Genomic DNA, 56627 nt, shown 5'->3' with positions numbered 1-56627 from the left:
CCACCGATATCCTCTTCAACGGCCTGCTGGGCAACGAGCCCGTACCGGTGCATGTGCGCGGCACCGACGGCGCCGAGCGCAACGTGGTCCTGCCGGTGCAGAACCTGGCCTTCGGCGATGCGGGCAAGCGCTTCCACGAGCTTGGGCTCGACCTGGAATCGCCGCCGGCGGTCATCAGCGAAGTCGTCCCAGGCGATCCCGCTGCCCTGGCCGGCTTGCTCCCGGGCGATCGCATTACCCGCATCAACGGCCAGGCCGTCGACGATTTCGCCGCCTTTACCAAGCTGGTCCAGTCGGAAGCGGCGAAGTCGCCGAAGCTCGCCCTGGGCATCGATCGCGCCGGCAAGGTTTCCACGATCGATGTGACCGCGCGCATGAAGTCCGAGCAGGGCCAGCCCACCCGTTGGCTTGTCGGCATCGCGGGCAAGCCGCTGGAAGCCGCCATGCTGCGCTACGGCCCGGTGCGCGCCTTCACCGAGTCGCTGCGGGCCACATGGGCGGGCACCACCTCCACGCTGGGCATGATCGGGAAGATGCTCTCGGGCCAGGCCTCGGCCAAGAACATCTCGGGCGTCATCGGTATTGCCCAGGTAGCCAACAGCGCGGCCAACCAGGGTCTCGGCTGGTTCCTCAACTTCCTGGGGCTGGTGTCGCTAAGTCTTGCGATCTTGAACCTGTTGCCGATTCCCGTCTTGGACGGGGGACACCTGCTGTATTACCTTATTGAGTTGGTCAAAGGCAGCCCGGTCAGCGAACGCACCATGATCGCTGGCCAGTATCTCGGGCTCGCCCTGCTGTTCACACTGATGGGGTTGGCGTTTTTCAACGACATCCAGCGCATGCTCGTCTCGTGACGGGTGCGCATCTGTCTTTCCCAGGCCTCGGGTGCGCAAGCGCTCGCGGCCAGACGATGCCGGGCATGAGCCCGGCACGTGCTCCTCTTCGGTCGCCGGCCTCGTCCGCCGGTGACTGGACTTAACCCATTGGAATCGACGATGAAGCGTATCGCCGCCCTGATCCTGCTCGCCTCCCTGTCCGCCAATGCGCTTGCCTTCGAGCCGTTTGTCGTTTCCGATATTCGTATCGATGGCCTGACCCGCATCGCGCAGGGTACGGTGCTGAGCTACCTTCCGATCGAGAAGGGCGACACTGTCAGCGATGACAAGGCGCAGGCCGCCATCCGCGCCCTCTACCAGACCAAGTTCTTCAGCGATGTCGAAGTCGACCGCGAAGGCGACATCCTGGTCGTCAAGGTCATCGAGCGCCCGGCCATCGCCAAGCTCACCCTGCGTGGCAACAAGGACATCAAGGAAGACGACCTGCGCAAGGGCCTGAAGGAGATCGGCCTCGCGGAGGGCGAGACCTTCGATCGCCTGTCGCTCGACCGTGTCCAGCAGGAACTGATCCGCCAGTACTACAACCGCGGCAAATACAACGTGTCGGTCGAACCGCACGTCACCCAGCTGGACCGCAACCGCGTCGCGATCGATATCGAAATCCGCGAAGGCAAGGCGTCCAAGATCAAGGAAATCAACGTCGTCGGCAACAAGGCGTTCACGGACAAGGAAATCCGTGATGGCTTCGAGTCGAACACGTCCAACTGGCTGTCCTGGTACTCCAAGGATGACCAGTACTCGCGCGAGAAGCTCTCGGGCGATCTGGAAAAGCTCAGCAACTACTACATGAACCGCGGCTACGCCGATTTCGGCATCGATTCAACGCAGGTGGCGATCAGCCCGGACAAGCGCGCCATGTACGTGGACGCCAGCGTCAAGGAAGGCGAGGTTTACACCGTCTCCGACGTCAAGCTGCTCGGTGAGCTGATCCTGCCGGAAGACACCCTGCGCAAGCTGGTCTACATCCACAAGGGCGATACCTTCAACCGCGCTGCCATCGAAGCCTCGAGCGACGCGATCAAGGCCATCCTCGCCAACATCGGCTACGCCTTTGCCAAGGTCACTCCGGTGCCCAAGCTGGACAAGGACAAGCGCACCGCCGATCTCACCCTGTTCATTGAGCCGGGCAAGCGTGTGTACGTGCGTCGCGTCGTGTTCCAGGGCAACACCCGCACGGAAGACGAGGTGCTCCGCCGCGAAATGCGCCAGCTCGAGGGCGCGTGGTACTCCCAGGGCGCCATCGATCGCTCGAAGACCCGCCTGCAGCGCCTCGGCTACTTCAAGACCGTCGACATCGACAAGCAGCTCGTGCCGGGCACGGTCGACCAGGTCGACCTGACCGCCAAGGTCGAAGAGCAGTCCGCCGGCTCGCTGATGTTCGGTGTCGGTTACTCGCAGTACTCCGGCATCATCCTGTCGGCGTCGGTGTCGCAGAACAACTTCATGGGCACGGGCGATCGCTTCTCGATCGGCGCGGAAACCAGCACGTACTACAAGCGCGTCAACGCGAGCTACGTGAATCCGTACCTCACCGACTCGGGCATCTCGCTCGGCTATAACCTCGGCTATAGCAAGCTCGATTACGGCGATACCGATCTCGCGAACTACACCTACAGCACCAAGTCCTTCGAGACGACGCTGTCGGTGCCGATCTCGGACTTCGACTCGCTGTCGACCAGCCTTGGTATCAGCTCGAACCTGATCAACAGCTCGTTCTACACGCCGCGCCAGCTGGTGGCCTACCAGGATGCGCTGGGCAACAAGACGATCCATTCGTGGACGTCGAGCCTCGGCTACACCCATGACACCCGCAACAGCTACTGGGCACCCACCCGCGGTGGCCAGCTGTCGCTGTCGATCTCCGGTGCCCTGCCCGGCTCCACGGTGCAGTACTACAAGATCTTCGCCGAAGCGAACCACTACTGGCCGATCGGCAAGGGTTTCGTGCTCTACCTCGATGGTCAGGTCGGCTACGGCAATACCTATGGCCAGAAGTACGACAACCCGGGTTACGACGTCGATCCAGCCACGGGCAAGCCCCGGCTGGATGCGAACGGCAATCCGATCGAGCTGTATAGCAAGGGCGAAAAGGTCGCGTTCCCGTTCTGGGAGAACTACTACGCCGGCGGTGTGCGCGACGTCCGTGGCTTCCAGGACAACACCCTCGGTCCACGTCTCTGCGACGGCGGCAGCGCCAGCTCCACCCCGGACAAGAAGAACCAGTGCTCGGGCGGCTACTACAGCTACGGCCAGCCGGTCGGTGGCGCGTTCAAGACCCTCGGTACGGCGCAGGTCTTCCTGCCGCTGCCGTTCCTGAAGGATGTGAACACGGCGCGCGTGTCGTGGTTCGTCGACGTCGGTAACGTCTACGAGAGCTACTCGACGTTCAAGGCCAGCGAACTGCGTGCCTCGACCGGTCTCTCGCTGCAGTGGCAGGCGCCGATCGGCCCGCTGATCATCAACTTCGCGGTGCCGTTCCGTAAGCAGGATGGCGACAACCGCTTCGTCGAGCGCATCCAGTTCACCTTCGGCAGCCAGCTCTAAGCATGGCGTAGCTGCATACGCTGTTTTGTACAATCCCGGGGGTGGCAGGTTCCAGACCTTGCCACCCCCTTCTCTTTCTGGGAGTCCCCCCGTGAGCGGCAACCCCCACTACACCCTCGCTGAGCTGGCCGAGCGCTTCGGCCTCGAAGCGCACGGTGACCCGGCCACGGCCGTGGATGGCGTCGGCACCCTGGCCACGGCCACGCCGTCGCAATTCACCTTCCTGTCCAACCCGAAGTACACCTCCCAGCTGACCGCCAGCCAGGCCGGCATCGTGGTGCTCAACGCCGATGCCCTGCCCCTGCGCACCGGCGCGGCCCTTGTCGCGAAAGACCCTTACGTGGCCTACGCGAAGATCGCCGCGCTGTTCGAGGTCATGGGCGATGCACCGCGCGGCATCCATGCCAGCGCCGTGGTCGCGCCCTCGGCGCGCATCCACGCCACGGCCAGCATCGGCCCTTGCTGCGTGGTGGAAGATGGCGCTGTCGTGGAAGAGGGCGCGATCCTGGGCCCGCATTGCACGATCGGCCCAGGCTGCGTCGTCGGTGCCGGCTCGCGGCTCGTGGCCCGCGTCACCCTGGTCATCCGGGTCACCCTGGGTATGCGCGTACTGGTACACCCGGGCGCGGTGATCGGCTCGGATGGATTCGGGCTCGCCTTCGATCGCGATCACTGGGTGAAACTGCCCCAGCTCGGTGGCGTCCGCATCGGCGATGACTGCGAAATCGGCGCGAATACCACGATCGATCGTGGCGCACTGGAAGATACGATCCTCGAGGAAGATGTTCGCCTCGATAACCAGATCCAGATCGCCCACAACGTCCATATCGGCGCGCATACGGCCATGGCAGGGTGCTCTGCGGTGGCCGGTAGTGCGAAAATCGGCCGTTACTGCCTGATCGGCGGTAACGCCGGCATCCTCGGCCACCTCGAAGTGGCCGACCGGGTTACCATCACGGCCAAGAGCCTGGTGACGGCATCCATCCGGGAGCCGGGCGAATACTCGTCTGGATCCCCGCTGCAGGAAAACCGCCAGTGGCGGCGCAATGCGGCGCGAATGAAACACCTAGACGAGTTTGCGCGCCGCCTGACGGCGCTGGAAAAGGACAAAGGGCAATGACCGAAATGAAAGCTGCCGTGACGCTCCCGGTGGATGTCGAGCAGATCCAGCGGCTGCTGCCGCACCGTTACCCGTTCCTGCTGGTGGACCGTGTCACGGAGATCGACCCGGGCAAGACCATCACGGCGATCAAGAACGTCACGATCAACGAACCGTTCTTCCAGGGTCATTTTCCCGGCCACCCGGTCATGCCGGGCGTGCTTATCGTCGAGGCCATGGCCCAGACCGCCGGCCTGCTCACCCAGATCACCAGCCAGCTGGACGGCGCCAGCGGCAGCCCGCTCTTCTATCTGGTGAAGGTGGATAACGCGCGTTTCTCCGCCGTGGTGTCGCCGGGTGACCAACTGGTGATGAAGGTCGCACTCAAGCGCCTCATCCGTGGTATGGGCCTGTTCGAAGCCAAGGCCTTCGTGGATGGCAACGTCGTCGCGTGCTGCGAACTGATGTGCGCCGCGAGGAATGACAAATGATCCATCCGACCGCGCAGATCGATCCATCCGCGCGGATCGCGGATAACGTCAGCATCGGTGCGTACAGCATCATCGGTGCCGATGTCGTCATCGGCGAGGGCACCAGCATCGGTCCGCATGTCGTGATCGAAGGGCCCACCACCATCGGCCGTGACAACCGCATCCTGCAGTTCGCGTCGATCGGCGGCCCGCCGCAGGACAAGAAGTGGCAGGGCGAGCGCACCGAAGTCGTCATCGGCGATCGCAACCTCATCCGTGAATTCGTCACGATCAACCGCGGCACGGGCGATGGTGGCGGTGTCACCCGCGTGGGCAACGACAACTGGCTGCTCGCCTACGTGCATATCGCGCACGACTGCCAGGTCGGCAATAACATCGTCTTCTCGAACTACTCGGCACTGGCCGGCCACGCCGAGATCGGCGACTGGACCATCATGTCCGGCTACTCCGGCGTGCACCAGTTCTGCAAGGTCGGCGCGCACGCGTTTATCGGCATGGGCTGCCTGGTCGGCTCTGACGTGCCGCCCTTCGTCATGATGGCCAACGAGACCCGCGGCCGTCCGCGCGGCATCAACAGCGAAGGCCTCAAGCGCCGTGGCTTCGATACCGGCCGAATCGCCTCGATCAAGCGCGCGTACCGCACGCTCTACATGGCTGGCCTGCCGCTGGCCGAGGCTCGTGAACAGCTGGTCACCCTGGCTGAAACCAGCGAGGACGTGCGCCAGATGCTCGAGTTCCTCGATCGCAGCGAGCGCTCGCTCGCGCGGTGACGGCCGTGGCTGACGCACCAGTCATTGCCTTGATCGCCGGCGAAGATTCCGGCGATCAGCTCGGCGCCGACCTGCTCGATGCACTGCGCGCCCGTTACCCGGGCGCGCGTTTCGTCGGCATCGGCGGCCGGCGCATGATGGCCCGCGGCTTCGAATCCTGGTTCGATATCCGCGAGCTTTCGGTCATGGGCTTTGCCGAGGTGGTGAAGCACCTGCCGCGGCTGCTGAAGTTACGCAAGGCGCTCATGCGGCGGCTGCTCGATACGCGTCCCGACGTCACCATCGGTATCGACGCGCCCGACTTCAACCTCGGCGTGGAGCGCAAGCTGAAAGCCGCCGGACTGCGCACCGTGCATTACGTCAGCCCGTCGGTCTGGGCTTGGCGCGAGAAGCGCGCGGAAAAGATTGGCCAGTCCGCCGACCGCGTGTTGTGCCTGTTCCCGATGGAACCCCCGATTTACGCGAAGCATGGCGTTGACGCCCGTTTCGTCGGCCACCCGCTGGCCGATACGTTCCCGATGATCTCCGACCGTGCCGCCGCGCGCGACGCACTTGGCTTGCCGCATGACGCGCCCGTGCTTGCCGTGCTGCCAGGCAGCCGTCCCAGCGAGATCGAGCGTATCGGCGCGATTTTCATCGACGCCGCGAAGCAGGTTGCCGCTGGCATGCCGAACCTGCGCATCGTGGTGCCCGCGGCGAACGAGCGCGTGCACGCACGGCTCAGCGAGCTGCTCTCGGGCTTCCCCGGCATCCCGCCCCTGCTTACCGATGGACACTCACACGAGGCCATGCTGGCGGCCGACATGGTGATGCTCGCGTCCGGTACCGCGACGCTGGAAGCCATGCTGGCGAAGCGGCCCATGGTCGTCGGCTACCGGGTTTCCCCGACCAGCTACCGCATCGCCAAAGCCTTGCGGATGCTGAAGACGGATGTCTACAGCCTGCCAAATATCCTGGCCCGCGCCTGCGGCCTCGGTCGCAAACGGCTCGTTCCCGAGTACATGCAGGACGAGTGCACGGCAGGTAACCTTGCCGCGGCGACGCTCGACATGCTCGGCGACAGCGAGCGGCGCGGCGCGATCGTCGCCGCGTTCGAGTTCCTGCACGAAGCGTTGCGCGGCGGTCTCGATGGGCACGCCGCCGATCATGCTGCCGACGCGATCGCCGATTTCGTCGCCACGCCCGCGCGCTCCGCGACGGGCGACGGTTCGCGAACGTAAGCCGGCATGCCACGTAAGCCCAATATCACCCGCCAGCTCGGCACCGAGTACGTCATCGCCGGCGTGGACGAGGCGGGACGGGGGCCGCTGGCCGGCCCTGTCGTGGTCGCCGCTGTGATCCTCGATCCGGCGCGGGTGATTCGCGGCCTCAACGATTCCAAGCAACTGGACGAGACCACCCGGGAAAAGCTGTTCGGGCGCATCGTCGAGCGGGCCCTGGCCTTCAGCGTGATCTTCGTCGAGCGCGAGGAAATCGACACGATCAACATCTTCCAGGCCACCATGGTCGGCATGACGCGCGCCCTGATGGGGCTCTCGCTTGCCCCCACCATGGCGCTGATCGATGGCAACCGCCTGCCGCGCACCCTGCCCTGCCCTGGCCGGGCCGTGATTGGCGGCGACGCCACGGAACCCGCCATCAGTGCCGCCTCGATCCTGGCCAAGGTCAGCCGCGACCGGCACATGAAGACGCTGGAGCAGGTGCACCCGGGCTACGGCTTTGCCCGGCACAAGGGCTATGGCGTGCCCGAACACCTGGACGCCCTGAACCGGCTAGGCCCTTGCGAAGCCCACCGGCGCAGCTTTGCCCCGGTGAAGCGCTGGTTTGAGCCGGAGGACGTCGGCGAACCCGTGGCTGATCTGTTTACGGCTGCAACCTGAACGGGTTCCGCCGCGTTCGCCTGGATTCCTAAAGTCCCTGCCCGTACGGCCGATAGCCCTGCTAACGCCCCCCACACCCCCGGGCGTCCGCTTTAGCCATTCGCATAGACAGGGACCACCATGAAGAAGATCGCCATCGCCGCCGTGCTGCTGCTCGCTGCCCCGCTTTCCGCTCAGGCCGCGTGTGCCGCCAAGGATTTCGCCATCGACGGTTTCGCCGTGAAGCTGCAGCAGGGCTCGGGCCAGCCGCGCTTCAGCATGAAGGGCAACCTCGTGAACAAGTGCTCCGAGGCTGCCGCGGCCCAGGTTCGCATCGATGCGAAGGACGCCTCGGGCAAGGTCATCGCCAGCAAGCAGGGCTGGCCGGCCGGCACCTCGAACATCGAGCCGGGCAAGAGCGTCGATTTCGACCTCGGCCGCCTGTTCCGTTACTCGGCCGACATGTCGGACTACACCGTCGTCGTCTCCGACGTCAAAGCCTGGTAATCCCGGCTTTTGTAGGAGCGCGCTTGCGCGCGATGGGGCTTGCGGCAAGATCCATCGCGCGCAAGCGCGTTCCTACAGTGCGATCCAGCGTACTTTGTCGCCGGGCTGGAATGCATTTTCGCGTGACGGCAGCCAGACCAGCGCATGCGCCGAGGCCAGGTTGCTGAGCATGTGTGATTCCTGGCGCGGCAGCAGGGTCAGGCGAGCGACCGCATCGCTCATGTCCAGGCGCATCCGCACGAGCCGGTCACGCTCGTTATCCGCCTCGACGCGCCCCTCCAGGACGCCTTGCCGCCATGCGGGCTGCACGGACGTTTCGCCTTCCAGATGGCCAAGCACCGCTTGCGCGTGAACCGCCAGGCAGACCAGCACCGCCGCGGGATTGCCTGGCATGCCCAGCAGCACTTTGCCCTCGCGCACGCCAAACCACAGCGGCTTGCCCGGCTTTTGCGCCACTTTCCAGAACACCTTGCGGACACCTAACCGATCGGCCACGAGCGGCACATAGTCGCGATCTCCGACCGAAACACCGCCGCTGGTTACCACCAGATCGGCGCTATCCAGCGCGGCGCTCATCGCTTCTTCCAGCGCCCCTTCGTCGTCGGGCACATAGGCCACCACCGGTTCGCCATAGCCGTGTTCCACGAACCATGCGCGCAACAGCGGCCCATTCGCGTCGTACACCTTGGCAGGCAGCAACGCCTCGCCCACCCTGACCACTTCGTCACCGGTGACCAACACGGCCACCCGGGGGCGTCGGCGCACTTCGACGGTATCGACGCCGGCCATGGCCAACGCGGCAAGGATGCCGGCGGTGACCCGCTGCCCTGCCTGGGCGATAACGGCGCCTTCAATGAGTTCTTCGCCCTCGAAACGAACGCCTTCGCCGGCGTGCACCGCCTCGCGTAGCGAAATATCGCCGCCATCGCGGTCGACGATTTCCTGGCGCGCCACGGCGTCGGCGCCTTCTGGCAGCATGCCGCCTGTCAGGATACGTACCGCCTGGCCAGGGCCCACGCTGACCTCCGCCGGCTCGCCGGCGGCCGCGGTTCCCACCAACACGCGCGGTAACGCGCCGTCGCGGCTACGGATGGCATAGCCATCGAGCGAACTCTGGGTGAAGCGCGGCAGTGCGATGCGCGCGCGTGGCGATTCCGCCAGCACGGCGCCCAGCGCCAACTCCAGCGGCACGCGCTGCGTACCCAGTGGCGTCACGCACTCCCGGTAACGTGCAAAGGTCTCGCCGAGCGGTAGCAGCGCCATCTCAGCCGGCCTGCCCGTAACCGCCCGGATGATGCCCGCCCGCGCGGCCCGTCTCCAGCAGGTGGACAAGGCCCGGCAGCGTGGCCGCCAGCGACTCGCTAGCGCCCCCGCGACTGCCGGGGAAGGTGAGGATGAGGGTCTCCCCCGCGTAGCCCGCCACGCCGCGCGAGAGCATGGCGAACGGCATACGCTGCTGGCCGAAGGCGCGTGCGGCTTCCATGATCCCGGGAATTTCTACGTCGAGCATCGGCTTGACCGTATCCACGGTGATATCGCGTGGACCCAGACCGGTGCCACCCACGGTGATCACCAGGGCGACGTTGCGATCGCACAGCGTGCGAAGCGCGCCACCGAGGACATGGGCGTCATCGGGCAGCACGGTGTATTCGATCGGGGCGAAGCCCGCCACTTTCAGCGCATCGCGCACATAAGTGCCGGCGGTATCCGGCTTGGCGCCACTGGCGACCGTATCGGAGAGCACCAGCACGGCGGCGCTGCGCGGCTGCGCCAGCACACGCCGGTAATGCGACTTGCCACCCAACTTGCGCTCCAGCCGGCAATCGTCGATGTGCAGCTCCTCAGGCTCCGCGTAGGGCTTGAGCATGTCGTAAAGCGTCAGCGCGGCCAGGCTAGCGGCAGTGAGCGCTTCCATCTCCACGCCGGTCGGGCCGATCGTTTCCACCTCCGCGATGATCCGGACCGAGGTATCCGCCAGCTCATAGGCCACATCGGCACGGTGAATCGGCAACGGGTGGCATAGCGGAATCAGCTCATCCGTGCGTTTCGCGGCGAGAATGCCAGCGACGCGCGCGGTCTTCAGGGGATCGCCTTTTTCCGTTTCGCCGCTGCGCAAAAGCGCGATGCAGTGGGCGGGAGCATGCAGGGTAGCGGTGGCGCGGGCGACGCGCTTTGAATCCGGCTTCTGGCTGACGTCTTTCATCCGTGACTCGTGTGCGAATGGTGGCGGTGCGGGCGCGGCGCGGGCTCGTCGAGGTCATCGCGGATGCAGCACCCTTCGACGAAGGCACTGCTGCCGTCGGTGTAGAACTCTTCTTTCCAGATCGGCGCCCCGTGCTTTACGGCATCCACCGCGTAGCGGCAGGCATCGAATGCCTCGGCGCGATGCGGTGCGCGCACCACGCAGGCAATCGCGATATCGCCGATCGCCAGGTCGCCCAGACGGTGCACGATGCGCACGTAGGGCACGTTGAAGCGACGGCGCGCTTCAGCTTCCACCTCGCGGATCACCTTTTCAGCAAGCGGCTCATGCGCTGTATAGGCAAGATGCAGCACCCGGCGGCCTTCGTGGTGGTCGCGCACGGTACCGACGAACATGGCCATGCCGCCGCATTCCGGATGGGCATCGAGCTCGAGCAGGGGCTCGATGGCGACTGGCTCGTGGGAGAGTACGGGGTGCGTCATGCTCAGCCTCCCGCCACCGGCGGCAGCAGCGCAATGCGCCGATCCGCCGGCAAGGGATCCGCCCGGCGGACGATCGTGTCGCCGGAGACGCAGGCACAGCGCTCGAGCGATCCAGCCAGCTCAGGGCGGGCACCGGCCAAAAGCGTGACCGCATCGCCCACGGTGCTCACGCTTCCATGTGCAGGCACGGTAAGTTCGCGCGTACCGGCCAGCCGTTCGAGGTTGGCATAAAGTTCAAAAACAATCGGGTCCATAAGAGTCTCTCAGGCGAGATCAGCCGCCCATCGCGTGCATGGTGATCGTTCGTTCCACCGGGCCGGGGCGAGCCGCATAACCGGCATCCTTCAGCCAGACCGCCCTGCGAACCGTTGCGCCAAGCGTTTCGTCATCCGCGCCCTCGCGCATGCGCGCACCCAACGGGGTGCCCACCGGCGAGAACAGGCACGTGAACAGTTCGCCGGTCGCGGTGATGCGCAGCCGATCGCAGGTGGCGCAAAACGGGTGCGATACCGTTGAAATAATGCCCAGGGGGTAGTGGCCGTCCACGCGATAGGGCGAGGCTGGGTCACTTTCACGTGGCAGGCTTTCCACGCTATGGCGTGCAGATATGGCCGCGAGCATCTCGGCCTCACTCACCACGGCATCGCGGCGCCAGTGGCCGGGCGCATCCAACGGCATGTACTCGATGAAACGCAATGGCAGGCCGCGTGCCATGGCCCATTCGAGCAAGGGCACCACCTCACCCTCGTTATCGCCGCGCACGACCACCGCGTTGAGCTTGACCGAAGCACCGGCGTCCGCGAGGGCCTGGATGCCATCGAGTACCGGCGCGATCTCACGCTTGGTCAGCCGCTGGAACACCGCCGCATCGACCGCATCCAGGCTGACGTTGAAGTCATCGATGCCGGCGGCCACCAGCGTGGCGGCCACCGGCGCGATGCGCGAGGCGTTGGTGGTCATCGATAGCCGGCGCAGGCCGTGTTCGCGCAGTGCGTCAATCGCACGAATGCACTCGACCAGGTCGCGGCGTAACAGCGGCTCGCCACCGGTCAGGCGGATCTGGTCGATACCCTGCGCCACGAACAGCCGGGCCAGGCGCGCGATTTCATCCCGCTCCAGCAGGCTCTTGCGCGGGAGCCAGTCCGGATGTTCCGGCATGCAGTACGTGCAACGAAAGTTACAGCGATCCGTCAATGAGATCCGTAACTTGCGCTTGGTACGGCCGTGGCTGTCGATCAATGGGGACATAAGCCTAAGGTAACCAACGGACTGTTAAAGCGGGCGTGTCATGAGCCGCGTTTTCCTTCACCTACATCGTGCCAGAGAACGCGCGCCCGCGCCTTGCATGCGTTGGCCGGCTCCCGCGCGCGGCCACCCGGCACCCCTTGCCAGAAGTCATGGCAAATAGGGCCAGGAGATGGCGCTATCGGCAGATTTTCCGCAGCGCGTCACGCGAACCCTGAAAAAAAGGTGCATCGGATGCGAAAAATCTTCGCCGACCCTATTTTCAGCGGACGAAAGCAACGCTAGAGTGAGTCGCCCGCTGGGCACCGGCCTTCAAGGGCCGCCTCTTTCGATCTAAGTGACAAGGAATATCATGGCCACGACCAAAAAAACGGCGGCAAAAAAGGCCGCTGCCAAGGCTCCCGCCAAGGCTCCCGCCAAGGCTGCAAAGGCTGCTAAGGCACCCGCAGTGCTGAAGCCGATCAAGGATGCACTGTCGAAGTCGTCGCTCGTCTCGCACATCGTCGAGCAGAGCGGTGTGGATTCGAAGAGCGTCAAGGCCGTCATGGCCGCGCTCGAAGCCGCGATCAGCGCTTCGGTCCACAAGAAGGGTGCTGGCACGTTCACGCTGCCGGGCCTGCTGAAGATCACCTCCGTTGCCGTGGCTGCCAAGCCGAAGCGCAAGGGCAAGGATCCGTTCACGGGTGAAGAGCGCTGGTTCGCCGCGAAGCCCGCCTCGGTCAAGGTCAAGGTCCGTCCGCTCAAGAAGCTCAAGGACGCCGCCGCCTGATCTCTCGCGGTGGCCTGACGCCACCGCGGATCGACGAGGTACCCGAAAGCCCCTGCCTTTTGGCGGGGGCTTTTTTTTGGTTCGTCGCCCACGCCCGTCGTAGAAGGGGTTGACTACACTTGTCGTCAGGCGCATCCTGCCTACATCTGTAGTCAGGAAGGTGGGGTCATGGCGAAGAAGACGATTGGCGACCAGGAGCTCGCCTTGCTGCAATACATCGAGGATGTGCCGAAGAGTTCGGTCGCCGAGGTGTGTGCCGGCTATGGCGAAGGGCGCGGGCTCGCGCGCTCCACGGTGCTGACCATGATGGAACGCCTGCGGGCGAAGGGTTATCTCGCCCGGCGCAAGGCCGAAGGTGCGTTCCGCTACAGCGTGACCAGCGAGTCCGGCGAAGTGATGACCGGTGCCGTCGCCCGGTTCGTAGAACGGACGCTGCAAGGCTCGGTCTCGCCGTTCGTCGCCTGGATGGCCGAACGCGGCCAGGTGAGCGATAGCGAGCTCGCTGAACTCGAAGCCCTCGTCGGGCAACTGCAATCCAAGCGAAAGGGCCGCTGACCATGGATGCCTTCCTCGATACGCTGTTTACCCGGCTCGCCGCCGCCTCGTTGCAGACCCTGCTGTTCGCCGGGTTCATCTGGGTCCTGTGCCGATTCCTTCCCTCGCTAAGCGCCGCCACGCGGTCGTGGATGTGGTGGCTGGTGGGCGCGCAGATGGTCGTGGGGTTATGCATCCCCGGCACCATTGAGCTGCCATGGCTGCCGGCCCCTGCCGCCACGACGATCGTTTCAGGCGATCCCACGATGCCGGTCGTGATGACCGTGACCGACATGCCATCACTGGATCCGGCCGTCACCTGGGCATGGTCGTGGGGCAGTGCCCTGCTCGCTGCGTGGGCGCTGATGGTTGCCGTGCAGCTCGTCGTCGGTATCGTGCGCTGGCGGCGCATCGCTGGCGTGGTCGCCCGCGCGCTGCCGCACGACGATGTCCGCCTGGAAACCTTGTGTGCCCAGCGCGCCCGGGGCCTCGGCCTGCGCCGCTCGCCCCGCCTCGCCGTTTCCGCCGAAGTGGATTCGCCCCAGGTGGTAGGCCTGCTGCGCCCGACGATCCTGTTGCCATTGGACGACAGCTTCGGCGACGACGAGCGCGAAATGGCCTTGATGCACGAACTCGCCCACGTGCGCCGCGGCGACCTGCTCCTCGGTGGCATCCCGGCCCTTGCCCGTACCCTGTTTTTCTTCCACCCGATGGCGCACGTCGCCGTCCGCGAATACGCCCTGTGCCGCGAGGCCGCGTGCGATGCGCTCGCGGTTGACCGTGGCCGCCTTGCACCCGGCACCTATGGGCGCCTGCTGCTCCGTCTTGGCGTCACCCCGCATCCGCACCATGCGCTGCCCGGTGCGTCACCCACCTTCCGCATCCTGAAAAGGAGACTCGACATGCTTGGCCAGTCGCAGGACGCGCGCCCGCGCGTCGTCACCACGCTCCTCGTCGCTTCGCTTGCCCTCGCCGCCGCCTTGCCCTGGCGCGTTGTCGCCGCTGCATCGCAGGTGGATACACCCATGAACGTGCCAGCCGCCGCACCGGCCCCCACAGCGAAGCCCGCCCGTGCCGCGAACGCGGCAGTGGCGGTAGCGGCAGCCGAACCCGCCATGGATGCGGAGCCCGCGGCGGTCGCGGAACCGAGCGCCGCCGCCGAACCGTCAGCGGCAGCCGCGCCAGCCACCGCCATCATCATCGACAAGAAGACGATGCCGGGCACCGTTGCCATGCTCGCGGTGCCGCCCACACCCCCCGCACCGCCGGCCCCGCAGGCGCCGGTCGCACCGAAGGCCCCTCCCGCACCGCCGACTCCCCCAGGCGAGCACCTGCACACGACGTACACCACGGTGAATGATCACGGCCCAGGTCGGTTCCAGTCGATCGATGAAAACGACGGCTATATCACCATCGCTAACCAGGATGGCCGCTGGATCCTGCGTGACCCGGCCTACCTGGCCCGTATCCGCGACATCTACCAGAAGAGTTTCAAGGGGGGCCCGGCGCCGCTGCAGCAAGCGATCGATCCGAAGCGCGCCGCTGAGCTCGACCAGCGCCAGGCCGCGCTGAGTGAGCAGATGGCCAAGCTCTCGGAACGGCAGTCCGAACTGGCAGTCACCGAGAGTCGTTCCGGCCATGCAGGCGACCCCGCCTACGCGCAGGCGCATAGCGAAATCGGCCGTGAACAGGGAGAAATCGGCCGGCAGATGGGCGAGGTTGCCCGCGAGCGCGCCATGCATGGACGCACCGAGGCGGAATGGAACCGCGCCATCGCCGAGCAAGCGCGCAAGGCGAACGAGCAGGTGGAAGCCGTGATCGCGGAAGCCATGCGCAAGCACGCCCTGGTCCGCGCCGACTGACGGGCGAGCCGCGCTCCGGTATCGTGAGGGGCTTACCGCGGCATGCGGTAGCCCTTGCGATTCACCCGGAGGCAACATGCGGCTCGAACCTGGCCAGGCCATTGAGGCCCAGGCCCTGCTCTTCGACATGGACGGCACGCTGATCGATTCGCGCGTCGTCGTCGAGAAAATCTGGAAGCGCTGGTGCGATGAGGTCGGCCTGGATTGGCACGTCGTATTGCCGCGCCTGCACGGCGTGCGCATGTACGACTCGATCAAGGAATTCGCGCCGATGGCCGGCCAGGATGTCGACGCCGTCTACGAGCGCCTGTATCGCGAGGAGGTGGAAGACGTGGAGGGCATCGTGCCGATCCCCGGCGCCCTCGCGCTCCTCGCCGCCCTGCCGCCCGAACGCTGGACCATCGTGACCTCGGCCGACACCGTGCTCGCGAAAGCGCGGCTCGGCGCGGCCGGTATCGTGCCGCCACCGCGCATGGTCACGGGCGAGGTCGTCACGCTCGGCAAGCCGGATCCCGAAGCCTATCTGCTTGGCGCGGCACGCATGGGCGCGCCCGCATCGGATTGCCTGGTGTTCGAAGATGCAAAAGCCGGTATCGATGCCGGGCTCGCCGCAGGTGCACGCGTGATCGCGATCGCTGGTGAGCATTCGTTCGAAGTGCCTGGCGATGTCGCACGGATCGCCGATCTCACGGCACTGCGCTTTGATGGCATCCACGCAGACAAGGTCCGCCTACAGGTGGTCAAACCATGCAACTGAAGCTACGCGCCCCTTACGAGAACCTGGTCACGGCGGCGAACTTCATCACGCTGTGCTCGCTAACCTGCGCCATCCTCATCATCAGCCGCGCCCTCTCAGGGCAGCTCGCCTTCCTGGGCACGTTGTTCATCGCCTGCCTGGTATGCGATGGCGCCGATGGCTTCGTCGCACGCAAGACGGGGAAGTCCAGCGACCTCGGCACGCAGCTGGATAGTCTCTCCGATGCGATCGCCTTTGGCGTGGCCCCGGTGGTGGTGGCCGATGTCTATCTGCGTTCGATCGGCGCCGAGGTATTCCTGCCCGCGCAGATCGCGTTCTGCGCCTGTGCGGTCATGCGCCTGGCGATGTTCAACGTGCAGAAAGACAAGTCGATCTTCCTGGGCCTGAATACACCGTCGGCCGCCTCGCTCGTCGTGCTGCTCATCGTGATCGGTCGCTACAGCGGCGCGACATGGCCACCGGAAACCATGCAGCATGTGATCAATGCGATGCTGTTCGTGCTGGCGGCCTCCATGATCAGCCCGTTCCGTTACCTGAGCAGCAAGTCGCTCAAGCTGCGCCTCAACGCCACGACCGTCGTTATTGGCGCCGTGTTCGTCGTCGGTTCGATCTGGGCTTCACCCTGGTCGGTGTATGCCTACCTCGTGATCTACGCGTTGTCCGGACCGATCACGGCGACATGGCTGTTGCTGCGCCGCCTGCGCCGCCCCCGCAGTCCGCGCCAGCCACCGCGCTGAGGCGCGGCTAGTACACGTCGCGGCGGTATCGACCCGCCGCGGCGAGTTCTTCCACCGCGTGATCGCCCAGGATCTCGCGCAGGGCGGCATCCACACCCGGCGCCATGCCCGCCAGGCTGCCACAGACGTAGATGGCCGCACCGTCGGCCACGAAGCGGCGTACGGCATCCGCCGCGGCGCGCAGGCGATCCTGGACGTAACGCGGACCGCGGGCTTCGCGCGACCACACCAGGTCCAGGCGCTCCAGCTCACCCGCATCGCGCCATTGTTCGAGTTCATCGACGTGCAGGCGGTCCACCTGTTCATGACGTTCACCAAACACCAGCCAGTTACGGTGGCGGCCGTGGCCTATCCGGGATTTCAGCAAGGCGCGCAACCCGGCGATGCCGGTGCCATTGCCGACCAGGAGCACGGGCCGGGCATCCATTGGCGCGTGAAATCCTGCATTGCGGCGCACGCGCAAGTCGATAGCGTCGCCCTCGTCGGCGACCTCGGTGAGCCAGCCCGAGCCGCCGCCGAGCGCGCCATCGTCGCCGCGATGCTGGCGTACCACCAAATGCAACGAACCATCCGCTGGCATCGATGCAATCGAGTATTCGCGGTGGGAAAGTAGCGCTTCGTCGCCGCGTGCACGGCGTGGGCCCACCTCCACCACGTCACCTGCCTCCCAGCGCAGGTGAGCCGGATCGCGTGGCACGAGTGCCACATGGAAGCACGGCCCGCCAGCACTCCCTGCATTGAGGAGGCGGCGCTCGCGCAGGTGCCAGGGCTGGTACGCCGGCCGGCTCCAGTCCGCCTGTTCCGTCGCGCCGGCCAACTGGGTGACCTGGCGCTGCCAGTGGCGCAGCGCACCTTCGTCACCGTTGTCGACGTCGACCCGGTCAAACCAGGGCGTCGCGCCATGCTCGCGCAGCCAGCGATCGAGATCGCGGCCGAACGCACAGAAGTCCTCGTAATCACGATCGCCCAGCGCCAGCACGGCATAAGCCAGGTGATGCAGGTCAGGTGAGGTACGCATCACCTGGCGCTGGAACAGGGTCGCGATGTCCGGTGCATCACCTTCGCCCGTCGTGCTGGCGATGAACAGGACGCGCCGGGCGGCGCTTAGTGCGTCGGCGGTAAGCGAAGCGATATCGCGCAGGTCGACGCCCACGCCACCTTGGCGCAACACCGCCACCGTCCGCTCCGCGAGTTCCGTGGCGAAACCCGTCTGCGACGCGTGCACGACAAGGATGCTGGTTACGTCATGGGATTCGTCATCGCGCCGCCGCGGCCATGCCGTGACAGCGGCCCAGGCAGCCCACGCGGTGAACGCGGCTCCGGCCACCGCCGCATGGGAAGCCGAGCCCATGTGCACGCCCGAAAAATCATGCCATCGCGCGGCCAGGACGGCGGCGAGGACCAGCAGCGCGCCGGTCACCAGCTGCCCGGTGGCACTCTTCATTTCACCGCTGCCGCGAACGCCGGTGACGCACGTTCCTCAAACGTGCCGTCACCAGCATAGAGCACGAACAATACGGCGATCCCATGCTGCTTCGCGTACGCCATACCCTCATCCGGACCGAGCACAGTCAACGTCGTACCCAGCGAATCCGCGTGCATGCAGTCCTTCGCAAGAATGCTCACCGATGCGACTTTGTGCGCCACCGGGTAGCCGGTGCGCGGGTCGATGTGATGCGAGTAAAACGTGCCACCCGACTCGAAGAAGTGGCGGTAGTCACCGGAAGTGGCAATCGCCTGGTCATCCAGCGAAACGATGCGACCCACTTCGTCCACGTTATCCACGGCGGCGGATGCCACGCCAGGACGCTCGATCCCAACGTGCCATGGCGTGCCATCCGGCTTGCGACCGTGCGCACGCAGCTCGCCGCCCACTTCGACCAGGTAGGCGTGCACGCCCTGCCCGTCGAGGAAACGCGCGACCTGGTCAACACCAAAGCCTTTCGCGACCGAGGACAGATCCACATACACGCCACCTGGCTGGAACGCGGCGCGTGTCTTGTCATCCAGTTTGATCCGTTGCCAGCCTACGCGTGCACTTGCCGCAGCGAGGGCTGCGGCATCGGGCGCATCGTGCGGACGTTTGTCAGGCCCAAAGCCCCACAGGTTCACCAGCGGACCGACCGTGGGGTCATACGCACCGCCGGAATCTTTCGCCAGGGCCAAGGCATAGCGAAGCACCTGGTAAAACTCCGGCGGTAACGGTTGCCACGTTCCCGCGGGCGCACGGTTGAAGCGACTCAGGTCCGAGTCTGCCTCGTACGTGCTCATCTGGGCCACGACGCGGTCCACCTCGGTCTGAATGCCACGCTCGATCGCGGCATCGTCGGCCTTAGGCGGCAACACGGCATTCACCGACCAGGTGGTGCCCATCGTCTCGCCTTCAAAACGGCGTACGTCGGTAGCCGTGGCGGTCAAACAGACAAACCACAGCAGCATGCAGGCCCCCCTGTAGGAGCGCGCTGGGGGGCGATGGGGCGTGCGGCGAGATCCATCGCGTGCAAGCACGCTCCTACAGGGGGCCAGGCTCATTGGGGGAGGACTTCGAGGGTGGCGGTGTAGGCGACCCGGCGCTGCTTCGCTTCTTTCACCGTGGTTTTGGTGTCTTCCGTACTGGCGTTGACCCAGTACATGCCGGCGTTCGCGAACGTGAAGCTGAAGCGACCCTCCTTGTCGGTCTGTGTGTCCTGCTCATCCTGCGTGTTGCGGTAGCGAGTGGCGCCGGCGATCGCGGTGACCTTCAGGTCCGCGGCCGGCTTGCCATCGAGCAGCAACTGGAACGTCGCTTTCTCACCCGTGACCATGTCGTTCGGCTGGGTCACCGGAACGAGCTCGAGGCCCTTGCCGGTTGGCTTCAGCGCATCGCCACCGGGCTTGCCCTGGGTCACGAAGGTTTCCACGCGCGAGGCCATTTCGCTGACCTGCACGTTCTTCGCATTGGCGGGGATGCCTGCCTTCATTTCGTCCGGCTTGCCGCGCCAGCGCTTCTTCTGGCCATCCACTTCGTAGTTCGCGAACAGACCCTGGTTCACCAGGGCGATGCGGTAGGTGCCTTTCTGCGGCACCGGCAGGTCGAACGCGCTGCGGACCTTGCCGGTCCAGGGATTCTCTGGCTTCACCTGGCTGCCGTCCGGCGCCGTGATCGTCAGGTTATCGAGCTGGGCGGGGAAGTGGTCGGGGTAGTACAGGTCGTTGGAGACTGCCGCATCGACGGTGACCAGCGCGTCATCGCTGGAAACCACGGTGGCCGACGGGACAATCCACATCTTGTGCGCCTGCGCGGCGAACGGCAGGACCATGGCGGCGGCGGCGAGCGCGGCGCGAACAAACGTGTGCTTCATGAAGTGGCTCCTGTCAGGGATTAAGGTCGAGGGTGATCTGGCCGAGTTCGTCCGTGCCCTTGGCGGCAAGATGCACGGGCGCCTTCGCCGGCCAGTCGAACGCGATGCGCTGCGTCTCGTGGCCGCCCACTTCACGGGCAGCCTCGACGATCAGTTCGTAATGGCCCGGGGCAAGCGTGCCCAGCGGAGCCTTGCCATCGGTGAAGCGAAGCTGGTGCTGCCCTGCAGGACGCGTGGCGCCCGACACGCCATCGATCGGCATGCTCTGGTCGCGGCCGGTGCGGCGCCACCACTGGCGCATGTCCTTCAACCACTTGGTGCCTTCGCCGCTGGCCTTCTTCACGTCGTACCAGACGGCCAGGTTTGCCGCCACGCTGTGATCTTCGCGTTCGATCCATACCGCGACGTAAGGCCGGTGGTACTCGGCAACCTTCAGCGTGGGGATCTCAACGGTGAGGTTCATGTCGGCCGCAGCCACCGGGGTGACGAGGAAACAGAGGGCGACGGGAAGCAGCCTGCGCATGGCGATCCTTGGGGTCAGTGAATGAAAAGCAGGGCGAGCACGAGCGGCAGCACGAAACCCAGTGCCACGAGCGGCCAGGTCATGCCGCGCTGGCTCGCATGCATCTTGAGCAGCAGCAAGCCGGTGGCCGCGAAGACCACGCAGGCCAGGGCGAACACATCGATGAACCAGCGCCACACCGCACCGGTGTTGCGCCCCTTATGCAGGTCGTTGAACCACGCAAGCCAGCCGCGATCGGTGGCTTCGTACTGCACCTCACCGGATTCGCGATCGATGCTTACCCACGCATCCCCGCCAGGTCGCGGCAGTGAGACATACACCTCGTCCGCGCTCCAGTCGCCATCGCGCCCGGCGATATCCGCGCCGGTCTGGTTGTGGATCGCCTCCGCCACGGCGGCGTCCACCGGCGCCGATTTCCGGCCCGGATCGACCAGGCGTTTCAGCAGGGCGGGTGCCAGGGTCGTAGCGTGGCGCTCCACGCGCGGCGTCGCCTCGATCTGGGCGGCATGATTCAGGGTGAAGCCGGTGGCCGAGAACAGGAACAGCACCACCAGCGACACGGCGGAGCTGATCCAGTGCCAGCGGTGCAGGTGTTTCAGCCAGAACGCGCGGCGTGTCCGGTCGACGGGGTCGCGCATGCGTTGTCCGGTCCCTGTGGCGGTATAGGTAACCGCTAGATGGTATCCGCAATGCGAATCGTTCGCAATTGGAAGAAAGGACCGGGAAAGCCTGCCGCGACAGCATGCGAGCACCCCAATACGGAGCGTATGCTTGTCCCCCATGCGCATACTCCTCGCCGAAGACGACGCCTCTATCGCCGCCGCCGTGCGCTCGGCCCTGCAGCAAGGTGGTCACGCCGTTGACCACGTTGCCGATGGTGCGAGCGCCGACAACGCGCTGCGCGACCACGACTACGACCTGCTCGTGCTCGACCTGGGCCTGCCCCAGCTCGATGGCAGTGACGTACTGAGCCGCGCGCGCAAGCGCGGGGCCAGCCTGCCGGTATTGGTGGTGACCGCCCGCGAGGGCCTGAAGGAACGCGTGCGCGTGCTCGACCTGGGCGCCGACGATTACCTGGTGAAACCATTCGCACTCGCCGAGTTCGAGGCGCGGGTGCGCGCCCTGCTCCGCCGCCGGACCAGCCATGGCACGCCGGAATTCCGCATCGGCCGCCTGCGCCTGGATATCCCCGGCCACCGGGCATGGATCGGCGAGACGCCACTGGACCTCACCGCCCGCGAGTTCGGCCTGATCGAAGCCCTGGCCACGCGCGCCGACAAGGTCACCAGCCGTGCACAGCTGGTCGAAGCGCTATGCAACTGGGACGAGGACCTGACCGACAACGGCCTGGATATCGCCCTGCACCGCCTGCGCAAGAAGCTGCAAGGGTCGGGTACCAATGTGCGCACCATCCGCGGCCTGGGCTACCTGCTCGAAGAATCCGTAGATGCCTGAACGACGCCACGCAGCGCGGCGCCCCGCGCGCCCCAGCCTGCGCCGGCGTCTGCTTACCTTCCTGCTCGTGCCCGTGCTCGGCGTCTTGCTGGTCGACGCGGTGGTGGGCTATTTCATCGCCCTTGCCTACTCCAACCGCGTGCACGATTCGGACCTCTCCGACTCGGCGCTCACGCTGGCGGAAATGATCGGTAGCGACGCCCTGCACGGTGAACTGACCGCACAGGCCCGTTTCCTGCTCGAATACGACCCCGACGGGCGCAATTATTACGAAGTGATCAGCGACCGGCACGGTCTGATCATCGGCAATGCCGAACTCGCCGTACCGAGCACCCGGCCGGTCGATGTGGATGCGCCGCCGTTCCTCTACGACACCGACCTGGGCCACAAGGCGCTGCGCGCCGCGGTCATGCGCGTAGCCAACCGGCACGACGCAGGCGATACGATCACGATCAAGGTGGCCGAGAACCTGCGCGATCGTCATCAGCGCGCACGCGAAATCCTGCTGCTGACGCTGCCCATGCAAGCGCTGCTGATCGTCGCCGTACTCTTGCTGGTCTGGTTCGGGGTGAGCCACGGCCTTGGCGTGCTCGAGCCACTCACCACACGGCTTGGCCGCCGCGGGCACGACCTGGGCCCGATCGGCGAGGAAGACGTGCCGGTCGAGATCCTGCCGCTCACCCGCACCATCGATGACCTGTTCGCGCGCATGCGCAACATGCTGGGCTTGCAGGAGCGCTTCATCGCCGATGCGGCCCACCAGTTGCGCACGCCACTTGCAGGCATCCAGTTGCACGTCGAGCGTGTGGGGAGCGGCGCCGACCCGGTTCAGCAACAGGATGCGCTCGCCCATATCCACCGCCTGGCCGCCCGCGCTGCGCGCACCTCGGCACAACTTCTCGCCCTTACCCGCACCCAGTCGCCCGACCTGCCCGACCACGATGGCATGGCGGTGATCGACCTCTCGCAAGTGGTCCCCGAGGCCGTGGGTATGCGCGTACACCAGGCCCTCGCGCTCGGCGTGGATCTCGGCTATGAGGGTGCGGATGGCGCCTGCCTGGTCCGTGGCGATGCCCTGCAGGTGCAGGAGGTGATCGATAACCTGGTCGACAACGCCTTCCACTACGCCGGCCGCGGCCGCACCGTGACGGTCTCGGTGGCCTGCGATGCCGACGACGCCGTGCTCGCCGTGGACGATGATGGTCCCGGCGTGGGCGACGCCTTCCTCGACCAGCTCGGCGAGCGCTTCTTCCGCGTCCCGGGCGGCGACGAGGACGGCACCGGACTGGGCCTGGCCATCGTCGAAAGCATTGCCGAGCGCCACGCGGCACGCGTGCAGTTCAGCCGCTCGGCCCTGGGCGGCCTGCGTGTGGAACTACGCCTTCCGGCCCTTCCCACGCCGGGCTAAGCCCGCGGAAAGCTAGCTGAAACCACGGCTTGCGAGCATGCCAGCCATGAGAAAGCGAAGGTGCGAGGCCCTGGCGTGAGCGAAGCGACGGAATTCCAGTTCGAGGGCGGGCGCGACGGCGTCCTGCTGATCCACGGCCTAACCGGTACGCCGACGGAAATGCGCATGGTCGGCAAAGGCCTGAATCGCGCGGGTTTCACCGTGGTCGGCGTGCGCCTGGCGGGCCACTGCGGTAGCGAGGATGACCTGCTCGCCACGACCTGGCAGGACTGGTACGCCAGCGTGGAAGCCGCGGCCGAGCAACTGCGTGGCAAGGTCGATCGCCTGTTCGTCGCCGGCCTTTCGATGGGCGCGGTGCTCGCGCTGCGCCTGGCCGCCGTGCGGCCCGACTGGGTCGATGGGGTGGGCGTGTTTGGCGCGACCTTCCGCCACGATGGGTGGTCGATCCCCTGGACGGGCCGACATCTCTCCTTCGTCCTCCCCATGTTCAAGCGACTGGGCATCGGCCGCAAGCGCAGTTTCCTCGAGCAGCCACCCTATGGCATTCGTGACGAGCGGCTGCGCGCGCAGGTCACCGCCGCGATGTTCTCGGGCGACAGCGAGGCGGCCGGCCTGCCGGGCAACCCCTGGCACGCGCTGGCGGAAATGTGGTGGCTGGCGCGCGACGTGCGCCGGCGCCTGCCGGATGTGGTGGCGCCGTGTTTCATCGCGCATGCGGCGGATGACGATATCGCCAGCACCGCGAATGCCGATCTGGTGGCCCGCCGCGTCCGTGGCCCCGTCGAGATGCTCTTGCTCGCCGACAGCTACCACATGATCACGATCGACCGTGAACGGCGCACGCTGATCGACCGCAGTGCGGATTTCTTCACCCGCATCGCACGTGATGCGCGCTCCACGCCGATGGCCGCGTAAGCATGCAAGGCCTGGTGTTCTCGCTGTGGCTCGCCAACGTGTTGCTCGATACGGGCGGCCAGCTCGCGTTCAAGGCCGCCGCGAGCGACGAACGCGCAGGCGATGGTCTTGCCCGCTGGAAATACATGCTTGCGCGGCCGTGGATCTGGGCCGGCATCGCCTGCTATGTCGTCGAATTCATGGTCTGGATCGCGTTTCTTTCGCTCGTGCCACTGTCGAAAGGCGTCCTGTTGGGCTCGATCAACATCGTGGCCATCATGATCGCCGGGCGCTTCCTGTTCCACGAACGGCTCAGCCCCATGCGCGTCACCGGCATCCTGCTGGTGGCCGCGGGCGTCGCCATCGTGGGGGCCGGCACATGAAACGGTTCTACCTCATCGGCTTCACGTTGCTGCTCGCGTTCGACACCTTGAACCTCGTGTGCTTCAAGCTGGCGGGCAACCATGCGCTACCGGTGGAACTGAGCGCGGCGTGGCTCGCGCGGGTGTTCTCGCACCCATGGATCTATGGCGCGGTCGTCGGCTACCTCGGTGCGTTCGTTACCTGGATGAGCCTGCTGAAGCACGCACCGGTCGGCCCGGCGTTCGCCGCCTCACACATGGAAGTGGTGAGCGTCATGATTCTTTCCTACTGGGTATTCAGCGAGCCGGTCACGCCCACGCAGATACTGGGCGCGCTAGCGATCGTGGCGGGCATCGCCTGCCTGGCGTTCGCCGAGGGTGATGAGGGTACCCGCGATGTGGTTCCGGCCTGAGCGCGAGGCCCCGCCCACGGCGGGGTTGCCCCTGGGCATGGCCGACATGGGCGGCGATGTGCCCGCGCCGCTCACCGCACTGGCGGCCCAATGGCTGGGCATGGACGAGGCACAACTGGAGTGTTCGGGCACGGCGGCGCTGACCGTCGCCCTGACCGGCCTCGCCAGCCATGCCCGTACCCGCCGCGAAGTGGCCATCCCCGCGTTTACCTGTCCGCTCGTGCCGCTGGCGATCCGCCGCGCCGGGCTGGATCCTGTGCTGGTCGACCTGCGACCGGGGCATTTCGACATGGATCCCGCGCGGCTCGCCGAGGCCTGCAACGAACGCACGCTTGCCATCGTGCCCACGCATCTCGGCGGGCGTACCGCCGATGTCGCGGCGGCCGCCGCCGTAGCCCGCACGGTCGGCGCGTGGGTGGTGGAAGATGCCGCGCAGGCGCTCGGCGCCCGCCTCGATGGGCGCGCCGCCGGCACGCATGGCGATGTCGGCTTCTATAGCCTGGCCGCGGGCAAGGGTCTTTCCATTTTCGAAGGTGGGCTGCTGGTCGCCCACGATGAAGTGCTGCGCGACAGCTTCCGCCGCGCGGCACGCCGTATCGCGGGCTGGCACCCCGGCTGGGAGTTACGGCGTACGGTGGAGCTCGCCGGCTATGCCGCGTTCTACCGGCCGCGTGCCCTGGGCATGGCCTATGGCAAACCGCTTCGTCGCGCGCTACGCCGCGGCGATCTGCTCGGCGCCGCAGGCGAGCATTTCGATGTGGATTTCCCGCTCCACCGCGTGGGTCGCTGGCGACGTGCCGTCGGCGCACGCGCCTTCCACCGCCTGCCCCACTTCATCGACGTGACCACCGCGCAGGCGCGTGCACGTCTCCCCGCGCTGGCCTCGATTCCGGAGGTGAAGGTATTCACGGACGATGGCGGAACGTGGCCGTACCTGATGTTGCTGCTGCCCGATGAGGCCACGCGCGATGCCGCGTTGCAGCGGCTATGGGCCTCGCGGCATGGCGTCGCGCGGATGTTCGTGCATGCCCTGCCGGATTACCCGTACCTCGGCACGATGGCCGGCGGCGATGACATACCGCACGCGCGCGATTTCGCCGCCCGCACCCTCACGGTGACCAATAGCCCGTGGCTCGACGACGCCTCGTTCGAGCACGTCTGCGCCGTGATCGAAGCGACCGTGGTGTCCCGCCAGACCTGACCCTGCCCTCGTAGGAGCGCGCTTGCGCGCGATCGGGCTTGCGGCAAGGTCCATCGCGCGCAAGCGCGCTCCTACAAAGAGCGGGGTTACGCCTTGCCTTGTTCGACCAGGGTGAGTGCGACCTTGTCGCGCAGGTAGACCGGCAGCGCGAGTTCGGGTGCGACCGCTTCGCCCTGCCGGAACCGTTTCGCGGCGACTTCGGCGACGTGCCGTGCCTGCGGGAAACGCGCACCGTCCGCCGAGCGGATCGGTGCGTGGATGCGCTCGCGCACCACGGCTTCGTAGGTAGCCCAGCCGGAGCCCACCACATGCCAGGCGGCGACCTCGGGTAGCAGCAAGGCGGCCGCGGTATCGACACGTTCGCGATCAAGCAGGCTTATGTTGCCGTCGTCCTCGCGGCGCCATGCGGCGACGTAGATCTCGCCCATCCGCGCATCGATGATCGAGAGGATGGCCGCATCGTCCTCCGGCGCCTCCAGCGCCAACGCTTCCAGCGACGACACGGTGACGACGGGCACATCCAGTGCCATGGCCATGCCCTGGGCCAGCGACACGCCCAGGCGCACACCGGTGAAGGCGCCCGGGCCGCGGCCCACGGCGATGCCGTTGAGCGCGCCGCGCGCGAGACCCGCCTCGGCGAGCAGGGCATCCGCCATGGGCAACACCAGTTCGGCATGCCTGCGCGGCGCGATCTCGCTACGTTCGATCACCTCGTCGCCGTGGACGAGTGCGACGGAACAGGCTTCGGTGGAGGTTTCGATAGCGAGGAAGTTCATGGCGTTTCCGTCGGGCTGGTGAACGGCACGTTGTAGGCGTACCAATCGATACGGCGCGTCAGGTACATCAGTAGTGCGATGACTACGACCAGTACCACCGAGCCGATCAGCAGCGCGTACTGTTCCGCGCCGATCAGGCCATACAGTATGGCGTAAACCAGGGCCAGCACGCCGCCCAGCACCAGGCCAGCGGTTCGCGCCCGCAGTGCCGCCGCCGCGTAGCCGCCCACGATGAACACCACGGTGGCCGCCGCAACCAGGTAGGCCGAGGCAAAGCCGATCTGCTCGGAGAGCGCCAGCAGAAGCACGTAGAAACTGGCCATAGCCGCGCCGACCAGCAGGTATTGCACCGGATGCAAACGAAGCCCCTTCAGCACTTCGAACAGGAAGAACGCCACGAAGGTCAGCGCGATGAACAGCAGCCCATATTTTCCCGCACGGTCGTTCTGCTGGTAGACGCTGCCCGGCTTCACCAGTTTCACGCCAAAGGCGGACGCGGCGAGGCGGTTATTCACGTCGGCATTCGCCGCATCCCAGTGCTGACCGTACGAGCGGTTGAGGTCCATCACCTGCCAGGTGGCGTCAAAGCCTTTCGCGGTGACCGACCGGCGGCCCGGCAGCATGGCGCCGGCGAAACTGGGATCGGCCCAGGACGAACGCAGGCGCAGCGTGCTCGCACGGGCCAGGGGTAACGCGGAGAACGCTTCCGTGCCGGCGATGCGCAAGGTCAGGGCAAAGTCGATCGGCGTGGTGCGCGTGGGATCCACGGGCAATGGCGCGGTGAGCACACTGTATCCGCCCATCGTCGCCGCGGATGACGCGAGGCGGATCGGACGGCCATCGACAGTCGCCGCGGTGATGCCCTGCAGGCCCCGTGTATCGGCGATCAGCAGGCGTAGCTCCGTTTTCCCCGCGCTCAACATCGTGCCGCTTTCCTCACCCGCACGCACGAGGTCTTCCGGCAGGAAGCGGCCGCGAATCGTGACGTCACTCGTGTAGACAGGCACCTCATACATGCCGCTGCTGCGGCGCTCCACGGTCAGGTCGGCGATGGTGGTCATCTCGTCCGCAAGCACGATGTGCGTGCTGTCCTGCACGCTGACGATGCGGCCGTTGCTGTCATGCACCTCGGCGCGGGCCGGCACGGCCAGCAGGAAACCGCCGAGGGTCTGCGCACCACCCCAGCCGCCAGCGACACGCGCGACGGCTGTCGTCCGCATGGCTTCACGCTCGCGGACGATGCCATCGGCCTGGTTAAGCGGTATCAACATCAACAGCGCAAGCACGCCGATGCCGAGCACCTTGGCGGTAATCGATTGCGTCCAGCGAAACATGGTGAATCCTCCCTCGCGAATGTGGGGAGGATGCTCGCGCCGTGAGAGGCGCATGCCGGGCGCCGATTGGGGCAATTCAAGGCCACAAGCGGCCAAAACCCAGCTCTTTGTAGCAGCGCGCTCTTACCGTTTTGCCGCCCAGGGTGCGGGGTGGGCGGTTATAGGGGTTTGAAGAACTCGGTGACGTCGGCGAGTTCGCGCGTGCGTGGCATGGGTGGCAGGCTGGCGAGGAACAGGCGGCCATAGCCTTTGGTCGTTAGACGCGGGTCGCAGAGCACGAGGACGCCGCGGTCGTGAACATCGCGGATCAGGCGGCCGGCGCCCTGCTTCAGCGCGATGACCGCGGTGGGGACCTGCCAGCCCATGAACGGATTGATGCCGGATTCTTCCAGCGCCTCGAGTCGCGCCTGGAGGACGGGGTCGTCGGGCATGGCGAAGGGGAGTTTGTCGATCACCACCACGCTCAATGCATCGCCCGCCACATCGACGCCTTCCCAGAAGCTAGCCGCGCCAAGGAGGACGCCACGGCCGCTGTGCCGGAACTCTTCCAGCAGCCGGTGCCGCGGCGCGGTGCCCTGGACGAACAGCGGCCACGGCACCCGCCCCTCCAGCAGTTCCGCCGCGCGGCGCAGTGCGCGGTGCGAGGTAAACAGCAGGAACGCCCGGCCATCCGAGGCCTCGAGCACCGGAAGCACGGCGGCAATGACTTTGTCCGTGTGGTCGCGCGCGGACGGATCGGGAAGATCCTTCGGCAGGTAGGCCAGGGCCTGGCGCCCGTAGTCGAACGGGCTCTCCACATGCAGCGTTCGCGGATTCTCGAGACCCAGCTGGCGCGCGAAGTGCTGGAAATCACCGGCGATCGAGAGCGTCGCCGACGTGTGGATCCATGCCGCGTTCGTTGCCATGCGCATCGCCCGGAGGGGTGAGGCGAGATCAAGCGGCGTCGCGTGCAGGGCGAAACCGCGCGGCCAGGTCTCGTACCAGCGCACATCCGCCGCCGAATGCTCTTCCGCGATGCGATCGAGGCGCAAGCTGAGCATCTGGGCACGCTCGTGCACGTTGGCCAGGCCACGCGAACGCTCGCCCAGGCCAGCCAGCAGGTCGGCCATGGCGGCGACCACATCACGCAACTCGCCGATCAGCGCATGGGTGCCACCGTCCCGTTCCAGGGCGCCGAACGGGCCTTTGGACGGCAGCGGGTCCATGGCCAGGCGCAGGCGTTTGACCAGGTCCTGTACGGCCTCCACCGGCTCCAGCAACTGGCTGGTCGCGCCGGTGACGCCCTGCGCCTCGGCCAGCGCATCCTGGCCCAGGTCGGTCAGCTGGCGGGAGCCGATGCTCTGTGAAAAGAACTGGCCGGCCAGCTCGGGAATCTGATGAGCCTCATCCAGGATGAACGCATCCGCGCCCGGCAGGATCTCGCCGAATCCCTCCTGCTTCAGGGCCAGGTCGGCCATAAGCAGGTGGTGATTCACCACCACGAGATCGGCCTCCATGGCCTCGCGCCGCGCCTTCACCACGTGGCAGTCCTCGAAGAACCGGCATTCGCTACCGAGGCAGTTCTCCGGGGTGGACGTCACCCGTGGCCAGACCGGCGAATCCTCGGGGATATCCGCCATTTCCATGCGATCGCCACGGCGGGTGCGGGCCGACCAGGCACGGATGGCCGAAAGCTGGCTCGCCAGCTGGCGATCCGGGTTGCCCTCGCGCACGGACTGGTCCAGGCGATACAGGCACAGGTAATTCGCGCGGCCCTTGAGCAGGCTCACCTTCGCCCGACTGCCCAGCACGTGGTGCACGCGCGGCAGGTCGCGGAAGAACAACTGGTCCTGCAGGGCCTTGGTCCCGGTTGACACAATGACCTTACGGCCCGATTCCAGCGCAGGAACCAGGTAGGCGAAGGTTTTTCCGGTGCCGGTGCCGGCCTCGGCGATGAGTACATCGCGCTCCTCGATGGCTCCAGCCACGGCAGCAGCCATGTGCTGCTGGGCCTCGCGGGGCGCGAATCCCGGTACTTCACGGGCGAACGGGCCCTCCGCGCCAAGGATCGCGGCCACTTCGTGTTCAGTCATCCGGTCAGTATCGCCTACAATGACCCTCTTTTCGCCTGTCAAACAGCGCGCCTACAGGGCGCGCGCCGGGAACCTACGCATGGACAAGAGTTTCGAGCCCAGCCTGATCGAATCGAAGTGGTACGCCCAGTGGGAAGCCAACGGCTACTTCAAGCCGTCCGGCAAGGGCACGCCCTACACGATCATGCTGCCGCCGCCCAATGTCACGGGCACGCTGCACATGGGCCATGCGTTCCAGCACACGATCATGGATACGCTGGTGCGTTACCACCGCATGCGTGGCTACGACACGCTGTGGCAGCTCGGCACCGACCACGCCGGCATCGCCACCGAAATGGTGGTGACCCGCCAGCTCAATGCCGAAGGCAAGCAGCGCGCCGATTTCAGCCGCGACGCCTTCATCGAACGCGTGTGGGATTGGAAGCACCAGTCCGGCGGCACCATCGGCCGCCAGATGCGCCGCATGGGCGTGTCCGGCGACTGGAGCCGTGAAGTCTTCACCATGGACCCGGGCCCGTCGAAGGCCGTGGTCGAAACCTTCTTCCGCCTGCACCAGGAGGGCCTGATCTACCGCGGCCAGAAGCTGGTCAACTGGGATCCGGTGCTGAAGACCGCCGTCTCCGACCTTGAGGTGGTGAGCGAGGAAGAAGACGGCTCGATGTGGTCGATCCGCTACCCCCTGGCCGATGGTTCCGGCGAGTTGATTGTCGCGACCACGCGCCCCGAAACCATGCTCGGCGACGTCGCCGTGGCTGTGCACCCGGAGGACGAGCGCTACGCGCACCTCATCGGCCGCATGCTCGCCCTGCCCCTCTCAGACCGGCAGATCCCGATCATCGCCGACGAGTACGTCGAGAAGGATTTCGGCACTGGCTGCGTGAAGATCACCCCGGCGCACGATTTCAACGACTACGCCATCGGCCAGCGTCACAACCTGCCGATGATCAACATCCTCACCGACGAGGCCGCGATCAACGACGCGGCGCCGGCGAAGTATCGTGGCATGGATCGCTACGTCGCACGCAAGGCCGTGCTCGCCGACCTCGAGGCGCAGGAACTGCTCGTCGAGACGAAGAAGCACAAGCTGCAGGTGCCGCGCGGCGATCGTACCGGCCAGGTCATCGAGCCGTACCTCACCTGGCAGTGGTTCGTGAAAATGGACACGCTGGCCGCGCGCGGCCTCGAGATCGTCGAAGAGGGCAAGGTCAGGCTCGTCCCGGAAAACTGGATCAACACCTACCGCCACTGGATGACCAACATCCAGGACTGGTGCATCAGCCGCCAGCTCACCTGGGGCCACCAGATCCCGGCGTGGTACACCGATAGCGGCGCGATCATCGTCGCGCACGATGAAGCCGAAGCGGCAAAGCTCGCAGCGGAACAGGGCTATACCGGCGCCCTGCGCCGTGACGCCGACGTGCTCGAAACCTGGTTCTCGTCCGCACTGTGGAGCCACAGCACACTGGGCTGGCCCGACCCGCAGGCGCAGGCCGAGCGCGGTTTCGATCGCTACCTGCCGACCAACGTGCTGGTCACCGGCTTCGACATCATCTTCTTCTGGGTTGCCCGGATGATCATGATGACCGACCACTTCACGGGTGAAGTGCCGTTCAAGGATGTCTATTTCACCGGGCTGATCCGCGACAAGGATGGCCAGAAGATGTCGAAGTCGAAGGGCAACGTGCTCGATCCGCTCGACATCATCGATGGCATCAGCCTGGACGACCTGCTCGCCAAGCGCACGCAGGGTCTGATGCAGCCGAAGATGGCCGAGAAGATCGAGAAGGCCACGCGCAAGGAATTTGCCGATGGCATTCCCTCGTTCGGTGCCGATGCGTTGCGCTTCACCTTCGCCTCGCTCGCCACGCACGGTCGCGACATCAAGTTCGATCTCGAGCGTGCCGCCGGTTACAAGGCGTTCGTCAACAAGCTGTGGAACGCCTCGCGTTTCGTGCTGATGAACCTCGGCGAAGGCCCGGTGCACAAGGTCGCGCCGTCGACCGAAGCCGAGCGCTGGATCCTCACCCGCCTGGGCGAAACGCTGGCGACGGTGAAGGAACAGCTCGCTCTGTATCGCTTCGACCTCGCCTCGCAGGCGATGTACGAGTTCACCTGGAACGAGTTCTGCGACTGGTTCCTGGAGTTGTCGAAGCCGGCGCTGAATGGCACCGACGAAACCGCGATCGCATCGACCCGCTATACGCTGGTCCACGTGCTCGAGACGTTGCTGCGCGCGCTGCACCCGCTGATCCCGTTCGTTACCGAGGAGATCTGGCAGAACGTGCGCCCGGTGCTCGGCATCGAAGGCGAGACGATCATGCTGCGTCCGTACCCGGAAGCCGATGAGATCACTACCGACGCCGCCGCCACAGCGGAGATCGAGTGGGTGAAGGGTGTACTCACCGGCGTGCGACGTATCCGTGCGGAAATGAGCATCGCGCCGGGCAAGGTCATCCCGCTGCTGTTCGCCGATGGCGATGCGGCCGATCGTGCACGTAGCGCCAAGTTTGCCGCGCAGATCGCCTTCCTCGGCCGCGTCGAAACGCCGGTGTGGGCGGGAGGCGAAGAGCCTGCCGCCGCCGTGGCGGTGATCGGCGGCATGCGTGCGCTGATCCCGCTGGAAGGCCTGATCGACGTGGGTGCAGAGAAGACCCGCCTGGCCAAGGAGATCGCCCGCGTGGAAGGGGAGATCAAGAAGTGCGAGGCGAAGCTCGGCAACGCCAACTTCGTCGCCAACGCGCCGCCGGAAGTCGTCGACCAGGAGCGCCAGCGCATCACCGACTGGACCCGCCAGGCCGATGCGATGCGGGATCAGGCGCGCAAGCTCGGCGCCTGACGCAACTCCATCGCGCGCAAGCGCGCTCCTACATGTTGGAGCGCGCTTGCGCGCGATGGGTGCTCGCGAAACCGCTCACAAAAAAAGCCCCGCTCTTGGCGGGGCTTTTTCTTTACATATCGTGCTTGGTCACATCGAACCCGCCGCGTTTGTATTCCGCCCAGCGCGTTCGTGAACCCTCCCGCTCGGCCGGATCTGCCGCGACCACTTCCAGCACGCGATCGAACCGGCCCGGCGCACACACATCACGCAGGTTGATGACCATCGGCCGGTCTGCCGTTTCCACGCCCGGCGGCACAATGAGCACCGCGGTGTTCTCGTCGTCCTCATCCCCCGCCAGCTGGTGGGGGATGAAGGCGTCTTCGTCAAACGCCCACAGGTACTCGTCGATCGCCTCGGCCTGCTCGAAATCCCGGGTGAGGATCAGCGTGGGCTGCCCCGCGCCGAACGCCCGCCTGGCGAGTTCGCAGACCAGTAGCAGGGGATCCTCACGGAAACGCGGCTTGTCGATCAGGTAGAAGTCGGCGCGCGGCATCGGGTGCGATCAGCCAGCGACGCGATCGAGCAGCCACTGCGCCAGGAGCGGCACCGGGCGGCCGGTGGCGAGACCCTTGCGGCCCTCGTCCCATGCCGTACCGGCGATATCCAGGTGCGCCCAGCGGCGGCCTTCGGTGAAACGGGCAAGGAAGCAGCCCGCCGTGATGGCACCGGCGTACTTGCCGCCAATGTTCGCCACATCGGCGAAGGTCGACTCCAGCTGCACCTGGTAGTCATCCCACAGCGGCAGGCGCCACGCGCGATCGAGGGTCTCCTCACCCGCGGCCAGCAGTTCGGCCGAGAGCGATTCGTCCTTGGTCATCAGGCCCGAGGCGTGCTTGCCCAGGGCCACGACACAGGCGCCCGTAAGGGTCGCGGCATCGATCAGGGTGTGCGGATCAAAGCGCTTGCCGGTGTAAGTGAGCGCGTCGCAGAGGATCAGGCGGCCCTCGGCGTCGGTGTTCAGCACCTCGATGGTAATGCCGGCCAGGCTGGTCAGCACATCGCCCGGGCGGTACGCATCGCCATCCGGCATGTTTTCCACGGCCGGGACGACGCAGACCAGGTTCACCGGCAGCTTCATCTCCACGGCGGCCACGAATGCGCCGAGCACGCCGGCGGCGCCGCCCATGTCGAACTTCATTTCTTCCATGCCGGCGCCCGGCTTGAGGCTGATGCCGCCGGTATCGAAGGTGATGCCCTTGCCGACAAAGGCGTACGGACGCTCGCCGTCCTTGCCGCCGTTCCACTGCAGGATGACCAGGCGCGGCTCGTTCGCCGAACCACGAGCCACCGCCAGCAGCGAACCAAAGCCCTCGCGCTCCATGTCGGCGCGACCCAGGGCCTCGAAGCTGACACCTTCGTGGCTATCGGCGAAGGCGCGGGCCTGCTCGGCGATGTAGTTGGGGTTGCAGATGTTCGGCGGGAGGTTACCCAGCTCGCGGGCGAAGCGGACGCCCGCGGCGATAGCGCGGGCCTGGCCGAGGCCGCCTTCGGCGTCGGCGGGGCCGGCGAAGGTGATGGCGGCCAGGTCGGGCTGGGCCTTGGCGTCGCGCGGCTTCACCGTGGCGGTGTAACGGTAGGCGACGTGGTCGGTCGCCAGCGCGGCCACGCGGAGCTTCCAGGCGGCGTCACGGCCCGGCACGTCCACCTCGGGCAGCCAGCTGGCCGCCTCGGTGACCGGCAGGCGGCCGATGGCGCGGGCGGCTTCCAGGGTCACCCGCTGGTAGCGGGCGCTGTCGAAGGTCTTCTGTGCACCCAGGCCGACCACCAGGACCCGGGCGGCGGTGACGCCAGCCGGGTGTAGCAGGGTGACCACGTTGCCGATCTTGCCGGTCACATCGCCGGCCTCGACCAGGCGCTTGATGAGGCCGCCGGCCGCCGTATCGATGCGGGCCGCGGCGCTGGTCAGGATGCCGTTTTCGTAGACGCCGACCACGGCCACGGGGGTGGCGGTTGACTCGGGAGCGGTGGAACCAAGGCTGAACTGAACCGTCATGACTTACTGTCCTGCGAAAGCCGTCCGGGGCGCGGACAGGCTAGACTTGAGGTTTGCCGGCCGGGACTGACGCGGCTCCAACCGCGAATTCTACCAAATGCTCAGCATCCTCGACCGATACTTCCTGCGCGAACTGGCCTCGGGCATCGTGGCGACCGCCATCGTGCTGCTGGTCATCTTCGCTGGCGGCGCCTTTGCGGGCGTCCTGCAGAAGGTCGCGAACGGCAGTATCCAGCCCAGCATCATGTTCGAGGTGCTTGGCCTGCAGATGCTGGACCTGCTCTCCACCCTGCTGCCCATGGCCGCCTTCCTGGGCACCCTGATCAGCCTGGGCCGCATGTATCGCGAGAGCGAGATGCACGTGCTGGCCTCCTCGGGCATGGGCCCGCGCGGCATGCTCCGCCCGATCACCCTGCTGGCCGCCCTGACCACGATCCTGGTAGGCGTGCTCTCGCTGTGGCTGGGCCCCTGGTCGGCGCGTACGGCCGACCAGGTGATCGCCGCCGCGAACAAGTCGGTCATCGCCGCCGGCCTCGATGCCGGCCGCTTCACGGAACTACCCGGCAAGGGCGGCATCATCTTCGTCGATACGCTGAGCCGCGATGGCACCGTGCTGGGCAAGACCTTCCTGGCGACCGACCGGGTCGACTCCAATGGCAACCCGCAGGTCCGCGTGGTCAATGCGAAGCACGGCCAGATGTACCAGGAGAGCAACGGCCAGGACCGTTTCCTCGCCCTGTACGACGGCTGGCAGTTCGAGATCCCGCTGGGCGGCGATAACTGGCGGCGCATGAAGTACGAGCGCAACGACGTCTCCCTGTCCAACATCAGCGACGACGATGACGACACCGATCCGGCGCATGAGTCGACGACGACGCAGCTGTTCAAGGCAGGCACGGCGGACTCGCTGGGCGAGCTGGTGTCGCGTTTCGCCGCGCCGGTCTCGACCCTTGTACTCATGATGATGGTGCTGCCGATGTCACGCCAGGCGCCGCGCGACGCCCGCTATGGTCGCCTGCTGGTCGCCGTGCTGGCCTACTTCCTGTACGTGGTGTGGCAGCTCATCGCCCGTACACAGATCATCAAGGGGCACCTGCACACATCCGTGCCGATCTGGGTATTGCACATCCTCGTGTTCAGCATCGCCGCCTGGGTCTTCTGGAAACAGAACACCGCGCGCCGCGTGAAGGTGGCGGCGTAATGGCATCGCTCTCCATCAAGCGGGCCGATCGCCTGATCGGCGCCAGCGTGCTCGGGACCCTGCTACTGGTCTGGCTGGTGCTTGCCGGCTTTGACTCCCTCCAGCAGTTCGTCCGCCAGCTCGGCAACATCGGCAAGAATGGCTTTTCGCTCTACGATGCCATCGCCTACATCATGCTCACGGTGCCCCGGCGCCTGTACCAGATGTTCAGCAATGCCGCGCTGATCGGCGGCCTGCTCGGCCTGGGCGGCCTGGCGGCGACCGGCGAGCTCACCGCGTTGCGCGCGGCTGGCATGTCCAAGCTGCGTATCGCCACTTCGGCGGCCGGCGTGGTCGCTATCCTTACCGTGCTGGTCGTGATCATGGGTGAGACGGTGGCACCTTACGGCGACCAGCATGCGCAGGCGATCCAGGTGCGCATGCGCTCGAGCAACCTGGGCTCGACCAGCAGCGGCCTGTGGGCACGCGATGCCGGCAAGATCATCAATGCGAAGTCCGCCATCGCAACGCAGGAAGGCGATCTCACCACGGTGAAGCTGGTCGACGTCCGCGTGTTCTCGTTCACCCCGGATGGCCAGGTGGCGGAGTTCTCGCACGGCGATAGCGCCATCCACGATGGCAGCCAGTGGGTGATGACCAATGTGCGCACGAGCACGCGCGACGAGGGTGGCATCCATTCGCTCACCGCGCCGACCCAGACCTGGAAATCGCGACTGAACCCGCACGTGCTGGAGCAGTCGATCATCCACCCCGAATATCTCTCCATGTCCGACCTGCGCCGGAACATGCGTTACCTGGAATCCAACGGGCAGAATCCCGGCGCCTACGCCGTAGCCTTCTGGGGCCGCGTGGTGTTCCCGTTCAACGTATTGGTGCTGGTGCTGTGCGCCATGCCCTTCGCCTTCGGCTCATTGCGCTCGGGCGGTTTCGGCAAGCGGCTTTTCATCGGCATCATCCTGGCGATCGGCTGGTATTTCCTGTCCGGTGCCATGGTGAACTTCGGCACCGTATACGGCCTGCCGCCGCTGATGGCGAACCTGCTACCGACGGGCCTGCTCGTCGCCGGCGCCCTCGCGTACTTCCGGCGCTTCGGCTAGTCCGGGGCCTCACGCCGCCACGCTGTCGAGCGTGGCGACGAGGCCATCGCCCGTCAGCGGCTTGCGCAGCAAGGCATCCATGCCCGCCGCGCGCACGGCCTCGCCTTCGTCACCGGCGGAGCGTGCCGTCACGGCCACGATGGGCATCGCGCCTGCGCGCTCCATCCGCCGTACCATCCGCGCCACCTGGAAGCCATCCATCACGGGAAGATCCAGGTCGAGCAGCATCACATCGAACGAGGCGCGGGCCAGTTCGGCGAGTGCAAGCAGGCCGTCGCCCACTACGAGCACCTCGTGCCCGCGCTGGCGAAGCAGCCCTGCGATCACATCGGCAACGACCGCGTCATCTTCAACCAGGAGCACGCGGCGAGACGCGCCCGCCGCCGGTGAGACGTCGCTGGCAACACACGCGCCACCCTGGCACGTGCACGGAGGCAGCGAGAGCCGCACGGTAAACGTGCTGCCTACACCGGGCACGCTGTCCACGCTGATGCTGCCGCCCATCAACGAACACAGCTCATGGCAGATCGCGAGCCCCAGGCCTGAGCCTTCGCCGCGCTGCTTCGTGCCACCCTGCTCGAAGCGCGTGAAGAGCCGCGCCATCAACGCGCGATCCATGCCGGGCCCGGTGTCACGAACGACCGTCTCCATGACGTCGCCTGCCCACCCCATTTGCACCGACACGCCACCCTGCTCGGTAAATTTCACGGCGTTGTTCACCAGGTTCTGCAACACCTGGCGCAGCCGCACCGGATCGGCGCGCAAGGCGCGGGGCACCAGCGGATCGACGCGGAGCGAAAGCGCCAGTCCCTTCTCGCGGGCAGCTGCCGAGGCCAGCGCGATCGCCGCCTCGGCGATCGCGCGAGGAGATACGCATTCGGGCTCCAGCACCAGGCGACGCGCTTCGATCCGGGTAAGGTCCAGCGCATCGTTCACCAGGCGCAGCAGCATCGTGCCGGAGCGACGCACGGCTTCCACATAGGAACGCTGCGTATCGTCCAGCGAGGTGCGTGCGATCAGTTCGGCCATGCCGAGGACGCCGGTCATCGGCGTGCGGATTTCGTGCCCAAGCGTCGCCATGAACTCCGTTTTCGCGGCATTCGCTTCTTCGGCCAGGCGCCGCTGCTGTTCGGCCAGTTGCACGCGCATGGCCTGGCCGACACGCGTACGCGCCGCGCTGATCACTGCCGCGATCAGCCCCAGCACCGCCAGTGCATACGTCAGCCAGGCCCACCAGCGCAGCCAGGGAGGCGCCTGCACCTCGATCCGGATGGGGACGGGTAGTTCGCCTTCGATACCATCGCGGCCACGGCCGATCACGCTGAGCGGGTAGCTGCCCGGGGCAAGTGTCGCGAACTGGCCCTCACCCTCCTTGCCGGTATGCAACTCGGTGCGCGAAGTCCCTTCGCCAAGGATGAAATCGATCCGGTTACGGTCGGGGTTGACGTACGACAACGCCCTGGCCCGTACGCTGAGTTCGCGGTCGTACCAGGCCAGGCGCAACACGCCGTCAGCAATCGGTAGCGCCGTCCGCACGCCGTCCCGCAGCACGCTGGCGCCGAGCACCGCGACGCCTGGCTTGCGTGAGTGGTCCCGTTGGCGATCGGGACGAAAGCCCACCAGGCCACCTAACGTCGCGCCGTAGGTCGTGCCATCGGCGAGGCGTACCGTGGTCGCATGGGTGAACTCGCCGTTGGCGAGCCCGTCGGCGAGGCCGAACGGGCGAAAGGTGTTGCCACGGGGATCGAAACGCCACACTCCCGTTTGCCCGTACATCCACAAGCGCCCGGTGACATCACGGCGGATGTTGAGGATGTCGGCGGCCGGGAAACCTTGCGCCCCGCCCAGCGAGCGATCGAGCACGGCGCGCATTCCGTCCCACGTGTAGTGTTCAAGAAGGCTGGGGCGGACCACCCAGAAGCCATCTTCGTCGGGCTCGAAGGCATTCACCCGGCCGGGTGCAACGCCATCGATATAGCGCATGCGGCCGTCGCGGCGATCACGCCGCGCGAGTCCGGCGAGGCTGGCCTGCCACAGGTCGCCGCCCACGATTTCAACCTGCCGGGTGTCGTACGCGCCGCGGCGCTGTTCATCGAACAGCAACGGCGTGGCATGACGCAACGCCGGATCAAGGGCGAACACGCCCTCGCCCACCGCGGCTACATACACGGCACCATCGGGTGCCTGGGTCATCGTCGTCACCGGCCGGCTGATGTCGCCACGCAACCACGGCGACACATGCCCCGCATGAATCCGTGTCAGGCCCTCCACCGTGCCTGCAAGAAGATCGCCCTTGCGGGTTTCGAGCAGCGACTGGATCCGTGCGGTGCCGATATCGAATGCGTGGCCCGTGCGGCCTGTCGCGGGATCGAACGCACGCACCCACCCACGCAAACCGCCAACCCACAGGTTGCCATCACCATGCTCCGACACGGCGGTCACCGTACGCCCGGGCAGGCTGAAAGGATCGGTGGCGACATGCGCGAAGCGGGTGAAATCCTCCCAACTCGGGCCCAGGTAGCCGAGGCCACCATCGCTCAGTGCGAACCACAAGCCGTGCTCGCGATCCTCCATAAAGCCGCGCACGGAGCGGCCCGGCAGCCCGCCCTGCGCGGTCCACGCCCCGGCCACCGTATGCACGCGGCCGTGGCGGTCCAGCATCATCAGGCCATCGAGGCTTGCGATCCAGGTGGTCCCGTGACTGTCCGCGAGCGTGGCGTACATGGGTATCGTCGGGACGCGCCGATCGCGCCGGAACGTGCCGTCGGCGGCGCGCCGGTAGAGGCCGCGCGATGTCGCCGCGACGACATCGCCGCCATGCACATCGATACCGAGCACGCGGGTGTCTCCGCCATCGTCGAACGCTGCCCGCGTGGCTTTGTGGTCATCCGCTTCGAGCATGTCCACACCGCCATCGCTGCCGATCCATAACCTCCCATCGTCGTCGGCGTGCAGTGCGCGGATGGAAGCGGACGCAAGACCGCCTGGGCCCGGGCCCAGGTGCTCGAGGCCACTACCGTCCGGGTCGATGCGGTCCAGGCCATCCGCCGTGCCAACCCAGATCGACCCGTCGCGGCCCTGGGTGATGACGCGTACCTCCGCATCCACCAGGCCGTCGCGCCAGTGGATGAAGCCACCTGTCGCCGGGTCGTAGCGCGCCAGCCCCAGTTCCGAGCCACCCATCCAGATGCGCTCATCCCTGTCGACGAACAGTGCCGTTATGCCCCCCACCGGGAGCGCCTCATTCTGTTCGGTGCCGAGGGATGGCGAGGTGAAAGCCACGCCGTCAAAACGGGACAGGCCCGACGCCGTGCCTACCCAGACAAAGCCGCGTGCATCCTGCACGACGGCATTCACCTTGCTGCTGGGGAGACCTTCGTGCAGGCCGTAACTGCGAAATTGGGGCGTTGGCACAGGAGGCATGCCGGCGCGCGCCGGGGTGAAATACGTGGCGACGGCAAGCGCGGTCGCTGCGAGCATCCATCTCGTCATGTGCGTGGGGTGTCTACGCCAGGTTCCTGATTCGGCCCGCAGGATGCCATGCACCCCTATCGCGAACGACCCGGCAAACGTCCCGCATTCATGTAGGACAAGCCTGACCTGCTTGCCCGTAGAATGCGAAGCATGTCCCGTCGACTTCGCTTGCTGATCGCGGCCATCGGTATGGCCGCCCTCGCCTGGTTGCTCATGGCCACGCTGGAGCGTGCGCTGGCGCTCGCCCAACGCTTCATGGCGCTGCCTGAAGGCCTGCGCTGGCTGGTCGGCGGGTTGCTGGTGGTGATCCTCGCAGGCGGACTCGCCGTGGGTGCGTGGTGGCTTCGCCCGCGCAAACCACGCGCACCTGTTCAGGCTCCGGACCGGCCCTCACTGGAATCTCGCCTCGCCAACCTGCGCGAATCGGGTGCCGAGGTTGAGGAACTTCGCAGTGAACTGGGCGAACTGGACCGGCGGCGCATCGCGGGTGACCTGCATGTCGCGGTGTTTGGTGAAATCTCCACCGGCAAATCGACACTGATCTCGGCGCTCGTTCCCGGCGCCTCGACGCAGAGTGATGCACGCGGCGGCACGACGCGCGAGGTCATGCATTACCAGGGCAGCGCGCCCGATGGCACGGCATGGGTCGTCGCGGATGTGCCCGGGAGCGCGGAAGCCGGCGGTGAGGCGCGCGAACGCATCGCGCGTGAGGAAGCGTTGCGTGCGCATGCCGTGGTCTACGTCTGCGCGGGCGACCTGACCCGCGCCCAGGCGAACGAGCTCCAATGGCTTGGCGATTTCGGCAAGCCACTCGTCCTCGCCTTGAACAAGGCCGACCAGTGGAGCGCGGAGGAGCGTGCAAGCATGGCGCAGCACCTGCGCGCCGCGACCGCTGGCGTGCCCGATGCCGTGGTACTCACCAGCGCGGGCGGCGAGGAACGCTTCACCCGCCGGCTCGGTGATGGCAGTACCGAAGACGTTCGGCGCCAACGCAAACCTGAAATCGGGGAACTGATCGCCGCATTGCGCCGCCTGACGACCACCGGTGCACAAGGACTGGAGCCCGCGCGGGAGAACGCCGTACTCGCCGGTCTGCACGAACGCACAGCGGTGCTTGAGAAGGCGCAGCGTGCGGCCGAGGCGGAGCGCATCGTCACACGGTATGCACGCCGCGCGATCGTGGGCGCGATGGCAGCGGTCGCGCCAGGCACCGACCTGGTCATCCAGGGGGTACTGGCAACCGGCCTCGTCCGCGCCCTGGCTGATCTTTACGGCACACGCGTCACCGATGTGGAAATAGAGGCCTTGTTGAAGCAGGTCCGCATGACCTTGCGAACCGGGACGTCGGTCGTGTTGGCCGTGGCGGGCAATGCCCTCAAGGCCTTCCCGGGGCTGGGTACGCTGGGCGGTGGCGTGCTGCACGCGTTCGCCTATGCGCTGATCTTCGACAGCCTGGGTAAAGCACTGGCTGCCACGCTGGCCGAGCACCAGCACCTGGACCAGGCCGAGGCCGGCGAGCGCATGCGCGACCTGCTGGCGGACACCCGGGGCAACCGCCTGCGCCATCTGGCGGAACTCACCAGCGATGCCCTGCGGGATCGCTAAGTGAACAATCCGTTCGCGGCACGCGGGCTGACAAGGCCGGCGCCGTCGGCCACACTCTTTCCCATCGGCCGCCCTTGGCGCCCCCTGATGGAGCAGGCCCCCTGATGCGACAGCTCCTCCTCCCCGCCCTTCTCGCCCTGGCCGCGGCTGGCAGCGCCCACGCGGCGACCCAGGCTTACCAGATCGACCCGGTGCATAGTTCGGTCGTATTCAACGTGGACCACAACGGCTTTTCGCGCGCCTTCGGTCGTTTGCGTATCAGCGACGGCACGGTGCGTTTCGATCCGGATAACTGGGCCGCCTCATCGGTGAACGCCACGATCGATCTCGCCTCCGTCGACATGGGCGATGCCGAATGGGACAAAGCCGTGCGCGGCAGCAGCCTGCTCGACGCCGACCGCTCGCGCACGGCGCGTTTCACCAGTGATTCGGTAGAGAAACGCAGCGACGACGAGGGCACCCTGCATGGCAAGCTCACCCTGCGCGGCGTGACGCTGCCGCTGGATATCCCGTTCCGCGTGAACCGCGTCGGCAAGACGATCTATGGCCTGCATACCATCGCCGGCTTCTCCGCCAACCTCGTGCTCGACCGCACGACGTTCGGCATGACCGAAAACACCGGCTCGATCGGCACCCAGGTGTCGGTATGGCTGGAAATCGAAGCCATCCGCGGCGGCGAAGGCCCCGCAAGCCACGATAAGGAAACCCCCGATGCCCACGCGCAGTGAACCTACCCGCTGGAGCACCGTCGCCAAGACGTTTCACTGGTTGATGGCCCTGCTGATCCTGGGCAATGGTGCGTTCGCCCTGTGGATGGACGGCCTGAAGCCGTCACTGAACAAGATCAACATGTTCGCGCTGCACAAATCCATCGGCCTCACCGTGCTGGCGCTGTTCGTACTGCGCCTGGCATGGAAGATGTTCGACCGCCGGCCACCGGATGAACCGGCACCGCGCTGGCAGCAGTTCGCGGCGCATCTCGTCCACGGCTGCCTCTACCTGCTGATCGTGGCGATCCCGCTGAGCGGCTGGGCGTTCAATTCCGCGCACGGCTTCCCGCTGCAATATTTCAAGCAGTTCAACCTGCCGGCACTGGTGGAAAAGAACGAAGAACTTTCCAATACGCTCGGTACGGTGCACGTGTATCTGTTCTGGTTCTTGTTGCTGGTGCTGGTCGCGCACATCGGTGGCGCGCTGAAGCATCACTTCATCGACCGCGATGACACCCTCCGCCGCATGCTGCCGTTCGGGCGTGCGAAGCGGAACTCCCCCACTTCCTCCGGAGATACGCCATGACCTTGTCCACCCGCCGCCTTTCCGCGCTGGCCGTTGCGCTTGCCCTGCCCTTCGCCGCCTCCGCGGCGGATTACAAGGTCGGCCCGGGTAGCACGCTCGGTTTCAGCGGCAAGTTCCAGGGCCAGCAGTTCGATGGTTCCTTCGGCAAGTTCGACGCGGCGATCAGCTACGACCCGGCCAACCTGGCCACGGCCAAGTTCGATGTGAGCGTGGATGTCGCTACCGCGAAGACCGGCGATGGCGATCGCGATAAAGCGTTGCCGACGGCCGATTTCTTCGACGCGTCCAAGTTCCCGAAGGCGCACTTCGTCACGACCGGTTTCACCAAGGATGCGAAGGGCAATGTGGTCGCCAACGGCACGCTCACCCTGCATGGCGTGTCCAAGCCGGTACAGCTGAAGGTGGTGTTCAACCCGAACGCCGGTGGTGCGCGCCTCTCGGTCACCGGCAGCCTCAAGCGCCTCGATTTTGGCGTGGGCAGCGGTGAGTACAAGGACACCGGCACGATCGCCGACGACGTGCTGGTCAACGGCTCGCTGAACCTGCTGCCGAACTAAGTCGTGGCCGAAGGCTGGCGTGACCGTCTGCGCGGCCTGGCGGGCCGCTTCCGCCGTGGTGCGCCGAGTGCGGCCGCGGTGGAGGCGCGCGGCGGTGCGGTGGGCGCCAGCCTGCGTGGCCTGCTCGACGATCCCTCGATCCCGGCCGACGTGCGCACGGCCATGGCCTCGGATTTTCGGCGCGTCGAAGAGATGCTTGAACGCATCGAGCGCGAGGAACTGCATGTCGCCGTGTTCGGCCGCGTCTCGGCCGGCAAATCCGCGCTGGGCAATGCCCTGCTCGGCCGTGACGCGTTCGCCATGGGCGTCCTGCATGGAACAACGACCGAAGCGGATGCGGTGCGTCTCGACGAGGCCGCGCACGCCGGCCTCGTGTTGATCGATACCCCAGGTATCAACGAACTCGGCGGCGAAGCACGCGAGAAGCTGGCCTACGAGGTCGCCGAAGTCAGCGACCTCATCGTGTTCGTCGCCGATGGTGACCTGACGCGCGAGGAACGCGATGCCTTGCGCACACTGGCCGCGACGTCGCGACCGCTGCTGCTCGTGTTGAACAAGGCCGATCGTTACAACGACGACGAGCGCGATGGCCTGCTCGACCGCTTACGCGAACACACCGCGGGCCTGGTCCGTCGCGAGGATGTGCTGGCTGTCGCGGCACGCCCAGCGCCACGCGTCGTCGTTGACGTGGATGCGCACGGCCATGAAACCCGCGTACACGAGGCGCTGCCCGCCGATGTCACCGCGCTCAAGCAGCGTCTGGTCGCGATCGCAGAGCGCGAGGGCAAGGCTCTTGCCGCCATCCACGCAGGACTGTTTGCCGGCAAACTTACCGACCAGGTCACCGCGCATATCGCCACGGCGCGGCGCGAGGTGGCTTCAGGTGTGATCCGCCAGTACTGCATCGCGAAGTCCGTCGCCGTGGCGTTGAATCCTGTGCCGGTCGCCGACCTGTTGCTTGCTGGCGGCCTGGATGCAGCGATGGTGGTGCAGTTGAGCCGTGTTTACGGGCTGCCGTTGACGCGGGCCGAATCGGGCCGGCTCGTCGCCGTCATCAGCACGCAACTGGCCGCCCTGATGGGCGCAGTATGGGGCGTGCAGTTGGTCGCTTCCGCCCTGAAGGGGCTCAGCGGCGGCCTCTCGGTGCTGGTCACGGCCGCCGCGCAGGGTGCCTTGGGCTGGTACGCCACCGTGCTGATCGGCCGCGTGGCCGAGCGGTACCTCGTCTCAGGCAAGTCCTGGGGCGAACACGGCGCCAAGCGCGCCGTGGCCGAGGTCGTGGCCAGTCTCGACCGCGATTCGATCCTCCGCGAGGCGCGCGAAGAGATTCTTAAGCGCCTTAAGCGTTGAGGGTTCCCATCGCGCGCAAGCGCGCTCCTACAGCAGACCTGCGCAGACTCCTGTAGGAGCGCGCTTGCGCGCGACCAGCCAACCCTGCGCAGACTCCTGTAGGAGCGCGCTTGCGCGCGATGGGCCAACGGAGCGGTGAAGCCGTCTATTCAGCCAGCGCCCGGGCCGCCAGCTCGTCAAACGGCCAATCCAGCTCCACGCCATCGCTGCGCCGCAGCACCGGCACGCGCACGCCATAGCGTGCTTCCAACCCGTCATCCTCATCGATCCAGACCGAGGAAAACTCAGGGAAACGCGCCTGCACCAACACTTCCAGGGCCTGGTCGCACAGGTGGCAGTCATCGCGCTGGAACAGGGTGAAGGCGTACATGCGGAGGTGTATGGGCTCGTGGTGGGTCGGGCGTAGAATAGCCGGCTATTCCCCATAGCCAACCCCACGTCCAGCCATGGCAGTCAGCGTTTTCGACCTCTTCAAGATCGGCATCGGTCCATCCTCCTCCCACACCGTCGGCCCGATGCGGGCCGGTGCGCGCTTTGCGGAGCATTGGCTGGAGGAAAAAGGCGTGCTGGAGCGCGTGACCCGCGTACGCTGCGAGCTGTTCGGCTCGCTGGCGATGACCGGCCGCGGCCATGGTACGGACAAGGCCGTCCTGCTCGGCTTCGAGGGCGAATGGCCTGACAAGGTCGATCCCGACGCCATCCCGGCAACATTGGAGCGCATTCGCTCGACCCGGCGCATCAACCTGCTGGGCCGCCACGAGATCGCCTTCGACGAAAAGGTCGACCTGGTCTTCAACAAGCGCCAGAAACTGCCGTTCCACACCAATGGCATGCGTTTCTCGGCGTATGACGCTGACGGCAACGAACTGGCGACCCGCGACTATTACTCGGTGGGTGGCGGCTTCGTGGTGAACCCGGACGAGGCGGCCGAAGACCGCATCGTGGCCGACACCAGCGAGCAGCCGTATGCGTTTTCCACCGGCGACCAGATGCTCGCGCTCTGCTCTGAGAACAATCTCACGATCGCCCAGTTGATGATGCGCAATGAGGGCATCTGGCGTCCTGAGGCGGAGACCCGCGCGGGCCTGCTCACGATCTGGAAGGCCATGGAGGATTGCGTGGCCCGCGGCCTGCGCTCGCCGGGCGTCCTCCCGGGCGGCCTGAAGGTGAATCGCCGGGCGCCGGCGATGGCCGCGGAACTGCGCGCCCAGCCGGAGGCCGCGCTGCGCGATCCGCTGACGATCCTCGACTGGGTGAACCTCTACGCCCTGGCGGTGAACGAAGAAAACGCCGCGGGTGGCCGCGTCGTCACGGCGCCGACCAACGGCGCCGCGGGCATCGTGCCCGCCGTGCTGCACTATTACCGGCATTTCTGCCCCGGTGCGTCGGAGGACGGCATCATCACCTTCCTGCTCACGGCGGCCGCCATCGGCATTCTCTATAAGGAGAACGCCTCGATCTCCGGCGCCGAAGTCGGCTGCCAGGGCGAAGTGGGCGTGGCCTGCTCCATGGCCGCCGGCGGCCTGGCCGCCGCGCTCGGTGGCAGCGTCACCCAGGTGGAAAACGCGGCCGAGATCGGCATGGAGCACAACCTGGGCCTCACCTGCGACCCGATCGGTGGCCTGGTCCAGATCCCCTGCATCGAGCGCAACGCCATGGGCGCGGTCAAGGCGATCAACGCCAGCCGCATGGCGCTAAAGAGCGACGGCAAGCACCACGTCTCGCTGGACAAGGTCATCGCCACCATGCGCGACACCGGTCGCGACATGAAGGACAAGTACAAGGAAACCTCGCGCGGCGGCCTGGCGGTCAACGTTATCGAGTGCTGATGTGTGGGAGCCCACGTGCCGGAAATTATTTGGTCGGACAGGCCCGCGGCAGGCGTTCGACCGTCTCGACCCGCACCGGTTCGTCCTGTCCCCACCAGTTCGCGACGGCCGTGTAGCAGATCCGCAGCTTGCCCTTGCGGGTGTCGAAGCGCGGCTTGCTGGTGTACGCAAAGCACGAAACCGAGGCCAGGTGCCCCAGTTCGCGCATGGTTATGGCGCAGCGCCGCACGGATTCGACCGGGTCCTCGCCAGGGTACAGGGTGAAGTAAAAACCCTTGGCGGTACGGTCGTATGACTCCGAATCGATCAGCCGGCCCTTGTCGCTCCACGGCGTCTCGGCTGCGGCAATGCCGCATACCGATATGGCGACAAGCCATATGCCGTTGACGACTACCTTCGATCGCATTCGAACCCCTTCTTTCTTACCGCATCGATCAGTGTATATCGATGTGCCCATGGTTTGCGTAGGGGATCGCTGGCTGACACGGCGGCCGGGGGCTGTCATCATCCGGCCCTTGTGCCGCCCTGGGCCGGGTTTCCCCGGTCCGTCCGACCGGAGTCCCCATGTCCCAACACCATATCCGCCGCGATGTCGGCGCCTTCGCCCTTATGCTCACCGGCCTGGGCTCGATCATCGGCTCCGGCTGGCTGTTCGGCGCCTGGCACGCGGCCCAGCTCGCTGGCCCTGGCGCCATCTACGCCTGGCTCATCGGCGCCGTCATCATCCTGTTCATCGCCCTGACCTACGCCGAGCTGGGCGCCATGTTCCCCGAGTCGGGCGGTATGGTGCGCTACGGCCATTATTCGCACGGTTCGCTGGTGGGCTTCATCGCCGGCTGGGCGAACTGGATCGCCATCGTCTCGGTGATCCCGGTCGAAGCCGAAGCCTCGGTGCAGTACATGGCCTCGTGGCCCTGGGAGTGGGCGAAATGGACGAAGGATCTCTACGTCGTGACCGCCGGCCATGGTGAGCTCACCCCGCCCGGCCTGGCGATCGCCGTGGTCCTGGTGTTCGTGTACTTCTTCCTGAATTTCTGGAGCGTGAAGCTTTTCGCCAAGAGCAACACGGCGATCACCGTGTTCAAGCTGGTGGTGCCCGCCGCAACCGGCGTCGCGCTGATCTGCACGAGCTTCAACCCGGGCAACTTCCACATTGGCGCGCACGGCGGCACCCACGCGATCGACATCTCGTCGATCCTCACTGCCGTCGCCATCTCGGGCATCGTGTTCAGCTTCAACGGCTTCCAGAGCCCGGTGAACCTGGCCGGCGAAGCACGCAATCCCGGTCGCAGCGTGCCGTTCGCGGTCATCGGCTCGATCCTGCTGGCCACCGTGGTCTATGTGTTGCTGCAGATCGCCTTCATCGGCTCCGTGCCACCGGACCAGCTGGCCCAGGGCTGGGCTGCCCTCGAGTACGCATCGCCGTTCGCGCAGCTGGCCACCGCCCTGCTGATCAACTGGCTGGCGATCCTGCTTTACGCCGATGCGTTCGTCAGCCCCAGCGGCACCGGCGCGACGTATACCGCGACCACGGCACGCATGATTTACGCCATGGAGCGCAACGGGCACCTGCCGAAGATCTTTGGTCATATCAATCCGCGCTTCGGCATCCCGCGCCCGGCGATGTGGCTGAACCTCGGGGTGAGCTTCATCTTCCTGTTCTTCTTCCGTGGCTGGGGCACGCTGGCCGCGGTCATTTCGGTGTCGACGATCATCTCGTACCTCACCGGCCCGGTCAGCGTCATGACGCTCCGCCGCACGGCGCCCGAGCTGAAGCGCCCGCTGCGCATCGCCGCGCTTCCCGTACTGGCGGCGCTGGCCTTCATTTTCGCCACCGAGCTGTTGTACTGGGCCAAGTGGCCGCTCACCGGTGAGATCATCCTGCTGATGGTCGTGGCGCTACCGCTGTACTTCTACTACACCGCCAAGAGCGGCTGGGAAGACTTCGGCCGCCACCTCCAGGGTGCGTGGTGGCTGATCGCGTACCTGCCGATCATGGCGGCGATCTCCTGGGCCGGCAGCAAGACCTTCGGCGGCCACGACTACATCCCGTACGGTTGGGATCTCGCCCTGGTCGCGGTGTTTGGCGCGATCTTCTACTTCTGGGGCGTGTCCTCGGGCTGGCGCACACCGATGGTGGAGGCCGCGCGCTTCCATCACGATGAGGAGCCGGGTGAACCGGTGCTACCGCCGAGCGCGGACGAAGCCGAGGCCATCACCGGCCACCGCTAAACGAATAAGGCGCCCTTCGGGGCGCCTTTTTTACCTTGTCGTGGAGTGGATCTCGCGCGCAAGCGCGCTCCTACAGAACACATGCGCAGGCCAACCCACCTGCCGCGCAGGCATTTGTAGGAGCGCGCTTGCGCGCGATCCACCTACGCAGCGGTGTAGCCATCAAAGTCCGAGCACATCACCTAACAGCGCTTGCGCGGTAATCTCCGGACCCGCGCCCGGCCCCTGGATCACCAACGGCGTGGAGTGGTAGCGCGTGGTGGTCAATGCAAACTGATTGTCCGTGCCCGACAGCCGCGACGCCGGATGATCCAGGCCGACCTCAACGAGGCCAACGCGGGCACGCCCACGCTGATTTAGCCGTGCGAGATAACGCAACACCTTGCCGTTGGCCTTCGCCTCGGCATGACGGCGGGCGAGCGGTTCGTCCAGCTCTTTCAGCCTATCGAGAAAGGCCGCCGTATCCAGACCGCGCAAAGCCTCGGGGACCAGGCTTTCCACTTCGACTTCGTCACTGCCCAACGCGAAGCCGGCATGCCGGGCGATGATCAACAGCTTGCGCGCGACATCCTCGCCCGAGAGATCCGAACGCGGATCCGGCTCGGTGAAGCCCAGGCGGCGCGCATCGGCGAGCAAGGCGGAGAACGGGCGCGATCCGTCATACTGGTTGAACAGCCACGACAGCGAACCCGAAAACACGCCTTCGAGGGTAAGCAGGCTATCGCCGCAGCGGCGCAGGCGGCGCAGCGTGGAAAGCACGGGCAGGCCCGCACCTACGGTCGCGGCATCGCCGTAGACCGCGCCACTGGCCGAGGCCGCCTGAAGCGCGCGCCAACCCTGGAGATGGCCACCGGCTAGCGCCTTGTTCGCCGTAACCACGTGGTATCCACGTTCCAGCCACTCGGCATGCCGGGTGGCCTCCTTGGTACAGGCCGTCGCATCGATCACCACCTTGCGCTCGGCGCCGGTGGCATCGAGTGCCGCGAGCAAGGGGCCGTTATCGCGGCCATCGCGGGCCTTTGCAAGAGCATCGGCGACTTCGACAGGGCGCAAACCCTCGGCCAGCACGTGCTGGCGGCGCGAGTTGGCCGCGCCGACAAGCCGCAACGTATTTGCCGCAGGCGTCGCGAGAAGGGTCAGCAGGGCCCGGCCGACGACGCCGGTGCCCAGAAGCACAACCGCCGTATGCGGCGCGGCGGGTGCCAGCGGAGCCACCACCGCGCTCATGCGCCGACCTTGCGTTTGGAAGCGGGACGGGCGGCCGCAGCGGCGCGACCGAGCGCGGCCTCAAGATCATCGATGAGGTCGTCGCCGTCTTCAATGCCGATGGACAGGCGAAGCAGGTTGTCCGCAATACCCGCGGTGCGGCGAGCCTCCGGAGCCATCGCGGCATGCGTCATCGTCGCCGGATGCGCCACGAGGCTTTCGACGCCACCGAGCGATTCCGCCAACGAGAAATACTGGATGCCATCGACAAAGGCTTCGATCGCGGCATCGCCGCCGCGCAGTTCGAAACTGAGCATGGCGCCGAAGCCTTTCTGCTGACGCTGGGCCAACGCATGGCCGGGATGCGAGGCGAGGCCGGGGTAGTAGATGCGCTCGACCGCTTCGTGGGCATCCAGGCGCTCGGCGATGCGGCGTGCGTTTTCCTCGTGAGCGCGCAGGCGCACGGCCAGCGTACGCACACCGCGCAGGGTCAGGAAGCTGTCGAACGGCGAACCGGTTTGGCCGTTGCAGTTACCCCACCACTTGAGCTGTTCGGCGACGGCGGGATCGGCGGCGATCACCGCACCACCCACCACGTCGCTGTGGCCATTGATGTACTTGGTGGTGGAATGCAACACCACGTCGGCGCCGAGTTTCAGTGGCTGCTGCAGGGCCGGCGAGAGGAAGGTGTTATCGACCAGCACCAGTGCGCCCACCGCGTGCGCGGCCTGCGAAACGTGGCGCACGTCGGTGATACGCAGCAATGGGTTCGATGGGGTCTCGATCCAGACCAGGGCCGGCTTCGCCGCCAGGCCCTCGGCCAGCGCGGTCGGGTCGTTGAAATTGACGAAGCGCACGCTGAAGCGCCCCTTCTTCGCCCATGCATCGAGCAGGCGCCAAGTACCGCCGTAGCAATCGTGCGACGCGATAACCAGGCCACCCGCCGGCACGAGTTCGAGCGAGAGTGCCACTGCCGACATGCCGGTATTCGTGACGACGGCGCCCGCACCTTCTTCCAGTTCCGTCAGCGCATCAGCCAACAGATCGCGCGTGGGATTGCCACTGCGCGAGTAGTCGTACGCACGCTTGCGACCGAAGCCTTCAAAGGCGTAGTTCGTGGAGAGATGCAGCGGCGGCACGACGGCGCCATGCTGCGTGTCGGATTCGATACCGGCGCGGACGGCGCGGGTGCACAGGCGGGTTTCACGAGTCATGGTTAGCGGGCTCCGCAACAGTCGTTGAGTGCGTGACGCAGCACGGGAGCGAGCTGCACGGTTTCTTTGAGGAAGGCGTCGTGGCCATACGGCGAATCCACGACTTCAAGGGTGGCGGTGCCGCCGATGCGACGCTGCAGTTCACACAGGTCGGAAAGCGGTACCAGGCGATCGGAAGGGAAACCCACGAGCGTGGTCGGTGCGTGTACGCGTTCCGGCGCGACGTCGTGCAGGTCGATCGACTCCGACAACGCGAGGAAACGCTGCGGATCGAAGCGTTCGACGAAACGACGACCCGCGTGCTCGAGGTAATCTTCGACAGGGAAGTAGAAGCGACCTTCGCGCAGCTCAGGACCGGCGGCGAAACGACGCGAGAACTCCTCACTGCCGCGATACGTGGTCATCGCCAGCTGACGGGCCAGGGCGAGTGCTTCATCGGTGCGACCCGTTTCGATACCCAGGCGCACGATGCCGCGCTGCACGGAACGCTGCGCCGTCGAGAGCGGATGCGGGCGGTGCGCACCGGCCAGCAACACGAGCGACTTCAGTTTGTCCGGGTGATTCGCCGCGAAAGCGAGACCGGTCATCGCGCCATAGGACGAACCGATAAAGGCTTGTGCGCGGCCGATGCCGAGCTCATCGACCAGCACGGCGAGCACCGCGGCCTGGTCTTCACTGGAGACCGACTCGACGCCTTCGATATCGCCGGGGACGAGCCAGTCGATGGCGAGCACGCGGCAGTGCGCAAGATCGATCGCACCGCCCTCACCCACCAGCTCCTGCCACCAACCCTGGCGGTCGCGGCCCGCGCAAACATCGCGTGTGGCCGAGATGCCGCCCTGGACGATGACCGTGGGCGCGTTCGGGGCGCCGCACCAGAGATAGCGCACATCGACCTGCACGGCCTCGCTGCCGTATTTGGGCGTGAAGGCCACGCGGCGGGTACCACGCTGCTCGGTGAGATCGGCCGCACCACGCGGCGCGGCGGTTTCAGCCACTTCGGAGAGAGGGATCACGGTGAGGGGCTCTGCTGGCATGTCCGGGGTTCCTGTCGGGTCGAGCCCCTGCGGATACCTATAGCCGGACTGCCAGGCACGGTGCGCAAGAACGCGCCCGGCTCGGACATTCCCATCTATCGGGTTACGTGGCGAACCACGCACCGCAGGAGTTGGCACCGTTGCGGAAATCCGCAGGTTGCCCCGGCTTCAAAGGGCCTGTCCCTCAGCCGGTCTCGATGAGTGAAACCGACGATACGCGCCGAGCCATGGTGTGTCAACAGCCGTATAGACGTCTAAACCTCCAATTACTTGCGATGCCCTCTGTAGGAGCGCGCTTGTGCGCGATGGGCCTTGCCGCAACCCCCATCGCGCGCAAGCGCGCTCCTACAGGGGGTGTGGCGGTCTGGGAGGGCGGGTTAACATCGGGGCATGGCTACTTATCCCACCCTCAGCGCCGGTATCGGCCACACGCCCCTTCTGCGCCTGCGCCACGCCTCGGAGGCCACCGGCTGCGAGATCCTGGCCAAGGCCGAGTTCCTGAACCCCGGTGGCTCGATCAAGGACCGCACCGCGCTGGGCCTGCTGGATGACGCTGAGCGCCAGGGCCTGGTCCGCCCCGGCGCCACCCTTGTGGAGGGCACCGCGGGCAATACGGGCATCGGCCTGTCCCTGCTGGGCAACAGCCGCGGCTACCAGACCGTCATCGTCATGCCGGAGACCCAGAGCCGGGAGAAGATCGATGCCCTGCGCGCCGCTGGCGCAGATGTCCGCCTGGTACCCGCCGTGCCATGGACCGACCCTAACCACTATGCGGCCACGGCGCGCCTGATCGCCGACGAACTGAACGCGGTGGTACCGGGCAGCGCCTGGTTCGCCAACCAGTTCGACAACCTGGCCAACCGCCAATGGCATGAGGACCACACCGGGGCTGAAATCTGGGAGCAGACCGGTGGCACGATCGATGGCTTCGCCTGTGCCTCGGGCACCGGCGGGACCATCGCCGGCGTCGGCCGGGCCCTGAAAGCCCGCCGCGAGGGAATTGTCATCGCCCTGGCCGACCCGGCCGGCTCGGCCCTGGCCAGCTACGTCACCACGGGTGAAGCCAAGGCCGAGGGCAGTTCGATCACGGAGGGCATCGGTAACGCCCGGCTCACCGCGAACTTCCTGGATGCACCGATCGACCTGGCCTGGTCGATCCCGGATACCGAGTCCATCCCCGAAATCCACGCCCTGCTTCGCCAGGAGGGCTACTGCGTAGGCCTGTCCAGTGGCGTCAACATCGCCGGGGCGGTCCGCCTGGCCCGCCACCTCGGGCCGGGCCACACCGTGGTCACGGCCCTGTGCGACAGCGGCATGCGTTACCAGGCCAAGCTGTTCAATCCCGCCTTCCTGCGCGAGAAGGGCATCGCCGTGCCGGACTGGCTGGCCGCGGCCTTCCCGGGGTAAAACCGCGCTAGAATATGGGGTTAGCCCTTCGATGCGACCCTAGGTTCATGTCTTCACACCTCTCCGAGACCAAGCGGCGGCGTAGCTTCGCCATCGTCAGCCACCCCGACGCCGGCAAGACCACGCTGACCGAAAAGCTGCTGCTGTTCGGCGGCGCGATCCAGATGGCCGGCTCGGTGAAGAGCCGCAAGGCCGCCCGCCACGCCACTTCGGACTGGATGGCGCTGGAAAAAGAGCGCGGTATCTCGGTCACCTCATCGGTCATGCAGTTCCCGTACAACGGGGCGATCGTGAACCTGCTCGATACCCCGGGCCACGCAGACTTCTCGGAAGATACCTATCGCGTGCTCACGGCCGTCGACTCGGCGCTGATGGTGATCGACTGCGCGAAGGGCGTGGAAGAACGCACGATCAAGCTCATGGAAGTCTGTCGCCTGCGCGATACGCCGATCATGACCTTCATCAACAAGCTCGACCGCGAGGGCCGCTCGCCGATCGAACTGCTCGATGAAGTGGAGTCGGTGCTGGGTATCGCCTGCGCACCGGTTACCTGGCCGATCGGCATGGGCTCGCGCCTGAAGGGCGTGTACCACCTGCTGCTCGACGAGGTCCACATCTTCGAGCCGGGCAAGAACTTCACCCGCCAGGATTCGACGATCTTCAAGGGTGGTCTCGATAACCCGGAGCTCATCGCCCGCATCGGCGAAAGTGCCCTGCAGGAGGCGCGTGACGAACTCGAACTGGTGCTCGGCGCGTCCAACCCGTTCGATGTCGAGGCTTACCTCGCCGGCAAGCAGACCCCGGTGTTCTTCGGCTCGGCCGTGAACAACTTCGGCGTGGAGCTGTTGCTCGAGTTTTTCGTCGAACATGCCCCGTCACCACGTTCGCGCGACACGCTCACGCGTGAGGTGTTGCCGCAGGAAGACAAGCTCACCGGTTTCGTGTTCAAGATCCAGGCCAACATGGATCCGGCGCACCGTGACCGCGTCGCGTTCATGCGCATCTGCTCGGGTACGTATACCGCCGGCATGAAGATGCAGCAGACGCGCACGGGTAAGGAAGTCCGCATCGCCAACGCACTGACCTTCATGGCCAGCGATCGCGAGATCGTTGAACGCGCCTACCCGGGCGATGTCATCGGCCTGCACAACCACGGCACCATCACCATCGGCGATACCTTCACCGAAGGCGAAGGCCTCTCCTTCACCGGCATTCCCAACTTCGCACCGGAACTCTTCCGCCGTGCGCGCCTGCGCGATCCGATGAAAATGAAAGCGCTGCAGAAGGGCCTCGCCCAGCTATCCGAAGAAGGTGCGACGCAGTTCTTCCGCCCGCTCATGTCAAACGACCTGATCCTCGGCGCGGTCGGCGTACTCCAGTTCGATGTGGTCGCTTACCGCCTGAAGGACGAGTACAACGTCGACTCGTCGTTCGAGCAGGTCGGCGTTGCCACCGCGCGCTGGGTGCATTGCAGCGACGAGAAGAAGCTGGAGGAGTTCAAGGAAAAGAACGCCTCCAACCTTGCGATCGATGCGGCCGGCGAACTGGTCTACCTCGCCCCGACCCGCGTGAACCTGCAGCTTGCGCAGGAACGCTGGCCACAGGTGCGTTTCTCGGCGACACGCGAGCACGCCGCCTCAGTCGAAGTCTGATCCTGTAGGAGCGCGCTTGCGCGCGATAGGGTCTTGCCGCGAGCACCCATCGCGCGCAAGCGCGC

52 protein-coding genes and 1 riboswitch (1 of these 53 running past the window's edge) are annotated in these 56627 nt (G+C 66.2%); of the genes, 31 read left to right on the top strand and 21 right to left on the bottom strand.

Annotated features, from left to right (window positions below; translation table 11 throughout):
- The 8 genes from rseP to VGN46_RS17710 form a co-directional block, all read left to right on the top strand.
- On the top strand, positions 1-854 hold the 3' portion of the coding sequence (gene rseP / locus VGN46_RS17745; RefSeq protein WP_331645663.1) for an RIP metalloprotease RseP. The gene continues 490 nt to the left of window position 1, outside the view; 854 of the gene's 1344 nt are visible here — the last part of the coding sequence; the start codon falls outside the window, past its left edge; its stop codon occupies positions 852-854.
- A 141-nt stretch (positions 855-995) separates the two neighbouring features.
- Positions 996-3440, top strand: a complete 2445-nt coding sequence (gene bamA / locus VGN46_RS17740; protein WP_331645661.1) for an outer membrane protein assembly factor BamA — start codon at positions 996-998, stop codon at positions 3438-3440.
- Positions 3441-3531: 91 nt separating this feature from the next.
- A complete protein-coding gene (gene lpxD / locus VGN46_RS17735) occupies positions 3532-4560 on the top strand; it encodes a UDP-3-O-(3-hydroxymyristoyl)glucosamine N-acyltransferase (RefSeq protein WP_331645659.1) in 1029 nt (342 codons plus the stop codon).
- Between the two features lie 5 nt (positions 4561-4565).
- On the top strand, positions 4566-5030 hold the full coding sequence (fabZ, locus tag VGN46_RS17730; RefSeq protein ID WP_331645703.1) for a 3-hydroxyacyl-ACP dehydratase FabZ: 465 nt from the start codon (positions 4566-4568) through the stop codon (positions 5028-5030).
- On the top strand, positions 5027-5800 hold the full coding sequence (gene lpxA, locus VGN46_RS17725) for an acyl-ACP--UDP-N-acetylglucosamine O-acyltransferase (RefSeq protein ID WP_331645657.1): 774 nt from the start codon (positions 5027-5029) through the stop codon (positions 5798-5800). Before fabZ ends, lpxA begins: the two co-directional genes overlap by 4 nt.
- Positions 5797-7020 (top strand): lipid-A-disaccharide synthase, encoded by a 1224-nt coding sequence (gene lpxB / locus VGN46_RS17720; protein WP_414675269.1) that lies wholly within the window; start codon positions 5797-5799, stop codon positions 7018-7020. Before lpxA ends, lpxB begins: the two co-directional genes overlap by 4 nt.
- Positions 7021-7026: 6 nt before the next feature.
- The gene (rnhB, locus tag VGN46_RS17715; RefSeq protein ID WP_331645653.1) at positions 7027-7680 is read left to right on the top strand and encodes a ribonuclease HII; all 654 of its coding nucleotides are present in this window, start codon (positions 7027-7029) and stop codon (positions 7678-7680) included.
- 120 nt (positions 7681-7800) lie between these two features.
- On the top strand, positions 7801-8166 hold the full coding sequence (locus VGN46_RS17710; RefSeq protein ID WP_331645651.1) for a hypothetical protein: 366 nt from the start codon (positions 7801-7803) through the stop codon (positions 8164-8166).
- A 72-nt stretch (positions 8167-8238) separates the two neighbouring features.
- Here the strand turns inward: VGN46_RS17710 and VGN46_RS17705 are convergent, their stop codons facing one another.
- The 5 genes from VGN46_RS17705 to moaA are packed head-to-tail and all read right to left on the bottom strand — an operon-like array spanning position 8239 to position 12099.
- Positions 8239-9429: a molybdopterin molybdotransferase MoeA gene (locus VGN46_RS17705; RefSeq protein ID WP_331645649.1), complete on the bottom strand. Its 1191-nt coding sequence runs from the start codon at positions 9427-9429 to the stop codon at positions 8239-8241.
- A 1-nt stretch (position 9430) separates the two neighbouring features.
- Positions 9431-10369 carry a bifunctional molybdenum cofactor biosynthesis protein MoaC/MoaB gene (gene moaCB, locus VGN46_RS17700; RefSeq protein WP_331645647.1) on the bottom strand — a complete coding sequence of 313 codons (939 nt, stop codon included), beginning with the start codon at positions 10367-10369 and terminating at the stop codon, positions 9431-9433.
- Entirely contained in the window at positions 10366-10851 is a 486-nt protein-coding gene (locus VGN46_RS17695) for a molybdenum cofactor biosynthesis protein MoaE (RefSeq protein WP_331645644.1), read from the bottom strand. The genes moaCB and VGN46_RS17695 overlap by 4 nt, the downstream gene beginning before the upstream one ends.
- Positions 10852-10853: 2 nt before the next feature.
- The gene (locus tag VGN46_RS17690) at positions 10854-11105 is read right to left on the bottom strand and encodes a MoaD/ThiS family protein (protein ID WP_331645642.1); all 252 of its coding nucleotides are present in this window, start codon (positions 11103-11105) and stop codon (positions 10854-10856) included.
- Positions 11106-11124: 19 nt separating this feature from the next.
- Positions 11125-12099: a GTP 3',8-cyclase MoaA gene (gene moaA, locus VGN46_RS17685; protein WP_331645640.1), complete on the bottom strand. Its 975-nt coding sequence runs from the start codon at positions 12097-12099 to the stop codon at positions 11125-11127.
- Positions 12100-12448: 349 nt separating this feature from the next.
- Here moaA and VGN46_RS17680 point away from each other — a divergent pair, with 349 nt between their 5' ends.
- The 5 genes from VGN46_RS17680 (at position 12449) to VGN46_RS17660 (ending at position 16755) form a co-directional block, all read left to right on the top strand.
- Complete coding sequence (locus tag VGN46_RS17680) at positions 12449-12865, top strand: HU family DNA-binding protein (protein WP_331645638.1); 417 nt, start codon at positions 12449-12451, stop codon at positions 12863-12865.
- Positions 12866-13033: 168 nt separating this feature from the next.
- Positions 13034-13420, top strand: coding sequence for a BlaI/MecI/CopY family transcriptional regulator (locus VGN46_RS17675; protein ID WP_331645636.1), 387 nt, complete (start codon positions 13034-13036; stop codon positions 13418-13420).
- A gap of 2 nt (positions 13421-13422) precedes the next feature.
- A complete protein-coding gene (locus VGN46_RS17670) occupies positions 13423-15261 on the top strand; it encodes a M56 family metallopeptidase (protein ID WP_331645635.1) in 1839 nt (612 codons plus the stop codon).
- Positions 15262-15337: 76 nt separating this feature from the next.
- Positions 15338-16018, top strand: coding sequence for an HAD-IA family hydrolase (locus VGN46_RS17665; protein WP_331645633.1), 681 nt, complete (start codon positions 15338-15340; stop codon positions 16016-16018).
- Positions 16009-16755 carry a CDP-alcohol phosphatidyltransferase family protein gene (locus tag VGN46_RS17660; RefSeq protein ID WP_331645631.1) on the top strand — a complete coding sequence of 249 codons (747 nt, stop codon included), beginning with the start codon at positions 16009-16011 and terminating at the stop codon, positions 16753-16755. The genes VGN46_RS17665 and VGN46_RS17660 overlap by 10 nt, the downstream gene beginning before the upstream one ends.
- Positions 16756-16762: 7 nt before the next feature.
- Here VGN46_RS17660 and VGN46_RS17655 read toward each other — a convergent pair whose 3' ends face one another.
- The 5 genes from VGN46_RS17655 to VGN46_RS17635 all read right to left on the bottom strand — a co-directional run bounded on the left by VGN46_RS17655 (position 16763) and on the right by VGN46_RS17635 (position 21257).
- A complete protein-coding gene (locus VGN46_RS17655; RefSeq protein WP_331645629.1) occupies positions 16763-18199 on the bottom strand; it encodes a sulfite reductase subunit alpha in 1437 nt (478 codons plus the stop codon).
- A complete protein-coding gene (locus VGN46_RS17650) occupies positions 18196-19194 on the bottom strand; it encodes an FAD:protein FMN transferase (protein WP_331645627.1) in 999 nt (332 codons plus the stop codon). The genes VGN46_RS17655 and VGN46_RS17650 overlap by 4 nt, the downstream gene beginning before the upstream one ends.
- 89 nt (positions 19195-19283) lie before the next feature.
- On the bottom strand, positions 19284-20096 hold the full coding sequence (locus VGN46_RS17645) for a DUF4198 domain-containing protein (RefSeq protein ID WP_331645625.1): 813 nt from the start codon (positions 20094-20096) through the stop codon (positions 19284-19286).
- 13 nt (positions 20097-20109) lie between these two features.
- Entirely contained in the window at positions 20110-20619 is a 510-nt protein-coding gene (locus VGN46_RS17640) for a DUF2271 domain-containing protein (protein ID WP_331645623.1), read from the bottom strand.
- Between the two features lie 14 nt (positions 20620-20633).
- Positions 20634-21257, bottom strand: coding sequence for a PepSY-associated TM helix domain-containing protein (locus VGN46_RS17635; protein ID WP_331645621.1), 624 nt, complete (start codon positions 21255-21257; stop codon positions 20634-20636).
- Positions 21258-21399: 142 nt separating this feature from the next.
- On the opposite strand from VGN46_RS17635, the gene VGN46_RS17630 reads away from it, so the two are divergent.
- The 6 genes from VGN46_RS17630 to VGN46_RS17605 all read left to right on the top strand — a co-directional run bounded on the left by VGN46_RS17630 (position 21400) and on the right by VGN46_RS17605 (position 26352).
- On the top strand, positions 21400-22074 hold the full coding sequence (locus VGN46_RS17630; RefSeq protein WP_331645619.1) for a response regulator transcription factor: 675 nt from the start codon (positions 21400-21402) through the stop codon (positions 22072-22074).
- Positions 22067-23482, top strand: a complete 1416-nt coding sequence (locus tag VGN46_RS17625) for a sensor histidine kinase (protein WP_331645617.1) — start codon at positions 22067-22069, stop codon at positions 23480-23482. Before VGN46_RS17630 ends, VGN46_RS17625 begins: the two co-directional genes overlap by 8 nt.
- 75 nt (positions 23483-23557) lie before the next feature.
- Positions 23558-24397 (top strand): alpha/beta hydrolase, encoded by an 840-nt coding sequence (locus tag VGN46_RS17620; protein WP_331645614.1) that lies wholly within the window; start codon positions 23558-23560, stop codon positions 24395-24397.
- 2 nt (positions 24398-24399) lie between these two features.
- On the top strand, positions 24400-24759 hold the full coding sequence (locus VGN46_RS17615) for an EamA family transporter (RefSeq protein WP_331645612.1): 360 nt from the start codon (positions 24400-24402) through the stop codon (positions 24757-24759).
- A complete protein-coding gene (locus VGN46_RS17610) occupies positions 24756-25151 on the top strand; it encodes a DMT family transporter (protein WP_331645610.1) in 396 nt (131 codons plus the stop codon). The genes VGN46_RS17615 and VGN46_RS17610 overlap by 4 nt, the downstream gene beginning before the upstream one ends.
- Complete coding sequence (locus VGN46_RS17605; RefSeq protein ID WP_331645608.1) at positions 25135-26352, top strand: DegT/DnrJ/EryC1/StrS family aminotransferase; 1218 nt, start codon at positions 25135-25137, stop codon at positions 26350-26352. Before VGN46_RS17610 ends, VGN46_RS17605 begins: the two co-directional genes overlap by 17 nt.
- Positions 26353-26438: 86 nt before the next feature.
- Here the strand turns inward: VGN46_RS17605 and tsaB are convergent, their stop codons facing one another.
- The 3 genes from tsaB to VGN46_RS17590 all read right to left on the bottom strand — a co-directional run bounded on the left by tsaB (position 26439) and on the right by VGN46_RS17590 (position 30534).
- Positions 26439-27128: a tRNA (adenosine(37)-N6)-threonylcarbamoyltransferase complex dimerization subunit type 1 TsaB gene (gene tsaB, locus VGN46_RS17600; RefSeq protein ID WP_331645606.1), complete on the bottom strand. Its 690-nt coding sequence runs from the start codon at positions 27126-27128 to the stop codon at positions 26439-26441.
- Positions 27125-28462 carry a cell envelope integrity protein CreD gene (gene creD, locus VGN46_RS17595; protein WP_331645604.1) on the bottom strand — a complete coding sequence of 446 codons (1338 nt, stop codon included), beginning with the start codon at positions 28460-28462 and terminating at the stop codon, positions 27125-27127. Before creD ends, tsaB begins: the two co-directional genes overlap by 4 nt.
- Before the next feature lie 158 nt (positions 28463-28620).
- Positions 28621-30534 (bottom strand): ATP-dependent DNA helicase, encoded by a 1914-nt coding sequence (locus VGN46_RS17590; RefSeq protein ID WP_331645603.1) that lies wholly within the window; start codon positions 30532-30534, stop codon positions 28621-28623.
- 79 nt (positions 30535-30613) lie between these two features.
- Between VGN46_RS17590 and VGN46_RS17585 the strand changes: the two genes are divergently transcribed.
- A complete protein-coding gene (locus VGN46_RS17585) occupies positions 30614-33370 on the top strand; it encodes a valine--tRNA ligase (protein ID WP_331645600.1) in 2757 nt (918 codons plus the stop codon).
- 112 nt (positions 33371-33482) lie between these two features.
- Here the strand turns inward: VGN46_RS17585 and VGN46_RS17580 are convergent, their stop codons facing one another.
- The gene (locus tag VGN46_RS17580) at positions 33483-33905 is read right to left on the bottom strand and encodes a DNA polymerase III subunit chi (RefSeq protein WP_331645598.1); all 423 of its coding nucleotides are present in this window, start codon (positions 33903-33905) and stop codon (positions 33483-33485) included.
- 9 nt (positions 33906-33914) lie between these two features.
- Positions 33915-35405 carry a leucyl aminopeptidase gene (locus VGN46_RS17575; protein WP_331645596.1) on the bottom strand — a complete coding sequence of 497 codons (1491 nt, stop codon included), beginning with the start codon at positions 35403-35405 and terminating at the stop codon, positions 33915-33917.
- Positions 35406-35502: 97 nt separating this feature from the next.
- Between VGN46_RS17575 and lptF the strand changes: the two genes are divergently transcribed.
- Positions 35503-36606 carry an LPS export ABC transporter permease LptF gene (gene lptF / locus VGN46_RS17570; RefSeq protein ID WP_331645594.1) on the top strand — a complete coding sequence of 368 codons (1104 nt, stop codon included), beginning with the start codon at positions 35503-35505 and terminating at the stop codon, positions 36604-36606.
- A complete protein-coding gene (gene lptG, locus VGN46_RS17565) occupies positions 36606-37703 on the top strand; it encodes an LPS export ABC transporter permease LptG (RefSeq protein WP_331645593.1) in 1098 nt (365 codons plus the stop codon). Before lptF ends, lptG begins: the two co-directional genes overlap by 1 nt.
- Before the next feature lie 9 nt (positions 37704-37712).
- Here the strand turns inward: lptG and VGN46_RS17560 are convergent, their stop codons facing one another.
- The gene (locus tag VGN46_RS17560; RefSeq protein WP_331645591.1) at positions 37713-41183 is read right to left on the bottom strand and encodes a two-component regulator propeller domain-containing protein; all 3471 of its coding nucleotides are present in this window, start codon (positions 41181-41183) and stop codon (positions 37713-37715) included.
- A gap of 144 nt (positions 41184-41327) precedes the next feature.
- Here VGN46_RS17560 and VGN46_RS17555 point away from each other — a divergent pair, with 144 nt between their 5' ends.
- The 5 genes from VGN46_RS17555 (at position 41328) to VGN46_RS17535 (ending at position 45985) form a co-directional block, all read left to right on the top strand.
- Positions 41328-42782 carry a GTPase gene (locus tag VGN46_RS17555; RefSeq protein WP_331645589.1) on the top strand — a complete coding sequence of 485 codons (1455 nt, stop codon included), beginning with the start codon at positions 41328-41330 and terminating at the stop codon, positions 42780-42782.
- A gap of 104 nt (positions 42783-42886) precedes the next feature.
- A complete protein-coding gene (locus VGN46_RS17550; protein WP_331645587.1) occupies positions 42887-43510 on the top strand; it encodes a YceI family protein in 624 nt (207 codons plus the stop codon).
- Positions 43494-44078: a cytochrome b gene (locus VGN46_RS17545; RefSeq protein WP_331645585.1), complete on the top strand. Its 585-nt coding sequence runs from the start codon at positions 43494-43496 to the stop codon at positions 44076-44078. The genes VGN46_RS17550 and VGN46_RS17545 overlap by 17 nt, the downstream gene beginning before the upstream one ends.
- Positions 44075-44635, top strand: a complete 561-nt coding sequence (locus VGN46_RS17540) for a YceI family protein (RefSeq protein WP_331645583.1) — start codon at positions 44075-44077, stop codon at positions 44633-44635. The genes VGN46_RS17545 and VGN46_RS17540 overlap by 4 nt, the downstream gene beginning before the upstream one ends.
- 3 nt (positions 44636-44638) lie before the next feature.
- Entirely contained in the window at positions 44639-45985 is a 1347-nt protein-coding gene (locus tag VGN46_RS17535) for a GTP-binding protein (RefSeq protein WP_331645581.1), read from the top strand.
- Positions 45986-46130: 145 nt separating this feature from the next.
- On the opposite strand, the gene VGN46_RS17530 is transcribed toward VGN46_RS17535, so the two are convergent.
- Positions 46131-46355: a glutaredoxin family protein gene (locus VGN46_RS17530; protein ID WP_331645578.1), complete on the bottom strand. Its 225-nt coding sequence runs from the start codon at positions 46353-46355 to the stop codon at positions 46131-46133.
- A gap of 76 nt (positions 46356-46431) precedes the next feature.
- Between VGN46_RS17530 and VGN46_RS17525 the strand changes: the two genes are divergently transcribed.
- On the top strand, positions 46432-47814 hold the full coding sequence (locus tag VGN46_RS17525) for an L-serine ammonia-lyase (protein ID WP_331645576.1): 1383 nt from the start codon (positions 46432-46434) through the stop codon (positions 47812-47814).
- Positions 47815-47839: 25 nt separating this feature from the next.
- On the opposite strand, the gene VGN46_RS17520 is transcribed toward VGN46_RS17525, so the two are convergent.
- Positions 47840-48220 carry a hypothetical protein gene (locus VGN46_RS17520; RefSeq protein WP_331645574.1) on the bottom strand — a complete coding sequence of 127 codons (381 nt, stop codon included), beginning with the start codon at positions 48218-48220 and terminating at the stop codon, positions 47840-47842.
- A gap of 158 nt (positions 48221-48378) precedes the next feature.
- On the opposite strand from VGN46_RS17520, the gene VGN46_RS17515 reads away from it, so the two are divergent.
- Complete coding sequence (locus VGN46_RS17515) at positions 48379-50046, top strand: APC family permease (protein ID WP_331645572.1); 1668 nt, start codon at positions 48379-48381, stop codon at positions 50044-50046.
- A 162-nt stretch (positions 50047-50208) separates the two neighbouring features.
- Here VGN46_RS17515 and VGN46_RS17510 read toward each other — a convergent pair whose 3' ends face one another.
- The 3 genes from VGN46_RS17510 to metX are packed head-to-tail and all read right to left on the bottom strand — an operon-like array spanning position 50209 to position 53503.
- Positions 50209-51273, bottom strand: coding sequence for a homoserine dehydrogenase (locus VGN46_RS17510; RefSeq protein WP_331645570.1), 1065 nt, complete (start codon positions 51271-51273; stop codon positions 50209-50211).
- Positions 51270-52466, bottom strand: coding sequence for a cystathionine gamma-synthase (metB, locus tag VGN46_RS17505; RefSeq protein WP_331645568.1), 1197 nt, complete (start codon positions 52464-52466; stop codon positions 51270-51272). Before metB ends, VGN46_RS17510 begins: the two co-directional genes overlap by 4 nt.
- Positions 52467-52468: 2 nt before the next feature.
- A complete protein-coding gene (metX, locus tag VGN46_RS17500) occupies positions 52469-53503 on the bottom strand; it encodes a homoserine O-succinyltransferase MetX (protein WP_331645566.1) in 1035 nt (344 codons plus the stop codon).
- 88 nt (positions 53504-53591) lie between these two features.
- Positions 53592-53707: riboswitch (SAM riboswitch) on the bottom strand.
- Positions 53708-53893: 186 nt separating this feature from the next.
- Here metX and VGN46_RS17495 point away from each other — a divergent pair.
- Positions 53894-54910: a cysteine synthase A gene (locus tag VGN46_RS17495; protein WP_331645564.1), complete on the top strand. Its 1017-nt coding sequence runs from the start codon at positions 53894-53896 to the stop codon at positions 54908-54910.
- 47 nt (positions 54911-54957) lie between these two features.
- The gene (locus VGN46_RS17490) at positions 54958-56562 is read left to right on the top strand and encodes a peptide chain release factor 3 (protein WP_331645562.1); all 1605 of its coding nucleotides are present in this window, start codon (positions 54958-54960) and stop codon (positions 56560-56562) included.
- Positions 56563-56627 lie beyond the last annotated feature (65 nt).

Origin of the sequence: Luteibacter sp. (assembly GCF_036500425.1) — a bacterium.
Classification (GTDB): domain Bacteria; phylum Pseudomonadota; class Gammaproteobacteria; order Xanthomonadales; family Rhodanobacteraceae; genus Luteibacter.
The sequence above is the reverse complement of the archived record's forward strand: the minus strand, read 5'-3'. Positions and strand labels throughout refer to the sequence as shown.

Coding starts and splice junctions, on each gene's coding strand:
- VGN46_RS17640 (WP_331645623.1), bottom strand. CDS start 20,619: ATGCGCAGGCTGCTTCCCGTCGCCCTCTGTTTCCTCGTCACCCCGGTG.
- VGN46_RS17580 (WP_331645598.1), bottom strand. CDS start 33,905: ATGCCGCGCGCCGACTTCTACCTGATCGACAAGCCGCGTTTCCGTGAG.
- rnhB (WP_331645653.1), top strand. CDS start 7,027: ATGCCACGTAAGCCCAATATCACCCGCCAGCTCGGCACCGAGTACGTC.
- VGN46_RS17630 (WP_331645619.1), top strand. CDS start 21,400: ATGCGCATACTCCTCGCCGAAGACGACGCCTCTATCGCCGCCGCCGTG.
- VGN46_RS17515 (WP_331645572.1), top strand. CDS start 48,379: ATGTCCCAACACCATATCCGCCGCGATGTCGGCGCCTTCGCCCTTATG.
- VGN46_RS17615 (WP_331645612.1), top strand. CDS start 24,400: ATGCAAGGCCTGGTGTTCTCGCTGTGGCTCGCCAACGTGTTGCTCGAT.
- creD (WP_331645604.1), bottom strand. CDS start 28,462: ATGTTTCGCTGGACGCAATCGATTACCGCCAAGGTGCTCGGCATCGGC.
- VGN46_RS17645 (WP_331645625.1), bottom strand. CDS start 20,096: ATGAAGCACACGTTTGTTCGCGCCGCGCTCGCCGCCGCCGCCATGGTC.
- VGN46_RS17665 (WP_331645633.1), top strand. CDS start 15,338: ATGCGGCTCGAACCTGGCCAGGCCATTGAGGCCCAGGCCCTGCTCTTC.
- VGN46_RS17605 (WP_331645608.1), top strand. CDS start 25,135: ATGTGGTTCCGGCCTGAGCGCGAGGCCCCGCCCACGGCGGGGTTGCCC.
- VGN46_RS17540 (WP_331645583.1), top strand. CDS start 44,075: ATGACCTTGTCCACCCGCCGCCTTTCCGCGCTGGCCGTTGCGCTTGCC.
- VGN46_RS17520 (WP_331645574.1), bottom strand. CDS start 48,220: ATGCGATCGAAGGTAGTCGTCAACGGCATATGGCTTGTCGCCATATCG.
- VGN46_RS17670 (WP_331645635.1), top strand. CDS start 13,423: ATGGATGCCTTCCTCGATACGCTGTTTACCCGGCTCGCCGCCGCCTCG.
- moaCB (WP_331645647.1), bottom strand. CDS start 10,369: ATGAAAGACGTCAGCCAGAAGCCGGATTCAAAGCGCGTCGCCCGCGCC.
- VGN46_RS17555 (WP_331645589.1), top strand. CDS start 41,328: ATGTCCCGTCGACTTCGCTTGCTGATCGCGGCCATCGGTATGGCCGCC.
- VGN46_RS17660 (WP_331645631.1), top strand. CDS start 16,009: ATGCAACTGAAGCTACGCGCCCCTTACGAGAACCTGGTCACGGCGGCG.
- lptF (WP_331645594.1), top strand. CDS start 35,503: ATGCTCAGCATCCTCGACCGATACTTCCTGCGCGAACTGGCCTCGGGC.
- VGN46_RS17545 (WP_331645585.1), top strand. CDS start 43,494: ATGCCCACGCGCAGTGAACCTACCCGCTGGAGCACCGTCGCCAAGACG.
- VGN46_RS17530 (WP_331645578.1), bottom strand. CDS start 46,355: ATGTACGCCTTCACCCTGTTCCAGCGCGATGACTGCCACCTGTGCGAC.
- VGN46_RS17510 (WP_331645570.1), bottom strand. CDS start 51,273: ATGAGCGCGGTGGTGGCTCCGCTGGCACCCGCCGCGCCGCATACGGCG.
- metB (WP_331645568.1), bottom strand. CDS start 52,466: ATGACTCGTGAAACCCGCCTGTGCACCCGCGCCGTCCGCGCCGGTATC.
- VGN46_RS17705 (WP_331645649.1), bottom strand. CDS start 9,429: ATGGCGCTGCTACCGCTCGGCGAGACCTTTGCACGTTACCGGGAGTGC.
- VGN46_RS17650 (WP_331645627.1), bottom strand. CDS start 19,194: ATGCTGCTGTGGTTTGTCTGTTTGACCGCCACGGCTACCGACGTACGC.
- VGN46_RS17525 (WP_331645576.1), top strand. CDS start 46,432: ATGGCAGTCAGCGTTTTCGACCTCTTCAAGATCGGCATCGGTCCATCC.
- moaA (WP_331645640.1), bottom strand. CDS start 12,099: ATGTCCCCATTGATCGACAGCCACGGCCGTACCAAGCGCAAGTTACGG.
- VGN46_RS17560 (WP_331645591.1), bottom strand. CDS start 41,183: ATGCTCGCAGCGACCGCGCTTGCCGTCGCCACGTATTTCACCCCGGCG.
- VGN46_RS17675 (WP_331645636.1), top strand. CDS start 13,034: ATGGCGAAGAAGACGATTGGCGACCAGGAGCTCGCCTTGCTGCAATAC.
- bamA (WP_331645661.1), top strand. CDS start 996: ATGAAGCGTATCGCCGCCCTGATCCTGCTCGCCTCCCTGTCCGCCAAT.
- VGN46_RS17550 (WP_331645587.1), top strand. CDS start 42,887: ATGCGACAGCTCCTCCTCCCCGCCCTTCTCGCCCTGGCCGCGGCTGGC.
- VGN46_RS17590 (WP_331645603.1), bottom strand. CDS start 30,534: ATGACTGAACACGAAGTGGCCGCGATCCTTGGCGCGGAGGGCCCGTTC.
- VGN46_RS17610 (WP_331645610.1), top strand. CDS start 24,756: ATGAAACGGTTCTACCTCATCGGCTTCACGTTGCTGCTCGCGTTCGAC.
- VGN46_RS17625 (WP_331645617.1), top strand. CDS start 22,067: ATGCCTGAACGACGCCACGCAGCGCGGCGCCCCGCGCGCCCCAGCCTG.
- VGN46_RS17490 (WP_331645562.1), top strand. CDS start 54,958: ATGTCTTCACACCTCTCCGAGACCAAGCGGCGGCGTAGCTTCGCCATC.
- metX (WP_331645566.1), bottom strand. CDS start 53,503: ATGCCAGCAGAGCCCCTCACCGTGATCCCTCTCTCCGAAGTGGCTGAA.
- VGN46_RS17680 (WP_331645638.1), top strand. CDS start 12,449: ATGGCCACGACCAAAAAAACGGCGGCAAAAAAGGCCGCTGCCAAGGCT.
- VGN46_RS17575 (WP_331645596.1), bottom strand. CDS start 35,405: ATGACGGTTCAGTTCAGCCTTGGTTCCACCGCTCCCGAGTCAACCGCC.
- lpxA (WP_331645657.1), top strand. CDS start 5,027: ATGATCCATCCGACCGCGCAGATCGATCCATCCGCGCGGATCGCGGAT.
- tsaB (WP_331645606.1), bottom strand. CDS start 27,128: ATGAACTTCCTCGCTATCGAAACCTCCACCGAAGCCTGTTCCGTCGCA.
- VGN46_RS17710 (WP_331645651.1), top strand. CDS start 7,801: ATGAAGAAGATCGCCATCGCCGCCGTGCTGCTGCTCGCTGCCCCGCTT.
- VGN46_RS17635 (WP_331645621.1), bottom strand. CDS start 21,257: ATGCGCGACCCCGTCGACCGGACACGCCGCGCGTTCTGGCTGAAACAC.
- VGN46_RS17695 (WP_331645644.1), bottom strand. CDS start 10,851: ATGACGCACCCCGTACTCTCCCACGAGCCAGTCGCCATCGAGCCCCTG.
- VGN46_RS17585 (WP_331645600.1), top strand. CDS start 30,614: ATGGACAAGAGTTTCGAGCCCAGCCTGATCGAATCGAAGTGGTACGCC.
- VGN46_RS17495 (WP_331645564.1), top strand. CDS start 53,894: ATGGCTACTTATCCCACCCTCAGCGCCGGTATCGGCCACACGCCCCTT.
- lptG (WP_331645593.1), top strand. CDS start 36,606: ATGGCATCGCTCTCCATCAAGCGGGCCGATCGCCTGATCGGCGCCAGC.
- fabZ (WP_331645703.1), top strand. CDS start 4,566: ATGAAAGCTGCCGTGACGCTCCCGGTGGATGTCGAGCAGATCCAGCGG.
- VGN46_RS17655 (WP_331645629.1), bottom strand. CDS start 18,199: ATGAAGAGTGCCACCGGGCAGCTGGTGACCGGCGCGCTGCTGGTCCTC.
- VGN46_RS17690 (WP_331645642.1), bottom strand. CDS start 11,105: ATGGACCCGATTGTTTTTGAACTTTATGCCAACCTCGAACGGCTGGCC.